The organism is Pseudomonas mandelii, from assembly GCF_024138395.1.
GTDB lineage: Bacteria > Pseudomonadota > Gammaproteobacteria > Pseudomonadales > Pseudomonadaceae > Aquipseudomonas > Aquipseudomonas mandelii_E.
The window spans coordinates 54531-109362 of sequence record NZ_JAMYDU010000013.1 but is presented as its reverse complement, the minus strand read 5'-3'; the positions used below and the strand labels follow the sequence as shown (position 1 = coordinate 109362).

Genomic DNA, 54832 nt, shown 5'->3' with positions numbered 1-54832 from the left:
GCACGCCTGGCCTTTTCGCCTCCTGAGCGATTTCTTTTCTTCGCTGAGTTTCTGCCGCTAGCCGCTTTGTCTTTTCTTTTTTTATTTCTGGGCTAAGCAGCAGTTCGTGTTTCATCTGGTCGTCTTCTGCAAAAAAGCGAAACCTGACACTTGTAGCGGTACCTTCTGCAGTGTGCCCCTCGGCAATCAGCTCCATGCTTTTGCCGTTCTGGTTTCCGCGATGGCTCCAGTCAAACATGCGTTGCATATCGCGACTTGCTTTGGAGATGAATTGTTCGATCAGAGTAGCGAGTCCTTCGCAATTGATCTTGTCGGCATTCAGCCTCTGCAGATTACCAAAACGATCTATTTTGGCTTTATAAACAACGTCCTTTTCGGGGGAGTCGTAGAACTCGACGATACGGCTTTCGACACTGGCTTCGCCTTCAACGTCTACCTGAGCAATGACTTTCATATAACGCATCTGTAACTTCCTTGTGAGAGATGAAGATCAATAGTTCCACATATCCTCAAAAATCAATGTAGGCGAATGTACTTAAAAGCAAGGAAGCGTCTCGGCCTTGAGTACGAAACAACGGGCGTTACAAGTAAGATTTCAGATAGTTTTTATGTTTTCTCCAGCCTTCCTCCTGCATCACTGGAGTGAATCGCACCTTTTTCCCTGGCAGACACTGCGCCAACCTGGCCAGCGCCAACGGCGTCAACGCGCCCAATCGGGGGTAACCACCGATCGTCTGCCGATCATTGAGCAATATGATCGGCTGCCCATCCGGTGGCACTTGCACCGCGCCTAATGGAATGCCCTCAGAAATCATTGGCTGCCCCTGGTACTGCAGCGTCTTGCCCAGCAAGCGAATGCCCATACGGTCGGCGCGACTGTCCACTGTCCAGGCACTGTTGAACACATCAAACAGGCTCTGCCCGCTGAACTGACCAATCTGCGCGCCGAGCACCAGATCCAGAGGCGTGTCCGATTGCAAATCCGGTCGAAGCTCCAACGGCATTTCGCGCCCCCCCAGCGATTGCCCTTCATAGCTCAGCGTCGCCCCCCGCGCCAACGGCAAACCCAGGCCATCAAGTCCGCCGAGTTCTTCACGCACCACCGTAGCGCTACTGCCCAACACCTTCGGCGCGGCAAAACCACCGGGAGCGGCCAGATAAGCCCGGGCACCGTGCAACGGCTGGGTGAGTTGCAACGTCTGCCCTTTGCTCAGTTTGAAACTGCGCCAAGGTGCCAAAGCCTCACCGTCAATTTGTGCACCAAGATCTGCGCCGGCCAACGCCAGCAAACAATCCTCTTCAGCCACCACGGCAAACCCGCCAAGGGTGATTTCGACCACCGGCACATCCAGCCCATTGCCCAGCAACCAATTGGCCCAGCTCATCGAACACCAGTCCGCCGCGCCGCCCTGAGTCACGCCCAAATGCCGCACGCCAAACCGTCCCCCGTCCTGCAGCAGACACAGCGGTGTGCTCGCCGTAATCGTCAATCGGCTCATGCCAGCGTCTCCAAGGGAGTGTCGTCGCCACCCAGGTCGATGAACTCGGAGTGACTGACCGCTTCGAAACGCACCGTGTCGCCGGGCTGCATCAGGCTGTAGCCATCACGATTGCGATCGAACAGTTTCGTCGGGGTGCGACCGATCAGGTTCCAGCCACCGGGAGATACCGCGGGATAGACGGCGGTCTGGCGTTCGGCGATACCGACGCTGCCAGCAGCGACTTTCTTGCGGGGGGTGTTCAATCGAGGGGCTGCGAGCACTTCTTCGACCAGTCCCATAAAGGCAAACCCAGGTGCAAAGCCGAGAGCGAACACCTGATATTCCCGAGCGCTGTGGCGACGGATCACCTCCTCCACCGCCAGACCGCTACGCTCGGCGAGCAAGCCCAACTCAGGGCCGACGCTCAGGTCGTACCAGACTGGCAAGACATGACACTGACCACGGGTTCGCGCATTGGGCGACAGGTCGATCAACGATTCCGCGATCAATTCCCGCGCCTGAGTCGGGCTCAATGAAGCCAGATCGTAATGCACCATCAACGTCGTATAGGACGGCACCAGATCGATCAGTTGCTCGCCAAACACCGCGCGCAATCGCTCGTTGGCGGCGAGCATCCACGGCATGTTGGCTTCGGCAATTTCATCGAACAAACGCAGCATCAGGCAATCCAGTGCCGCCACTTCAATCCTTGGACTCATGATGCACTCGGCTGATTCAAGGCCTCGCGAATGCGCTGCACGGCGGCTACCGAACTGGCGTTGTCACCGTGCACGCAGAGGGTATTGGCTTGCAGGTGCAAGGCGCTGCCGTCGCTGGCAGTGAGGCGGCCGCCACGGGCGATGGTCAGGGCTTGCTCGATGATTTTCTCGGGATCGTGATGCACCGCGCCCGCAAGTTGCCGCGAGACCAGTCGACCGGCACTGTCGTAGGCACGGTCGGCAAAGGCTTCGAACCATAGGGTCACGCCGTATTCATCGCCTGTTTGCTGCGCCGCCGAGTTGTCGCGAGTGGCCATCAACATCAACGGCAAGCTGCGGTCATACGCCGCCACCGCCTGAACCACTGCACGCAATTGCGCCGGATTGGCCATCATGTCGTTGTACATCGCGCCGTGGGGTTTGACGTAACTGACCCGCCCGCCCTGCACTCTGCAGATGCCGTCGAGGGCGCCGATCTGGTAATGCAGGATGTCTTGCAGCTCTTGCGCGGTGTAAGCCATGGATCGGCGACCGAACCCCACCAGATCCTGATAGGCCGGATGGGCACCAATCTGCACGCCGTGGTTCAGGGCCAGGCTGACGGTCTTGCGCATGATACTCGGGTCGCCAGCATGAAAGCCGCAGGCCACGTTGGCGCAATCGATGAAGGGCATGACCTCGGCATCCAGACCCATGGTCCAACTGCCGAAGCTCTCGCCAATGTCGCAGTTCAATAGCAGGTGGTTCACAGTGAACACTCCTGTAAGGCTTTTGTCTTTTTAACTGTGGGACATATGCCCCACAGGGATTGTTCTGAACCCCGACGACGCCTATCGTGGGAACCGGATGCGCCGATTTTTGGACGCTTGGCCCTGCTGCGTCCAACTAATAAAAACCCGGCCAAGGCATAAGAAAAAGTTGATCCCATGAACCTGAAGTTTCTCGAAACCTTTGTCTGGGTCGCCCGACTCAAGAGTTTCCGCCTGACGGCAGACAAACTCTTCACCACCCAGGCGTCGATTTCCAGCCGTATCGCGGTGCTTGAAGGCGAGCTCGGGGTAAAGCTGTTCCTGCGCGATTCTCGCGGCGTGAGCCTGACGCCCGAAGGCTTGAAAGTGCTCGAATATGCCGAGCAGATGATGGACACGATGCAGGCGCTCAAGCAGTCGATCGAGACCCGTTCGAGCAAGGGCGGGCGGGTCCGGATTGGCGTCATGGACACCGTGATCCACACCTGGCTCAGCCCATTGGTAGCGCAAATGATGGATCACTACCCGCTGGTGGAAATCGAGCTGGTGGCCGATACCGCGCTCAACCTCTGCGATCAGCTGCAAAAAGGCTTTCTCGATCTGATTCTGCAAACCGACCTGTTGCGCCAGGAAAGCGTGCGCAGCCTGGAGTTGGCCAGTCATCCGATGGGCTGGATCGTGGCCAGCCATTCCATCTACAACCGCGAGTATTCAGGTATCGCCGATCTGGCGCGGGAGCGGATCATCACCTATTCGAAAAATTCCCATCCGCATCAGGACATCTTGAGCCTGATGCAGGCCAACGGGGTCATGGCGCCACGGCTGAACTGTGTGAATTCTGTGTCGGCGATTACCCGATTGCTGAGGGACGGCTTTGGCATTGGCGCGCTACCGCCGGTACTGGTGGCCGAAGAATTGGCAGGGGGGGAATTGACGTTGCTGGCCATCGATCAACGACCGCCGAATTTGCAGGTGGTGGTGTCATGGCGGGTTGGCGTGGAGTGGGTCGAGGAGATTGTTGCGTTGTGTCAGCAGGTCGTGGAGCGCTACGCGTGCAAGGTGGGTGAGGATTACATCGTTCTGAGCAAACCTTCGGTTAGCTAAAATCAAAAGATCGCAGCCGTCGGCAGCGCCCACAGGCGCGTAGGAGCTGCCGAAGGCTGCGATCTTTTGATCTTATCTTTTGTTTCTACAACCCCCGCACATCCCGGTCTTCGATCGGCCGGCTCTGGCGCAAACGCTTGCCGCCCAGCACCACCCAGTCGATCAGTCGGAACAGGCATTCAATGCCGAACGACAGCAGCAACGCGCCGCTCATGCCCCAGATCATCGCTTCCGGCGTCAGCAGGATTTGGTAGCTGTAGCCGTTCCAGGTTTCCTTGCGAATATCCGGGTCGGCGGCCAGGGCCACTTGCAGGATGCGGATATACCACGGGCCCTGCATGGCCTGGAATTGCTTGTCGAGGGCCAGTTGACGGGTGAGCAAGCTGCTCAGGCTGTCGGCATCGCTGCGAAAGATCGGATCTTCGCTGGCACGGTAATGGGCCACGAGCGCCTGCATATCACCCTTGAAAAACTGATTGGCGGTGCCCTGGAAACCGCTCAAACCGGTCTGCGCTTCGATCAGATGCGCCTCGACCCGCTTGGCATAATCACTGATGAACCCAGGCACCTGGACACCGATCAACAGGCCCGCCGCGAACAACACCAGCCGTAGATAACTGAGCAACATGGGGGAGAGATCCTTATTCGGTCTTGCCCTGGCTGACGCATTCACCGCGTCGCCAGAGGCTCCATTGGCCCGGTTCGTAACGGGTCCAGGTTTCATTTTCGGTCAAGGGTTCGGTGGCGATCACCGTGACCACATCGTTGGGCGTGGTTTCGGCCTGGAAGTCGACGATCACATCGACATCCTTCAAACGCGCCGGGCCGAACGGTGCACGGCGGGTGATCTGCGCCAGCTTGCTGGAGCAGTAGCAGAACAGCCAGTCGCCGTCGCTGAGCAGGCAGTTGAATACACCTTTGCTGCGGTACTCGGCGCAGGCGGCCACCAGGTCTGGCAACAGCGCTTCAATGTCTACCGGCTCGGGGAACGCTGCACGCACCCGATTGAGCAAATCGCAAAACGCCGCTTCGCTGTCGGTATCGCCGACGGGGCGGTAGAAACTGGCGGTCGGTTTGAAGTCAGCCAACTGGCCGTTGTGGGCGAAACACCAGTTGCGCCCCCACAACTCGCGCACGAACGGATGGGTGTTGGACAGGCACACTTTGCCGACGTTGGCCTGGCGGATGTGCCCGATCACCACTTCGCTTTTGATTGGGTAGCGCTGCACCAGGTTCGCCACTTCCGACTCGCTGCTTGCCGCCGGGTCCTGGAACAGCCGCAGGCCACGGCCTTCATAAAAAGCGATGCCCCAACCGTCGCGGTGTGGCCCGGTGCGGCCGCCGCGCTGCATCAGCCCGGTGAAGCTGAACACGATATCGGTCGGGACATTGGCGCTCATGCCCAATAACTCACACATGCTCGGACTCTCGATTCAGTACAGGGGCACGATTACAGACGCGGTTCGACCCGCGAACGCTGCGGATTGCTCGGCACCGGTGGCCGGCCGTAACGATCATCGCCGGCACCGCCGAAAGGCTGATCGTCGTCAGGCTCGTCGGCCCGCGCCGCTGCCTTGGCGGCAGCTGCCTGTTCCTTGCGAGCATTGGAGGCGCGCTCGATGGGAAAGCGGATAGCCACGAACACCAGGTAAATGCCGAAGACAATCATGCCGTACATGAACAGATCGGAAACCGCGCGCCAGGCGTTGTTGCCGACCTTGAACAGCAAGTCGAGGGCAGTAATGGCGATAGACGGGGCGACCTTTTCTTTCACCGGGTCGATGATGGTCGGGCTGAACAGCAACACCGCCACCAGCAGCCGCAGCGGCTCACGCAGCCAACGCCACATCCAGCGGGTGATGCGCATCCACACCAACAGGCAGCCTAAAGCGGCAAAGGCGTAGAGGCCCCAAGCGATCAGATAGTCGTTCTCGGTCATGGTGTCCATGGCAAGGCAGGCAAAGAGGCGCTTATAGTAACGACTTTTCGCACGTCAGGCTTGTCCCAATACCAGTCGGGCAAGACACAGACCCTGTGGGAGCGAGCTCGCTCGCGATGAGGTCAGTACATTCAACATCAATGTTGTCTGGCAGTCCGCCATCGCGAGCAAGCTCGCTCCCACAAGGTCTGCAGAGGCATCAAGATTTGAATGTCGCCTGCAAAACCCTATTCCGTACATTGTTCGAGAGCCATTCATGCCCCTATCCGCCAACGTCACCAGCGCTCCGATTGCCCACAAGGCCGACGGTCGCGACCCGTATGCCTGGCTGCAGGAGCGCGACACCGACGCGGTGCTCGATTACCTGAAAGCTGAAAACCGCTACCAAGAGACGCAAACCGCCGATCAGGCCGGCCTGCGCGAAACCCTGTTCGAAGAGATCAAGGCGCGGATTCTGGAAACCGATCTGTCGCTGCCCTCGCCTTGGGGCCCGTACCTGTATTACACCCGCACCACTGCCGGCGACGAATACGCCCGTCACTACCGCTGCCCGCGTCCGGCCGATGGCAGCCTGCTGATCGACGAAAGCCAGGAACTACTGCTGCTTGATCCGAACGTGCTGGCCAGGGGTGGCTTCTTTTCCCTGGGCGCGTTCAGCATCAGCCCGGACCACCAGCGCCTGGCCTACAGCATCGATTCCTCGGGCGAAGAGATTTACACGCTGTTCGTGAAGGAATTATCCAGCGGCCGCGTCAGCGAACTGGAATTCCAGGACTGCGACGGCAGCATGACCTGGGCCAACGACAGCCTGACGCTGTTCTTCGGCGAACTCGACGACACTCATCGCCCGCACAAACTGTTCCGCTATCGGCTGGATGGCACCGCGGCCGAAGAAGTGTTTCATGAGCCGGACGGCCGATTCTTCCTGCATTGCTACCGCGCAAGCTCCGAACGGCAACTGCTGTTGTCGCTGGGCAGCAAGACCACCAGCGAAGTCTGGGTGCTCGATGCTTCGTTGCCACATCAGGCCTTTACCTGTCTGGCGCCGCGGGTCGAAGATCATGAGTACGATGTCGACCACGGCAAACTCGATGGCGAGTGGACGTGGCTGATCCGCACCAACCGCGACGGCATCAACTTCGCGCTGTACCAGGCCGCCGATACTGGCGTTGCGCCGACCGAAGCCGACTGGCAGAACCTGATTCCCCACAGCGACACCGTGATGCTCGAAGGTATGAGCCTGAACGCCGAGGCCATGACCCTGAGCCTGCGTGAAGGTGGCCTGCCGATCATCGAAGTCCGTCCACGGGACTTGGTGCCCTATCGCGTGCAATTGCCGGATGCGGCCTACAGCCTGCACGTGCAGAACAGCCTGGAGTTTGTCAGCGACCGGATCCGTCTGCGTTACGAAGCCTTGAACCGTCCGGCACAGATCCGCCAACTGATTCTGAGCAGCGGCGAGCAGAAAGTCCTCAAGGAAACTCCGGTACTCGGCCCGTTCGACGCTGATGCGTACGTCAGCCAGCGACTGTGGGCGACGGCACCGGACGGCACACAAGTGCCGATCAGCCTTGTGGTCAAACGTGAGTTTCTCGGCAAGCCGACGCCGCTTTATCTGTACGGCTACGGCGCCTACGGCGAAAGCCTCGACCCGTGGTTCTCCCACGCCCGCCTGAGCCTGCTGGATCGCGGCATGGCGTTTGCCATTGCTCATGTACGCGGTGGCGGTGAGCTGGGCGAAGCCTGGTACCGCGCCGGCAAGCAGGAACACAAGCACAACACTTTCAGCGACTTCATTGCTTGCGCCGAACACCTGATCGCCAAGGGCTTCACCACCCCATCGCAGCTGGCAATCAGCGGTGGCAGCGCCGGTGGTTTGCTGATCGGCGCGGTGCTCAATCAACGGCCAGAGCTGTTCGCTGCGGCGATTGCCGAAGTGCCGTTCGTCGACGTGCTCAACACCATGCTCGACCCGGAACTACCGCTGACCGTCACCGAATACGACGAGTGGGGCAACCCGCAAGAGCCGGACGTCTATGATCGGATCAAGGCCTACGCCCCGTACGAAAACGTCACCGCACAAGCCTATCCGGCAACGCTGGTGATCGCCGGCTACAACGACAGTCGCGTGCAGTACTGGGAAGCGGCCAAGTGGGTGGCGAAATTGCGCGCGACCAAAACCGACACCAATCCCCTGCTGCTCAAGACTGAACTGGGTGCCGGGCATGGCGGGATGAGCGGTCGTTATCAGGGATTACGTGACGTAGCCCTCGAATACGCATTTGTTTTCAAGGTTTTGGGCATCGCCTGAGGAACTTGGCCCGGCGTACCGGTCTTAACACCCGTACGCCAGACACGATCCCTTGTAGGAGCGAGGCTTGCCCGCGAAGGCATTATCACAGCCAACATTGATGTTGAATGTTACGGCCTCTTCGCGGGCAAGCCTCGCTCCTACAAGGGCGCGGCGCCGGAACAGACACAGACACAACAAAAAGACCGTGACGACATGTCAGAACCGACCTTACTGAACAACGAAATTCGCGACTGGCTCATGGACTGCGGCCTGTTCGATCAACTGTTGCCGGCAGACTTCGTCGCGGCTTCGGGTTACTTCAGCATCAGCACCATTGCCGAAGGTGAAGAGATTTTCCATGAGGGCGATGCCGGTAGTTTCATGTGCATCATCCACACCGGCCAGGTCGCGGTGCAGAAGACCAACAGCGACGGGCAACGGGTGACCATGGTCACCTTGCGCAGCGGTCGGGCGTTCGGCGAAATGGCCGTGCTCGATGGCGAACGGCGCTCAGCCAGTTGCGTGGCCGCGAGCAATTGCCAGTTGCTCAACCTGGGCAAGGACTCGCTGGAAAAGATGCTCAACGACGCGCCAAAAATCGCCGCCAAAATCATCCGCGCCCTCGCCGTCTCCCTTTCCAAACGCTTGCGCATGGCCGACGGGCAACTGCTCTCGCAGCAGGTTTAGTGTCTAGCCGCCCGGCGTTTTGATTTTCGTCGTGCTCGGTTCAAGGCCCGGCAGGGTTTGATCCTTGGGTGGATTGGGCATTTCGATCGGCGGCAACAGCGGTGGCCCGCCACTGCCGGAGCCGGCCTTGGGCACGCTGGTCGGGGTGATCTGCGGATACGGCGTCGGAGTGGCGGTGCCGGGTGAACCGGGCGTCGGCACGGGGCTGGTGGGGATGGCTTGCAGCTCCTGGGCCTGCACTGCAGTTATCGAGAGCGCGGCCAGGGCAATGGCCGTTAGAATGGTGCGCTTCATCAATGGCTCCGTTGGCCTTGTGGTCTTTTTGCAGGCTACTCCCAACTGCGCGTGTTTGCCTTCCTCCATCTGTCAATTTCTCCTCAAGAGCGCCCCATGAAACGTTTCGTTCTGCTCGATACCACCCCCATCCCTGAAAACGGCGGTGCCCTGTGCCTGTTCGAATACGGCGAGGACTTCGTTATCAAGATTCAGGGCGGTGACGGCGGGCAGTTGATGAACACCCGCATGCACGGCTCCGAAGATGCCCTGGCCGAAATCCCCTGCCGCAAGGTCGCCGGCCGGCCGAATTCGCGCGTGTTGATCGGTGGCCTGGGCATGGGCTTCACCCTCGCTTCGGCGCTCAAGCATTTGGGCAAAACGGCTGAAGTGGTGGTCGCGGAACTGGTCCCCGGCGTGGTGGAGTGGAACCGCGGGCCGCTGGGCGAGAAAGCCGGCAATCCGCTGCTCGACCCACGTACGGTGATCCGTATGGAAGATGTGGCCAAAGTGCTGCAAGCCGAACCGCAAGGTTTCGATGCGATCATGCTCGACGTCGACAATGGTCCCGAAGGCCTGACCCAGAAGGCCAACAGCTGGCTTTATTCCGCTGGAGGCTTGAGCGCCTGCGCCAAGGCCCTGCGGCCAAAAGGCGTGCTGGCGGTGTGGTCGGCCAGCGCCGACCGGCAGTTTTCCGACAAGCTGAAAAAAGCCGGTTTCAAGGCCGAGGAAGTGCAAGTCTTCGCCCACGGCAACAAGGGCACCCGCCATACCATCTGGATTGCCGAAAAGCTCAAGGGCTGAGCTAAACTCACGTCATACCGTCATTAGTCTTTTACAAAGGTGAACCCATGAGTTCGTCAACGCCGACCAATACCTCGAAGCTGGATCGCATCCTCGCCGACAACCAGCGCGATAAGGAAATGGGTTACCGCGACAAAGCCCTGAAGATGTACCCGCACGTGTGCGGCCGCTGCGCCCGTGAGTTCTCCGGCAAACGCCTGAGCGAACTGACCGTGCACCACCGCGACCACAACCACGACAACAACCCGCAGGATGGCTCGAACTGGGAGCTGTTGTGCCTGTATTGCCATGACAACGAACACTCGCGCTATACCGATCAGCAGTATTTCGATGAAGGTTCGCTGAGTACGCCGAAGATTGCCAAGGCGACGCACAACCCGTTTGCGGCGTTGGCGGGGTTGATGAAGAAAGAAGACTGAAGATATTCGTTGGACATGCTGGCCTCTTCGCGGGCAAGCCTCGCTCCTACAGGTTTACGCGACAACCGTGTATGACCTTGAACCTGTAAGAGCGAGGCTTGCCCGCGAAGGCTATCTCCCTGACACCACCAATCTACAATCTGACCACCCTCCCCCAATCCCCGTATAATCGCCGTTTTTTCCCCGAAGGCACCCCGCTCGTGGCAGACAAACGGTACAGCTGCATTGGTTTGTATAACCCCAAATCACCGGAGAACGTCGGTTCGGTAATGCGCGCCGCCGGCTGCTATGGCGTGGCGTCGGTGTTTTACACCGGCAAGCGTTATGAACGCGCCGCCGATTTCGTCACCGACACCAAGAAAGTCCACTACGACATCCCGCTGATCGGCATCGACGACCTGAAAAAAATTCTGCCTCTGGGCTGTGTGCCGGTTGCGGTCGAGCTGGTCGACGGCGCCCGCTCGCTGCCGGAATACACGCACCCGGATCGCGCCCTCTACATCTTCGGTCCCGAAGACGGCTCGCTGGATAAAGAAATCCGCGACTGGTGCGAAGACGTGGTCTACATCCCGACCACCGGCTGCATGAATCTGGCGGCCACCGTCAACGTTGTGCTGTACGACCGCATGGCCAAGGGCAACAACACCCGCTCCGGGCCGAAATTCCGCTGAATTGCCGCATATTCGATGGAACAAGCCGCTCGCCCAGACAGTCAGCTAATTATCTATTGCTGAAGCAATCCTTCCCTGCCTGGAGACAGATCATGCGCGAGTTCAATCCTGTAGAACGTATCGAAACCACCCCATTCCAGAGCCCTTCCGAAAAGAACGTTCATGGCTGGGAACGCGCCGGCTCCCTGGCGGGTGGCGTGGTCATGCTAAGCAAAGGTCTGCGACGCGGTGGCGTATTCGGATTGATTGAGATAGCCATTGGCGGCATGGCTCTGGCCCGGGGAATCACGGGGCATTGCTCGGCGAAAAGACTGTTGGAAAAGAACCGTCAAGACATGGCAAACGCCCGCGCGAGAATCGAGCGCGCCGGGGATGAGCTGAGCCGCATGAAAGCTAACGCCGAAGCGGCGACCAGCACGGCGACCGTGACGGGGAATGATTCGTTGAACTCGCCGAAGGCTGGGGTTTAAACCCTTTTAAGCAAAAGATCGCAGCCTTCGGCAGCTCCTGCATTGGGATGACGTACACCCTGTAGGAGCTGCCGAAGGCTGCGATCTTTTGATCTTCCGGAATTAACCCGCGCGAAAAATCAGATGGTCTTCCCAATCGTCTTCGGCCACGCTGCCCTCGGCGAGCATGCGCCCGGACTGGGAAATACGTTCGTGATGCACCGCCTCGCGATCTCCGCATACCAAGTGATGCCAGAGCGGTAAATCCTTGCCTTCGCTCACCAGTCGATAACCGCAGGTCGGCGGCAGCCACTTGAATTCATCGGCCTTGCCCGGCGTGAGCTGAATGCAATCAGGCACAAAATCGCGACGATTGGGGTAATCGGTGCACTGACAGGTTTTGAGGTCCAGCAGTTTGCAGGCGATGCGCGTGTAGTAGACGGAGTTGTCGTCTTCGTCCTCGAGCTTTTGCAGGCAGCACAAGCCACAGCCATCGCACAGCGATTCCCATTCCTCTTGATCGAGTTGATCGAGGGTTTTGCGTATCCAGAACGGTTCGACTTTGGCGGCCATGGCTCAAGCATCAACATCAGGTGGTGAAAAGGCCGCCAGTCTAGTGCCAAGGCACCGGCGGGCCAAGCATTGGCGACTGCCGGTACATGGCACTTGTGAGTTTTTGCGCCGCCCGGTAGCTTTGCCAGTCGCAAGAAGCCCTAGCCAAGTGCCATTAACGCTCAACCGCGTTGCATTCAGGTGAACTGCCCAGACTCTCGGAAAACCCTTCCGCTCAGCTCAACTGCGCCCGCCGGTTTTTTAGACGCCCCTCATTTTCAAACGTAAAGGAATCTCTTGATGAGTGCTAACCCACGCGTTGCCGACTACGCCATTCACCCTCAGTTCACCGATCGCTGGTCGCCCCGCGCCTTCACTGGCGAAGCCATTGCCGAAGAGACCCTGCTGAGCTTCTTCGAAGCCGCGCGCTGGGCGCCATCGGCGTACAACTCGCAGCCTTGGCGGTTTCTCTATGCGCGCCGCGACACACCAAACTGGGAGCGTTACCTGGGGCTGCTGAACGAGTTCAACCGCAGCTGGGCGCAGCATGCCTCGGCGCTGGTGATCGTGATCTCGAAAACCACCTTTGCGATACCTGGCGCCACCGAAGAAACACCGGCGCAATCCCACACTTTCGACACCGGTTCGGCCTGGGGCCACTTGGCCCTGCAAGCGAGCATCAGCGGCTGGCACACCCACGGCATGGCTGGTTTCGATCAGGAACTGACTCGCAAAGAGCTGAATATTCCTGAGGGCTATGCACTGCACGCGGCGGTGGCGATCGGCAAGCTGGGTGACAAGGCGACGCTGGCCGAGTACCTGCAAGCGCGCGAAGAGCCAAGCCCGCGTCGTCCGCTGAGCGAGTTGGCGGCTGAAGGTGATTTCACCCTCTAAAAGCAAAAGATCGCAGCCTTCGGCAGCTCCTACAGGTGTTCACAAAACCCTGTAGGAGCTGCCGAAGGCTGCGATCTTTTCAGCTGCGCCTCAATACCCGCGATTGAAATCCACTTCCCCACGCAACGCTTCGCCCGCCTGATATGCCCGCAGGTTTTCGACGAACAACTTCACCATCATGGGTGGCGAAGTCGGTGCCGAACTGTGGCCGGTCAGCAGCAGGCCCCACGCGGTCCAGAACGGATGGCGTTGCGGCAGCGGCTCCTGACGGCAGACGTCGATCACGGCGCCGGCCAGATGCCCTTCCTTCAAGGCTTCCACCAGATCCGCATCGACCACCGCCACGCCGCGCCCGACGTTGATGAACAATCCGGTCGGTTTGAACTGCTTGAACAGTGCGGCGTCGTACAGGTCGTGAGTATTGGGGGTGTTCGGCAGCAGATTGATCACGTAATCCACTTCGCCAACCAGTCGCGGCAAATCGCTCAGCGCGCCAACTTCGACAAACGGCGCCTGCTCCCGGGCGGTGCTGGCGATGCCATACAACTCGACGCCAAACGGCAGCAGAAACTGCGCCACCGTCTGACCGATGTCACCGGTGCCGACGATCAACACTTTGCGTCCGGCCAGGCTTTGGCCCTGACGATTGTCCCATTTGCGCTCGACCTGGCTGACCAGCCGCGGCAATACTTCGCGCTCGTGGCCGAGCATGTAAGTCAGTACGAATTCGGCCATGACCTGACCGAAAATCCCTACCGCGCGAGTCAGGCGATAGTGCCGGGGCAGGCCGTCGGCCAGCAACGGCGTGATGCCGGCCCAAGTCGATTGCAGCCATTGTGGTTCGTGGCCCTGACGCAGCAAGGTCGCCAGCAGGTCCGGCTGACCGAGCCAGACCTGGCACTCGGCGGCCTGACGGGCCAGTTCGGCGGAGTCGCCGCTGGTCAATACTTCCAGATCAGGCGCTGCCTGACGCAACAGTTGGGCATACACAGGGTGGTCGTGTTCAGCAATCAGAACGCGCATGGTTCAAACCTTTCAAAAACAGTGCAGACAGCCGCCGACGGAGTATCACTCCATCGCCCTGGCTATCGCCAAAATCATTCCAGTGTTTCATAAAGGCTCCTGAACAGAGCCTGTCTGCCGATCACATCGGGTCGTTGCGTCGCAGCAATTCTTCCGGTAGATGCTCGATGTATTCGTCTTCGGCCGGCGGCATTTGCAGGTGATAGCCCTGCTTCTCGAGGTTTTCCAGCACGACGACAATGTCTTCACTGGCCAGTTTGCGCTCGGGCGACAGCACCAGATCGAAGGAATGTTTCGGCTTGCCGAAGGCCAGCTTCAGCGCTTCCGGCACACGTTCAAGCGCATCGCTTTTGAGCACATAAAGGTACATGCCGCTGCGCTTGGAGCTTTGGTAGATGGAGCAAATACGTTTCAAGGCTGTTCTCCGGCGGTGGCCAGGCTGTCGAGCAGCGCCTGGCCCATCAATTCGCGGCGCCAGCCACGCAGCGAATCAGGCAATTGGTAAGGACCATTGGGGAAGCCGCTTTTGAGCAGCGCTTCCAGGGTTTTCTTGCGCAGCATCAGCTCTGGCGCGATGTTCAGTCGCTCGGCTTCGGCCTGACCGATGGCGCGCAGCTGTTTGACCAGCGCGGCGGCTTCCACCGGCAATGGCTCCGGCACTGCGGGCGGCCATTGTTCAGGCGACACACTGCCAGAGCGCTTGATCAGATCAAGCAGAAATTCGCCATCCTGACGCACGGTACGCGGGTGCATGTCTTCGATTTTCGCCAGCGCGCCGAGGTTGTCCGGTTGCGTGCGCGCCAATGGCCACAGGGAGTGTTCACGGATGATGCGGTTGCGCGGCAAATCACGGGCACGGGCTTGCGTTTCACGCCAAGCGCAGAGTTCACGCAATACGGCGAGTTGGGCGCGGGACAGCTTCCAGGCCAGTTTGGCGTCGCGATAGACCTCATACGGGTCGACCTCGCGACGCAGATTGGCCACCAGCTCGGCACCGTCTTCCAGGACCCAGGCGTATTTTTCGTCAGACAGCTTCGGACGCAGCTGTACGAAAACTTCCGCCAGATGCAAGGCATCTTCAGCGGCATAGCTGATCTGGGTGTCGGACAGTGGACGTTGCAGCCAGTCGGAACGGGTTTCGCCCTTGGGCAGGTCGATGCCGAGCACTTCCTGCACCAGCCGCGAATAGCCCATGGAGAAACCCAGGTTCAGGTAAGCGGCAGCCAGTTGGGTGTCGAACAACGGCGCCGGCAGGCTACCGGTCAGGCGCAGTAATACTTCGAGGTCTTCGCTGCACGCGTGGACGACTTTGACCACGGCCGGGTTTTCCAGCAACGCGGCCAATGGCTGCCAATTGTCGATGGTCAGCGGGTCAATCAGGTAAGCGCGTACGCCATCGCCGATCTGCAGCAGGCCTGCGATCGGGTAAAAGGTGTCGACCCGCATGAATTCGGTGTCGAGGGCAACGAATGGCAGCTGCTGCCACTCGGCGCAAAACTGACCGAGGCTATCGTTGTCGCGAATCCAGTGAATATCGATGGCCACACGGCTCTCCCTTGAAGAATGGCGCGCAGTATATATCGCCCCCGGCGATTTCCGCGCATCCACTGAACAAGAGCTTTAGCGAAAATACCTGCTGGACAAAAGAATAATCCGACAAAGCAGGGCTTGCCGTATGCAATCAGTTAAGCCGTGACGCGACCCGTAGCAGCTGGCGAAGCCTGCGTTCGGCTGCGAAGCAGTCGCGAAATCAGGCAGTGCGGTACTTTAGGGCCACGATATCGACTGACGGCAGATTAACCACTGGCGCGTGAAAAAAAGGTCGACGGGCTCATTCTTTGGCCAGCACACCGTCAATCACTGCGCCGCGGCAACCGGCAAACATGTCCAGCCCTGGGTCGTAGACCTTGCTGTTGACCTCCAGCAGGCCCAGCATCGAATGGAACAGATTGTCCTGGCTCAAGGGCTTTTCGCGACTCAGTTGCAGGCAATGGGTGTCGACCGAGAACGATTTTTGATAGCTGTCGGAGAACCACGCCAGCATCGCGACATGCTTCTGTTGTTCCGGCGCCAACATGTAAGGCGTGCCATGAAGGAACAGGTTGTATTCGCCCAGCGATTCGCCGTGGTCCGACAGATAGAGCATGGCGGTATCGACTTTGTCCTGATTACTGCGCAACAGATCGATCAGGGTCGACAGCACATGGTCGGTGTACACCAACGTATTGTCGTAGCCATTGACGATACTTTCGCGGCTGCAATCGTTCAGCGCATTGCTTTCACACACCGGGGTGAAGCGTTCGTACTCTTTCGGGTAGCGCTTGAAATATTCCGGACCGTGACTGCCCATTTGATGCAGTACCAGCACGGTGTCTTTATCCAGCGTGTCGATGAAGTGCTGCAAACCTTGCAGGAGAATTTCATCGCGGCACTCGCTGTTGGCGCACAGCACCGGGTCTTTCAGGTTGCTTACGTCGTCGACAGTGACTCGATCGCAAGTGCCTTTGCAGCCGGACTGATTATCCCGCCAGATCACCTCGAGGCCGGCGTGCTTGAGCACGTCCAGCAGACCTTCCTGGTTCTTTGCCTTGCTGGCGTTGTACTCCTTGCGGCCCATGTTGGAGAACATGCAAGGCACCGACACGGCCGTTTCGGTGCCGCAAGAATACACGTCGGTGAAGGCAATCAGGCCGGCCTCCTTATCCAGTTGGGGGGTGGTGTCGCGGTCATAACCGAGGATGCCGAAGTTCTCGGCCCGGGCACTTTCGCCCACCACCAGTACCGTCAGGGATTTACGGCCGTGGGTCTGCCAGACCGGGTTTTTCCTGGCATCTTCACCGAGTTTGACAAAGGGTTGTTGGGCAGAAACGACTTGCTCGCGCAGATAGCCGAGCGAGGCACCAATATAGTTGCTTGGCACCACCATCAGGCGCAATTCATGGTGATTGCGAAATAACGACGACAGGCCTTGATAGTTGACCAGGGCGACACCACCGATTACCGCAACCGATGCGACACTCACCAGCACTTTACTTAATAATTCCCGGTGCCAACGACGGTAATTAACCGGCGTCTTCCACAACAACCACGATGGCAAAACTCCGAGCAATACAATATAAACAAACCACTTCACGGACAGTAAGTCGCGCACTTCCGTGGCATTGGTTTCTGCGAAGTTACGAAACATACCGGCGTCAATCAATACACCGTATTGGCTCATGAAATAGGCCACACCGGCACTGACCAAAAAGATCAGCGTCAACACGGGCTTCATCACAAACCGGAATGCCAGCAAGGTTAGCACGATGTTGAAAACTGCCAGAATCATTAGCCCGAATGCAACACGCATGGCGATGCCTTGACCGTCTGCAGCGGTGATATCAAACAGGTGTTGCCAGAGTACTGAATTGAATCCCGTCAATAAAAAGGCGCTGGCAATCAACGTCACCCACTCGGGGCGCATGGCTTTTAACTTCAACATGATGATCGGCTGTTCCTGAAAAGAAGTGCCCCGCGATAAATGTGAAAATTTCATTTACCGCAACCACACAAACTTTAAGCAGCCAACCCTCAATTTTTCGTGAAAAAGAAGCCAACGATTAGTTGGCTAATGGCATTAGGCCAAAACTTTCAACTGTGGCGATTAGTTTCAGGCCTGATGCAGATACCAGCGCCAGTCCTGCTCACCGACTTCGCCCATGAACTGCCGGTATTCGGCACGTTTCACCGCCAGATACACGCCAAGAAACTCACTGCCGAAGGCTTCCCGCGCCCAGGTCGATGCCTCCAGCGCTCGCAACGTGGTCAACCAGTCAGTGGGCAATAATTCCGTCGCCTGGGCGTACCCGTTGCCCTCCACGGGTGCTCCAGGGTCAAGCTGCTCACGGATGCCGCGATGAATCCCGGCCAGAATCGCCGCAGCCGCCAGGTACGGATTGGCGTCGGCACCACAGATGCGGTGTTCGATATGCCGGGAGAATGCTGGCCCGCCGGGCACTCGCAAACTCACGGTGCGGTTGTCCACGCCCCAGGTGGCCGCCAGTGGTGCATAGCTGTTGGTCTGGAAACGACGGTACGAGTTGGCGTTCGGACAGAACAGCAGCAATGAATCGAGCAACGTGCTGAGCATCCCGCCGACCGCATGCTTGAGCAGCGGCGTGCCGTCCGGGGCTTCGCTGGCGAACAGGTTGTTGCCATCCTTGTCCGCCAGGCTGACGTGCATGTGCATGCCGGTGCCAGCCAGGTCATCGAAAGGCTTGGCCATGAAGCAGGCCGTCATCCCGTGCTTGTGAGCCACGCCTTTGACCAGCCGTTTGTAGCGCACCGCTTCATCCATCGCCTGCAAAGCATCGGTGCGGTGTTCGAGGGTGATTTCCACCTGCCCCGGCGCGTATTCGGAGATCGCCGTGCGCGCCGGAATGCCCTGAAGCTTGCAGGCGCTGTAGAGGTCGGCCAGAAACGGCTCGATCTGCTCAAGCTCACGTAAGCCATAGACCTGAGTCCCACGTGGCCGTCCGCCATCAACATCCCGCGCCGGCTGCGGCCGACCGTTGCTGTCGCGCTGCTGATCCAGCAAATAGAACTCCAGCTCCGCCGCCATCACCGGGTAATAACCGTCGGCCTGCAAGCCCTCGATGACCTTGGCCAGTAGATGCCGTGGGTCGGCGATGGTCGCGGGCATGCCCTCTTTTGGATGCATGCTGACCTGCACCGCCGCGGTGGGAATCAATCGCCACGGCATACGCTGCAAACTGCCGCTGATCGGGTAGGCTCGGCAATCAATATCACCGACGTCCCAGACCAGCCCGGAATTTTCCACGTCATCGCCATTGATGGTCAGGCCCAGAATGGTACTTGGCAGCGGCCGCCCGCTCTCGTACACCGCCAGCAGTTCATCGCGATGCAGCAACTTGCCCCGTGGTACACCATTGTTGTCGAGGATGAACAGCTCGAACATCTCGATATCCGGATTGTGTTCCAGGAAGGACAGGGCTTGTTCTTTCGTGGCGAAGGATGTCGTGGCACAGCTCATGGGAATTCTCGTCTATCCGCGTCAGGCAAACGCACAGGCGCCGCCGATTTGATCCCGGCGCACAGCGCGGGACCTGTCAGAACAATCAACGGGACGTGCAGGAATCCGGCGGGCGTGCGTGGCGGCAGTGCCACAGTGCCCAGAAGGCCAGTTCAGAAGGGAGTGCGGACAAACTCAATGCGCAGGCAGGTCTATATAGACGACATGGATAAAAGCTCGAAGTGGCACCAGGCGCCCCCTCGTGTTTGATTCCGATCAGCCAGACGTCCATGGAAAAGACCGCAGTAAACAGATGCAAAGCAGCGTCACACGGGCAGATAAGCCGTTAAATCCAGACTTGATGAACCTTGGTTGCAGATTGGCTAAACAATCACGCAAGTTACAAAACCTAATTTCTCGATAGTGCCAGTGACTTTTCAGTTTGCCCCGACAGGCTTGGAGCGGCCTAATCGAAGCCTTGTATATTTGGGGTTCCCTTATGGAAAACGTTCGCACTTCAAGCTCCTATGCCGGATGGCTGATGGTCAGCGTGGTATTGGTGGCACTGAATCTGAGGCCTTCGATGGCCGCTGTCGGGCCTTTGTTGTCGGCCATTCGCGGGGACGTTCCATTAAGTTTCAGTACCGCCTCGCTGCTGACCATGCTGCCCGTCATGGCGATGGGACTGGCGATGTTCCTGGGAATGCGCATCGCGCAACGCGTCGGCGAACATCGCACCATCATTGTGTCGTTGCTGATCATCGGTGTGGCCACGGTCTCGCGGCTGTACCTGGACAGCAGCCTTGAGCTGATCCTCAGCGCGGTATTGGCCGGGTTGGGGATCGCCCTCATTCAGGCGGTGATGCCGGCGCTGATCAAGTCACGCTTCAGCGACAACGTTTCGCTGTTCATGGGTTTGTATGTCACCTCGATCATGGGCGGAGCGGCGATTGCGGCATCGTTCTCGCCTTTCGTCCTGGCGCAAACCGGTAGTTGGCGGATGGGCCTGGCAATCTGGGCGCTACTGACGCTGGTGGCCCTGGTCTTCTGGCTTGCCCAGCGCTCTGCAATCGCGCCATTGCCGGCGGCGCCAACGGGGCGCCAGGAATCCTTCGTCGGTAATTCACGGGCTTGGCTGTTGGCGGTTTTCTTCGGTTTGGGCACGGCCTCCTACACCTGTGTGCTGGCCTGGCTTGCTCCGTATTACGTGGAAAAAGGCTGGAGCGAACAGAATGCCGGTTTATTGCTGGGGTTTCTCACGGCCATGGAAGTCGTGTCCGGGCTGATAACACCTGCAATTGCCAACCGCAGCCAGGACAAGCGTCTGGTACTGGTCGTTCTGCTGGCCTTGATCATGGCCGGCTTCTGCGGCCTGATCCTCAGCCCGGAACGCTTTAGCCTGCTATGGCCGTGCCTGCTGGGTCTGGGTATTGGCGGTCTGTTCCCGATGAGCCTGATCGTGTCCCTCGATCATCTGGACAACCCGCGTCGTGCCGGCGGCCTGACGGCCTTCGTACAAGGCATCGGTTACCTGATCGCGGGCCTCTCGCCGCTGATTGCCGGGATGATTCGCGACCAATTGGGCAGCTTCGAATGGGCCTGGTGGTCACTCACAGCGGTGATGGCGGTGATGATCGTGATGGTGCTGCGCTTCAACCCAAGGCAATACGCGCAGCATATCCAATAGGCTGTTTTTCGTAGGAGCCAGCGGTGCGGCGATCCGACTTGCCGGCGAAGGCGCTCTTAAGGACGCCTTCGCCGACAAGCCTGGCTCCTACATGCCGGTTTACCGCTCAAACGCAGGGGAAGGAACGCATGAAACAAGTCGGTTTTGCAGAAGCTCACTGGGGCATGTTGATCTGGGCAATGCTGATCGCATCGTCTTTCTTTGCGGCGGCAGAGGTCAGCCAATCGATAGATCCAATCCTGTTGACCGGGCTGCGCCTGTTGTTTTCAGCCTTGATGTTCTTGCCACTGCTGTTATTGAAAAACACCTCACCGATCTCGGCCAGAGGCTTGCTGGCGCATGCAGTTCTCGGGCTGTTGCTGGCGACGTATTTTGGTTCGCTGTTTGAAGCGCTGCGTTATACGACGGCGGTCAATACCGCAACGCTGTATACCCTGGTGCCGCTGATGACTTTGTTCTTTGAAGTATTCCTGTTGCCAAGCCCGAGCCTGAAAACCCGCTTGTTGCCGATGTCGATTGCAGCGATCGGTGCCCTGCTGATGATTCTAAAAGGGGCGGCTCCAGGCGAGTTGCCGGCACTGTACCCGGTACTGGTCTTTGGTGTCGGCTGCCTGGCGATGGCGCTTTATTCGCCACTGAGCCAACGATTCAAGGCCAAGACTTTGAAGGGACGTGACCCGGTGGCGATGACCTTCTGGAACATGCTGTTCGGCTCGCTGTTTCTGTTTGTGTTCTGTCTGTTTAACGGCGGTTGGCGCAGCGGCGCGCAGTTGTCGTCGAGCGATATGTTCTGGCTGGTGTACCTGGCGCTGTTTGGCACCCTCGCGACATTCTGGCTGCTGCATCGGGCAATCGGGGTGATTTCACCATCAACGGTGATTTCCTACGTCTACCTGAACACCTTGTTTGTCACCTTGTTTCACTGGGTCTGGCTCAGACAGCAACCGGTGCTGATAGAAGTCACCGGTGCCGTGCTGGTGGGTATTGGCATGCTGGCATTGGTGATCACCAGCCGTAACGCCAAAATCGTTACGGCTTGAGATCCTTCAGAGCGTGACTGCGGCCATCGGTGCGATCGGGCTCCAGCGCTCCAGTTCGCGCTCAAGGAAATTGGCCACGGCCAGCAGCCGCTCTTCCTGCCAGTGCGGGCCGACTATCTGGATGCCAATCGGCATCCCGCTGACCGGATCATGCCCGGCGCGAATGACCACCGCCGGCGACCCGGAGAGGCTGAACGGAAACACAAAGGCATAGCGCTTATGATCCTGTAAAGATTCGCCATGAGCGAACGCCACGTCCGGGAACACCGGACAAATGAACAGATCGTGTTGATTGAAGAATTTCGCCAACTGATATCGAAACGTATCGATCAGAATCCAGTCGCGCTTCATTTCATCCACGCTCAATTCGACCTCTTCGCTCAGGCGAATCAACTCTGCGGTGGCAGGCGTACAAGTCTGCTTGTCCATGGACTGGAACAGGCGTTTCCAGCTACGCCCGGCGTCCGCACCCGCAATGAAAACCCGCCACAGTACATCGCAGGCCTCATCGAGCATCTGCGGAGCCGCCGGTGTAACCTGCGCCACCACACTGCTCAGGCAACTCTCGACCCGTTGCAGAACCTGTTTCACCGCCGGGCTCACCGGGGTTCTGGTGGACTCCCAAGACAGCGCGACACGCAATTGAGCCAAGGGCTTACTGTCGGCGAACGGCACATCGACGGTGTCCGGGTCGTGACCGTCAGCGCCACTGATCAGTTGCCCGAGTAACGCCAGATCATCGACATAACGCCCCATCACGCCAAACGCCGACGTCAGATGAAACAGCCCGGAGCGATCATTGGGGAATTGGCCGGTCAACGGCACACGCCCCTGGGTCAGCTTCATACCGCAGATACCGTTGAAATGCGCCGGAATCCGCACACTGCCGCAAGCATCCGAGGCCAGCCCGGCCGGCGAGCAACCGGCCGCGATGGCCGCCGCTTCACCGCCACTGCTACCGCCAGCGGAGCGCTGCCCGTCATAGGGATTGAGCGTGCGGCCGTACAGCAGGTTCTCGGTTTCGAAGGCCATGCACAACTCGGGAACATTGGTGATCCCGAGGATGATCGCCCCCGCCTGACGAAGCCTTGCGACCACCGTTGCATCCTCCTGACTGGCCTCGCCCAGCAATTCCTCCAGGCCTCGCGACATCCGGAAGCCGCGCACATGGCAGACATCCTTGATGGTCATGGGGATCCCGTGCAAAGGGCCACGAATCTGTCCGATGCGGGCCATTTCATCGGCCTCCCGGGCCTGTCGTCGCAGTTCGTCGACAGACTCCAGCTGAATCAGAGCATTGATCTGCGGATTGCGTTCGGCAATACGCTGGAGGTAGAACTCCAGCAAATCGACACTGGTCAGCACACCACGGCGCAGCAGACCAGCCATTTCGCGCAGGGTCAAAGTATCGGGGTTGAACATACTCAGGGCTTCCCTTTACTGCGCAGTAGCTTGTTGGGGATGTGGTACATGTTTCTGACCACCAGCGAAAACGCCTTGACCGCCAGCTTCGGACGACGGGCGATCGCCTCCAGCGCTTCCTCGGTCATCGTCAGGACATGCCGAAGCGCTTCGGGCGTGATGTTCAGCGGCGGGTAAAACCGCAGAACCGGGTGCTTGGCCTTTTCATTCATGGAATGCCCGGCATGCACACCACGCTTGCCCAACTCCATGCTCATCAGCGCTTCGTAGACCGAGCCGCGCAAGCGCAGGCCGGTCATCAGGCCCACACCGGGCACATCCTCGACAATTTGCGGGTAACGCTGAGCCAGCCGTTGCAGACCATGGCGCAGCAAGCCGCCATTGATCCGCGATTGCTCGACCAGCTTGTGCTGCTCGATGTAATCGATAGCGGCCAGCGCCGAGGCGCACGCCACCGGGTGCCCGCCATTGGTTCGCTGGTCCGGCTCGATTTCGCTCAGCGGGTATTGCGTGGCCAGTCGCTGGCTGTACATCGCGCAGGCAAACGAGGTGTAGCCGCCCGTCAGGCCTTTGGAGAGGATCATGATGTCCGGCACGATGTCGTCGTACTGCACGGCAAACCACTTGCCACAGCGGCCAAAACCGGTCTGGATTTCGTCGGCCACCAACAAGGTTTCGGTCGCATCGCACAGGGCACGGATATTCGCCATGTAACCCAAGGGCGGAACCTGTAAGTGGGCGCCCCCCAGAATCGGTTCGACATACACCGCACGCACACCCTCGCCAACCGCTCTCTGCAAGGCAGCGAAATCACCGTACGGCACATAAGTCACTTCCGAGGCCTCGGTGCCATAGCTGCGATGGTGCTGTTTCTGCCCGAGAATGCTCATCGCCGCCAGCGTCTTGCCGTGATAGGAATCGCTCATTACCACGATTCCGCGCCGGTGCTGCTGCACCTTGAGCACATAACGCATGCTCTGCTCGATGGCTTCGGCACCCGAAACCATGAACTGCACATCCCCCCAATCACCCGGCACCAGATTCCGAAGGCGCTCGGACAGTGCGCCTTGCAGCGGGTGCACCCGACCTTCCGGAACCCAGGCCATCTGGTTCAACTGGGTTTGCACTTGCTCCTGCACCATCGGATTGCGATGACCGACGATAAACACCCCATAGCTGCATGCGCAGTCGATAAATCGCTTGCCGGCATGGTCCGTGACATAGATGCCATCGGTGTCCTTTTCGACGCTGGTTTTACCCAGGCGATAGAGCTTGGCCGCCGAGGCACTCCAATGCCGCTGGCAATCATCCAGCAGTTGTTCATGCGATAGGGTTAAAGACATGGCTCAAAATCTCCTTGATGATCCGGGATGCGCGCTGGAGGTGTTCGGCTCGTGCGGTGATCGGGCAACGCAGAATCAACTCGCGGCCACGGGGTGCACTGACATAGACGCCACGCTGATAAAGCTCCTCGCACAATTCGGCGGGTTTGAGATCGGCTGGCAGCGGCAGGCTGACCCAGGCACCGCAGGCGACCGCGCCGAATGAGGCGAGCGCTTGCGCCAGGATCTGGCCGTTATTGAGGCATTGCCTGGGCAAGTCGTGTGCCTGCACGTAATCCAGTGCCGCCATGGCGGCCACACAAGCCATCGGATTGCCGGCCGTGGTGCTGCCATGTTTCGCCGGGCTGCTGCGACCATAGACCTGATAGGCCATCTGTTCGCTGCAGGTATAGGTGCCGATGGGAATCGCGCTGCCGCCCAGTGGCCCGCCCAACACCACAATGTCCGGGGTGTTGCGATAACGTTGGAAGCCAAACAGCGTGCCCAGGCTCCCCAGACAACTTTGCACATCCACCGCAATGACCGGCGCCGACACCCTGGCCGCCGCGGCATACAAGTGATCGAGTAGCACCTGCTCTATCAGGCGCAAGCGACCGTCCTCACCCGTCACGGTGCTGGTGTGGCAAACCGCGAAGCAATCGTTCCAGTCCACCTTGTCCAGGTCACGGACATGACGGATCGCCACGAGCTCGAAGCCCAGGAAACGCTGCATCTCCAGATAGCTTTGCGGCGTGCTGAGGCAACGTCCGTAACTCAGCGAGCCATAATCGCCGCCTTGGACAACGACAATGGTCTTGCCCTTGGGTTTGAGGCCTTTGCACAATTTCAAGGCGCCTTCGAATGCTTCATCGCCAGAGCTGCATACATAAGAGCTGACCAGCGGCTGTGGCAGCAGCTCGGCCAGGCGCCGGCACAAAGCAATCAGTGGTTCGGACATCAGCACCCGATTGGACAACCCCATCGTATCCGCCTGACGGCTGACCGCCTCGATCACCGCTGGCACCTGAAAGCCAAACCCGCCGGCCAGATCGACTATCTGGCGACCGTTGCCGTCGATATACGTCTCGTACTGACCAGAAATGATCAGTTTGTCATTGGTCTTCATAAATAGGTCTCAGCGGTAGCTCAGGGCGTTGAAGATGCGGCGGCGCTCGTCAACGATGGCCTCACGGCCGTGCATCACCCGACGGTTGTCGATCATCACCATGTCATGGTCACGCCAGCCGACGGGGTAGGTGTATTGCGCGGAAACCTCGGCAATTTCGAGCAGGAATTCGCTGGGAATGGGCAGGCCGGACGACGTATCGATCACTGGCACTTCATAGTTGAAGGACGGCCCGAGAATGCTGTTGGCAAACGCCGGTCGCTGGCTGAATTCGGAGACCAGAATCGCCGGGGTGCTGAAGGCGTAGTGAATCGAATCATCAAACGGATTGAAGGAGATGTGTGTCTGCGGATCGTCGCCGATGATCTGCATCAGATCTTCGATTCCGACCGCCGCCGGGTCCGAGAGCGCCGGCGAATAGTGGCAGACCAGCCGACGCCATTTGTCGCCGGCAACGGTGCGGCTGTAGCGAATCGGGTTGTTCTCGAAAAATGTGCGGCAGGCGGATGATAGCTTCGCCAGTACTTTCTCACCGTCGCACAGGGTGGTTTGCGAGCCTGTGCGCGGCGCTTCCTGGCAATAGAACCAGGTGATGTCCGGCCAGAACGGGGAATTACCATTCTCGCAATGCAGACCGATCGCCTGACGGCCCGCATCCACCAACTGCGCTGCTCCACCGACCATGACCCGAGCCGGGTCGAGGCTCAGCCGCGAGCTGTTCTGCTTCACATAGGCGCTGAAGTCCTCGGCATTGTGGATGCAGTTACGTAACAGGACGACGCCGTAGTGTCCCAGCAACTCGTACAGCTCGGCTTTGCCCAGGCTTGCGAAATGGCGCGGCTCGATGATGGATACGTCAGGGTATTCAGAGTGATAGGCAGGTGTGTTCATCAGTTGCATTCCCTTGCAGGTTGGCGAAAACAGTAGCGATATCGGCACGTTTGGGACGGCCGGTGACGGTATAAAGTTGCTCGAGCAATGGATCGTCCTTGGTCAGTAACCACAGGCGGCTCGGTCGCTCGATGTCGGAAAAGCGTCTGGTAGACCAGGCGGCCAGTTCATCGCGATCCGGTGTCGATTCGACACACAGCAATGCCACCAGACCATGGGCCTCGTCGAAAAACACCGCGGCATCGCGTACGCCGGGGTATTCGCGGTATTCCAGCTCGACCTGCTCCGGGCTGACGTTGCGGCCGTTGGGCAGGCAGATCACGTTTTTCTTGCGACCGCGAACATAGAGATAGCCATCAGCATCCAGCTCGCCCAGATCCCCGGTGTCCATCCAGCCGTCGCCGGACATCGAACAGGCGCTCGGGTCCTTGCCCGAGTAGCCGCTGAACAACGAGCTGCTCTTGACCTCAATGGTCTGGTCGGCGCCAATGCGCACCTGAACATGCGGCAACGGCTTGCCCACACTGCCCAGACGTTGGTGCTGCAAGGTATTCATACTGACGACCGAGGCGTTCTCGGAGAGCCCGTAACCCTGGAACACCGGGATACCGTCCTCGGCGAGGGCATGCAGGATATCGATGCTGACGGCCGCGCCGCCGCAGGTGATATGCACTCCCGAATGCAGGTAACGAGACAGGCGCTCACCCTGCGCACCGCCTTCGGTCAATAGCTCGTGAAAGCGATTGAGCATCACCGGTGGCACCGTCAAGGCCGTCGGTTCGACTCGCAGGATCCACTCGATCAAACGCTGCGGTGACGTCCCCGGCTCCCCTAGCAGCGCCTCGCCTTCAGGCAGGAAATGCACGATCCCACCGGCCAGCAGCGGCAAATACGCGGCGGTCACTTGCTCCAGCAGCAGGCTCAACGGCACCAGCGACAGGTAACTGCGATGGGCATCGACCGGCATCCATTGACGCAGGGAAGCCAACACCGCCCCCACCGCCGCCGTGCTCAGCCGCACGCCCTTGGGCCGGCTGGTCGTCCCCGAGGTATGAATGATTTTGCAGATCCAGTCGCTGTCACCGTCCGGCTCTCGCAACAACGGCTGCTCCAGAGCCGGCTCACTGAGACGCCTGAGGCGGCTGTCGGGAAAGTCGAGCATCCACCGCTCAGCCAGTGTCCGCTCCCCTGCCGCATCCACCAGAAACCCGTCACAACGCTCGGCAAGGTGCTCGGCCTGGGACTGACTGAACGCCAGCGGCAAAGGCAGTGCGGTAATACCGGCAAACAGACACGCCAGATCGGCAATCAGCCAGTCACTGCTGTTACGCGTCGCAATCCCCAACACAACGTGGTCGCCGTGAGCCGCCGTGTCGAAACGACGCTGCAGTTCCGCCGCCAGATTCAACGCCCGGGATTCCAGCTCGCCATAGGTCATGACAGCGGCGTGTTCCAGGCCGGTCGGCGCACAATCGATAGCGCAGACCTTCTGGCGATTGACCTGCAGCGCCAGCCGCAGGTCCGCAATGAAACGGCCGCTCATGGCTGTGCCCTCGCTGGCAGATCGGTCGGCAGTTGAGTGAACAAGGTGCCGAGGGTCATGGCTGCGAATCGCGAGCGTTTCGGGTCCACGCGGATAAAACCGGTGACGGGCAATTTCGAGTAGTAGGTTCCCCAGTTCTTGCCACCATCATCGGCCAGACGCTTGGGGTCCGCCGTGAGCAGCGGTTCGAAATCGATCTGACAGCTTTCCATCATTTCCCGGACCCGGGGGGTGACGGTGCAAAGCAAATATTGAGCGCCCATGCACCAGGCCAACAGCGGAATCATGTTGACCATGATCATTCCCGCCGTCAGATGATGAGAAATCAAACTGCCTATTTCGGCAATAACTGATCGATCGATCATTTTTTCAAAGCGCTGGGACAGAATCGTTTCTATCGGTTGCGACAGGTATTGCTCCGAGAACAATGTGCGGTGATCCGCAAAAGTTATACCGGCGCAAGAAAGAATCCGCTCCTCACTGTCTTGGGTGACCGCAAAATACTGCGGGCTCGGTTCTACGGATGCCTTATAAGAGCTGCGAAACTTTTCCTTCACAACTTCAGTCGCCTGCATCCATAACGGCGTTTGACTTTCCGTGACTCGTACCAACACTTCGCCCTCCTATCCCTGCTCGGGTGCTCTCTAAGTGAAACGAGAATATATTGAGGAAATTTCCGACAGACTATTTAAAAAACCAATTGCTTCCATTAATATATAAATAAACAATCTTGTCACAAAACACGACGTAAAGTGACACGCACGGATTTTCACCGAGAAGGACTTTATGCTTAATAGCAATCTGCTAAGAAAACTGGATATGCAGGACCTTATGGTTTTCGTGGCTGTGTATGAACAAAGAAGCGTCACCGAGGTCTCCGAAACCCTTTGCGTTAGCCAGTCCACGGTGAGTTACTGCTTGAAAAAGCTGCGCACGAGTTTCGACGACGAGCTCTTCATCAATACCCGCAATGGCATGTGGCCAACACACAAAGCCGCCACGATGTACAGCCATGTACTCAAAATCCTGAAAACCATAAACATATGCCACTCCGGACTACACTCATTTGACCCCGCGCAAAAAGAGATCACTTTTAATATTTGTGCACCTGAGTATTTTGAACTCCTGATACTTCCAAACTTATTAAAACGCTTTATCGGCAGTAGTTTTCCAGTCATTGTAAATATCCAGAAATTCCACAGAGACATCCCTAACGATGAACTTATAGATGGCCGTTTCGACCTGGTAATTTGTTTCGGCCCCAACTTTCATCGCAGCGCCAAAAACTTGAAGTCACAAGTACTGCTGGAAGATGATCTTGTCTGCGTCGTCGATAAAAACTTCGAGCCGCCAGAGGGTGAGTTCAGCCTGGACAGCTTTGTCGCACGCCAGCATATCTTCCCCACCCCATGGACTTCAGACACCAATATGGTGGATGGCTGGCTCAGCAAATGGGACTACACCCGCCAAATTGTCGCGCGGGCCAATAGTTACGTTGCGGCACTCAACATGATCCCCGGGACCGATTTCGTTCTCACCCTGCCTCGGCGCATCCAGATGCTGATCAGTAACGAAGCCAGATTCAGCCATTGCAAACCGCCGACCGGTTTACCGAACTTCACACTGGACATGTTGTGGAACGAGAAACCAGGTCAAGACAGCGCCAATAACTGGTTTCGCGAACAAATCGTCAGCGTGTGTGCACAAGACGGCTTTCTCTAATAAGACTTATTAACATGTAACTTCATTTTACTGACCGACCACGGTCAAGTGTCTGGCGTAACTTCAGCACTTGGCCGGCGGGGTGTTCAGCGTCTGGCAGCCAATCACTTTCGAGCAGTCGCGCCGATCCAGAAAATCCCGGAAAGCCCCTCCAGGCCAGAACGTGCTGGGCGATATGGCTGGCGTTTGAATGCGCAGGTCGTGTTACCTACACGTTGTGTCCCACATCTGACAATGAACATTCCTACAAGCCATTCTCCTGGCACTATCGTTCCGTTATCCTCTTGCAGATAGGTTGCGCTCAAAACAGAACAGGGAGGTTCATCAGATGGGGCAGATGCTCAACAGCAATTTACTTAGAAAGCTCGATATGCAAGACCTCATGGTGTTCGTCGCCGTGTATGAACAAAGCAGCGTCACCGCCGTCTCCGAAACCCTCGGGGTCAGCCAGTCCACCGTAAGCTATTCGCTGAAAAAGCTGCGCACCGGCTTCAAAGATGATTTGTTCATCAACACCCGATCCGGTATGCGTCCGACCCACAAAGCCACCACCATGCATGAGCATGTGCTGAAGATTCTGGAAGGTATCAACTTCTGCCATTCTGGAGCTCAAGCCTTTGATCCGACTCTAAAAGCCGTCACCTTCAACATTTGCGCGTCGGAATACTTCGAACTGCTGGTACTGCCGCGGCTGTTGAGGAACTTCGACTTTGCCAACCTGCCGGTGATCGTCAATGTGCAGAAGCTTGATACCGCCCTACCCGTCGATGAACTGCGCGATGGCAGTCTCGATCTGGTGATCTGCTTCGGTCCTGACTTTCAACAAAGCCACGCTGACTTCAAATCCCGCAGGCTGGTTGAAGACGAGCTGGTTTACGTCTTCGATAAACGCGCAACCCCGCCGGAATTACGCCCAAGCTTGCGATCGTTCGTTGAACATTGTCATGTGCTCCCTCCAGGCAGGACCTTCGACACCCACAGGGCCGATCACAAACGACAGCTTGTCGCACGATCCAACAGTTACAGGGCAGCACTCAAGATGATTACCGGTACCGACTTCATCCTGACGCTACCGCGGCGTATTCAAACGCTGCTGGCCAATAACGCGGTATTCAGTCATTGCGAAGCACCGAATGGCTTGCCAAGGTTTACCCTCGACATGCAATGGAGCGAAGCCAGCGATCAGGACAGCGCCAATATCTGGCTTCGCGAGCAAGTGGTCAAAGCCTGTGAGGAACAGGGTTTGCTCTGAACCCAAGCCCTGGTGTGTCAGTGGCCGAAAGCGGCCTTGGTGTAGGACTCACGATCAATATCCATAATTTCCGCGCACAACTGCACTTCTATATTGGCCGGCCATTCGCACAAGTCTTGCAACACCGCTAGCAGGCTTTGCGACAACTGCTTCTTGATCTGGGCCGAACGCCCGCTCAACAGCGCCAGCTTGACATGCACAAAAGCGCGCTCGCCCAATGCGGTGCCAACTTTGAAGCTCTCGACCTTCACTGCACGGCTCTTGATATCGAATTCGGCCGCAAACTGACCGGATGCCATCAACGCATTGTTAAGTCGCATCAACGCCACGTCGGCATTCAGATCGGGCAAGTTAGCGGTGTATTCAATGTGCAGATGGGGCATAACGGGGCTCCTGAAGATTGGCGGGAAGGTCGTACATATAACACAGCGCCGCCCTACTCGCCGGGCAGCGGAAAAATCGCACGCTCACTCATGAAAGCCTCCAGACGCGAGCGCAGCCAGTGTTCGGCCGGATCGCTGTCGACATGACTGAGCCAGACCATCGACAAGTCCAGGGTCGGCGTCTTGAACGGAAACGGCTCCTTGAACAATTGGCCGGACGCGGCCATCGCCTCTGCCGTGTAATCCGGCAGGCTGGCGATCAGATCGGTGCCGGCGAGCAAAGCCGGCAACGAGCTGTATTGCGGGACGGACAGCACTACATGACGCGTACGACCGATCTCCGCCAGCCATTCATCGGCATAGCCACTGACATTGGCGGTGTGAGACACCAGCACGTGCGGCCGCGCGCAATATTCATCGAGGGTCAGCGGTGTGTCCGATGCGTCTGCGCGCAAAATACTGGGCTGGATGTGTCGCAGTAATTTGCGCTTGGCATTGGCTGGCAGGCCGCGAGTCTGGCTGATACCAACGGTGATATCGCCGGACGCCAGCAGGTCGGGAATGCGCCAGTAGTCGACATGCTGGACCACGAACACCACCTTCGGCGCTTCCTGGCGCAAAGCACGCAGCAACGGCGGCAACAGGCCGAATTCGACATCGTCCGACAGCCCGATGCGAAACGTCATGGTGCTGATGAGCGGATCGAAGTCATGGGTCAGGCTCAAGGCTACCGACAGCGAATCCAGCGCCGGTGACAGGTGCTGAATAATTTCCTCGGCCCGCGCCGTCGGCTCCATGCGATGGCCGACCCGGATGAACAGTGGATCGTTGAACATCGTCCGCAAGCGGTTCAGCGCCGCACTGATGGTCGGCTGACCGAGGAACAGCTTCTCCGCCACCCGTGTGACGTTGCGTTCGAGCATCAATGTCTCGAACACCACCATCAAGTTGATGTCGGCCTTGCGTAATTCGTTGCGATTCATCCCTTGCACCCCGGTCCACAAGACTTGGATGACAGTTTAGGGAGGTGTCGTAATCGGCGTCTATGCGACTCAAGCAGTTTGCGTTTAATCCAAATGCAGACAGCGGCATCGTCTTACATACCCTTCCTGATTTCGTCGTTCGTCTGGCGGGAAGCGATTGCGCCTCTAAGCTCAGCAACGTTTGGGGCGAAACGGCCCCGGCCAACGAAAACCATTTGAACTCAAAGGAGCCTCGCAATGGCTAGAGATAAAGCGAAAGACGACGAACACTTCAATTGCACCCAGGACCATGAAGCCGACTACGTCGCGGGCCTTTACCCTCATGCAAAGCAAGAGGTTAAAACGTTCCTGGCCTTAGCCTGCAAGAACAATTCCTTGCACAACTCCACCCACAAGGACGTCTACGACCTGATCAAAAGAAAACTGGGCCACTCACAACCGTAAGTCCGCCTAGTTAGAACGAAGCTGCTCCCATTGAGCAGCTTCACCGCCTGGAGTCTATATCTCCTTGACCGGGGTCTGATCGTGAGTTCCTTTGATCAAACTGATGGCGTGCACGCAATCAGACTTGTTGACGTAAGCCTCCCCACTGGCAATCGTTTCATGATTCCCCGCCCGCAAACGCCAGCGCCATTGGCCCTTACCGGTTTGTGCGATACCACGGGTTTGCCTGTAAATCTCAAAATACATTGATCGCTCCTTGCGACTGCTGATTACGACAGATCAGTGATCTGCGAAACCAGAGTAGATGAGGAATTTTTGAGGCAATGTCTTTCAGTGTGAGGGGATATTTCGAAGAAAAACCTTTGACTCGCGGGACGACCAATAGATACGGGAGGCGGTAATTAAAGAGACTCGGTGGAGTCGGTTTTCTCGTAAACATGCATCTTTTTCTTACGCTGTTGGCCTGATTTGTCCGACACCAAAAACCTGGGGCAAACGTCGGATGAACGCGAAATGGCCCCATGGAAAAAGCTGCACAAACGAAAAAGCCCCGTAGCTTATTCAGCTACGGGGCTTTTTCTATGTAATGGCGGAGAGATAGGGATTCGAACCCTAGGTACCGGTGAAGGTACAACGGATTTCGAATCCGTCCCATTCGGCCACTCTGGCATCTCTCCAACGGCGCGCATCATAACAACACTTTTGCCGGAAGCGAACCCCCTAAGCGAAATTTTTCCGTGCTATCAGATGCTTGCGTCGATTACAGCGGTACACCCAGACGATTGGCGACTTCTTCGTAGGCTTCGATGACGTCACCGAGGCCCTGACGGAAGCGGTCCTTGTCCATTTTCTTGCCGGTGGCCTTGTCCCACAGACGGCAGCCGTCCGGGCTGAACTCGTCGCCCAGGACGATGGAGCCGTCGGAGAAAACGCCGAATTCGAGTTTGAAGTCGACCAGCAGCAGGCCGGCGTCGTCGAACAGTTTGCTCAGGACTTCGTTGACCTTGAGCGACAGTTCTTTCATGCGAACCAGTTGCTCGGCGGTGCCCCAACCGAATGCCACGACGTGGGATTCGTTGATGAACGGGTCGCCCTTGGCGTCGTCCTTCAGGAACAGTTCGAAGGTGTAAGGGTTGAGCTTCATGCCTTCTTCGACGCCCAGACGCTTGACCAGGCTGCCGGCGGCATAGTTACGTACGACGCACTCGACCGGGATCATGTCGAGCTTCTTCACCAGACATTCGTTGTCGCCCAGCAGTTTGTCGAATTGAGTCGGCACGCCGGCTGCTTCGAGTTTCTGCATGATGAAGGCGTTGAACTTGTTGTTCACCATGCCTTTGCGGTCGAGCTGCTCGATGCGCTTGCCGTCGAACGCCGAGGTATCGTTGCGAAACAGCAGGATCAAGCGGTCAGCGTCATCGGTCTTGTAAACCGATTTGGCTTTGCCGCGGTAGAGTTCTTCACGTTTTTCCATGATGGGCTCCGCTTGCTAAGTAGGTGGGCTAGGCGATGTGTCGCCAGTCGAGCCCTGAATCTTGATCGGCCAGTTGCAGCCAGTCCGGATCGCACCCGAGGGTGTCGACAAAACATTGCCGGGCCAGCTGCGGCAGGTTGTTCTTGCTGCTCAGATGGGCCAGGACCAGGTGTTGCAGGCCTTGCCAGCCCAACTCGGCCACCAGGAATGCCGCCTGATGGTTGTTCAAATGTCCCAATTCTCCGCCCACCCGCTGCTTGAGAAAGTACGGGTAGTGACCGCGAGCCAGCATGTCACGGCAATGGTTGGACTCGATCATCAATGCATCGAGGTCCCGGTAGCCGTCCAGCACCGTATTGCAATACGAGCCCAGGTCGGTCAACAGGCCGAAACGCCGCTGACCGTCGCTGAAGACATACTGCGTCGGCTCCTGCGCATCATGGGCCACGGCAATGACGCCGATGCTCAGGTTGCCGATTTGCAGTTGCTCGCCGCCAGCCAGAAAGCCTGCGGGTTCAATCGGTTTGCGCATCCCGCGCAGGGTCCCGCGACTGAGGTAGACAGGCAGATTGTAACGCCGAGACAGCAAACCCACGCCATGCACATGGTCGGCATGTTCGTGGGTCACGAGTATCGCGCTCAACTGCGAAGGGTTCACACCCAGTCGCAGCAGGCGTTTTTCGGTTTCTCGCAGGGAGAAACCACAATCCACCAGTACATACGTGTCGTCGCTGGCTATCAGCGTGCCATTCCCTTGGCTACCGCTGCCGAGAACGGCAAAACGCATGTGATCAGCCCAGGTTGTCCTGAATCACGCTCAACACTTTGCGCGCCACGTCTGCTGGCGCCACGGTGTTGATGTTTTTCTCGACGGTGACTTGCACGTTCTCGCCAACCTTGCTCAGGCGAACCTGATAACGCTCGGCGCGGGCTTCAACTTCTTCCTTGTCCGGCTTGCTGCCGAACAAACCACTGAAGAAACCTGGCTTCTCGTCCTTTTTCTCGGCTTTTTCGGCGAGGTTGATGTAGTACAGGCCCAGGCTGCGGTTGATGTCTTCAACACGCCATTCGCCCTGTTCCAGCGCACGACCGACGCTCGACCAGGCACGATCCAGATCGGAACCGACGTTAAGCACCGGGTTGCCGCTGCCATCTTCGGTCAGGCTGACACGACTTGGCGTATCGAAATCACGAGAGGCCAGCATGGAGACCGAACCGCCCTTCTCCGAGGTGCGGCTCATGCTCGCGAGCATGTCGTCGACCAGCGCTGCGTCCAGGCCAGTGTTGACCGAACGATTGGTGAAATCGACATTGGCGGTGCTGCCGGCAGGACGCTCGGCGCTGACCACGTAGACTTCACTGGTGTTGCGCTGCACGCCCGGCTCGATACGTACCCGTACGCGGGTTTCACTGTCGGCGCCGACACCGGCCGCGCTCAGGCGCTTGGCCATTGCGGCGGACAGTTCGTCGGAATGCTGCCAGGTGGTAGTGAATTCGCCGGTTTGCGGGCGTTGCTCGTCCAGACGAAAACCGTTGTCCTGGAAGAACTGCACGGCCACGGGCCAGACTTCGGCCGGTGGGGTCTGAGCCAGGATCGAACGCGAGTCGCCGCTCTTCTGCAGAGAGTAGGCACTGGCGTCAGCCGATGCCGATGCCGACAGCGGCTGCGGACGAGGCACGATGTATTCGCCCTTGGCGGTGTCGTCGGCCACGTTGCGCGGGATCGGCAACAGCGGATCCAGACGCTTGGCGGTGCTGACGTCCGGTGGCAGTTGCATCGGTGCAGTCTGTTGCGCTTCCAGGTAATCGCTACCACGGTCACGGAAGTAACCTTCCGGGCCCCAGATCCATCCGCAGCCACTGGTGCTGGAGATAATCAAGGCAAGTGCGGAAAGTCCGGCCAATCGCTTCATGCGTAGTACTTCCTCAATTAAACCAGGACGCCGGACTGGCGCATGGCCTGCCGCAGCGGTTCGTGACAGGCAGCACTGAGCCAGGTGAGCGGCAGACGGATACCGTCCGGCATCAAGCCCATTTCATGCAGTGCCCATTTCACGGGGATAGGGTTGGATTCGATAAACAGGGTTTTATTGAGCGGCATCAGTTTTTCGTGGATCGCCCGGGCTTTGACAGCATCACCGGCCATGGCCGCGGCACACAACTCGCTCATGGCGCGCGGTGCGACGTTGGCGGTCACCGAAATATTGCCCTTGCCGCCAAGTAGCATCAGCTCGACCGCGGTCGCGTCGTCACCGGAATAAACCAGGAAGTCGCTGCTCACGCCGGCCAGGATGTCCTTGGCGCGCTGCAGGTCGCCCGTGGCTTCCTTGATGCCGATGATGTTTTTCACGGTCGACAGGCGAATCACCGTCTCGGCCTGCATGTCGCAAGCGGTACGGCCCGGCACGTTGTAGAGAATCTGCGGGATGTCGACGGCCTCGGCGATGGCCTTGAAGTGCTGGTACAGGCCTTCTTGCGTCGGCTTGTTGTAATAAGGGGTTACCAGCAGGCACGCGTCGGCGCCGGCGTTCTTCGCGTTGGTCGTCAGTTCGATCGCTTCGCGCGTCGAATTGGCGCCCGTACCGGCGATCACCGGAATACGCCCTGCAACCTGGGCAACCACGCGACGAATCACTTCGATGTGCTCGTTCACGTCAAGCGTGGCCGACTCACCTGTAGTGCCGACGGCCACGATGGCGTTGGTGCCCTCTTGCAGGTGGAAGTCCACCAGTTTGCTCAGGCTGTCCCAGTCGAGACGACCCTGTGCATCCATGGGTGTGACCAGTGCCACCATACTGCCCGCAATCATGCAACCGCTCCTGCCGGAAAAAGAGAGCGGTAATGGTACTGGCGCCAAGATGCTTGTACAAGCGAAGTACTGCGCTGCTGCCATTCCCCTTGGCGCTGCTTTTCGCTACCCTTCAGACTTTGATCGGTACTGATAAGCTCGTACGCCGCGTTCCAGCCTCCATTTTCGGCATCACAAGCCCCGATCCAGCGTTGCCACCCCTCGCTCTCGCCACTTTGGAGCACGTCGCAACCTTCGGCCGGGTTTTCTGAATTCGCATCCGCAGGCTCGTCCCGGTATAAAAAGCCCATAGAAGTATCGACCGCTCATCGCTTTAGGAATGCTGCATGTCCACCCCCACAGTTCGCGAACAATTCCTTGTCATCAGTGCCCTCGGCGCCAACCCCATGGAGCTGACTAACGTCCTGTGCCGTGCCAGCCATGAAAACCGCTGCGCCGTGGTCACCTCTCGTCTGACGCGCCATGGTGAATGCAGTGCGCTGATCCTCGAGATCTCCGGCAGCTGGGACGCCTTGGCACGCCTCGAGGGCAGCCTGCCTGTGCTGGCCAAACGGCACGCCTTCACCGTCAACGTGGTCCGTAGCGCGGCCCTGGAGAATCGTCCCCAGGCCCTGCCGTACGTCGCCTATGTCAGCTCGGCCTATCGCTCGGACATCATCAACGAGCTGTGCCAGTTCTTCATGGACCACAACGTCGAGCTGGAAAACCTGACCTGCGACACCTATCAGGCTCCGCAAACCGGCGGCACCATGCTCAATGCCACGTTTACCGTGACGTTGCCGGCCGGTGTGCAGATCAGCTGGCTGCGCGATCAGTTCCTGGATTTCGCCGATGCGCTGAACCTGGATGCCCTGATCGAGCCGTGGCGCCCACAAAACCCAATGTAAGGAAACATTCATGGCCGTTGCCATCAACCAACCGGTTGCCGACTTCGAAGCCCCCGCCACCAGCGGGCAATCCGTCAGCCTCGCGGGCCTCAAAGGCAAGCAAGTGGTGATTTACTTCTATCCGAAGGACAGCACACCGGGCTGCACCACCCAGGGTCAGGGTTTTCGAGATCAGCTTGACGCCTTTAAAGCTGCCAATACCGAGGTTTTCGGCGTGTCTCGCGACAGCCTGAAATCCCACGAAAACTTCAAAACCAAGCAGGCGTTCACTTTCGAGCTGATCAGTGACAAGGAAGAAGCGCTCTGCCAGCTGTTCGACGTGATCAAGCTGAAAAAGCTCTACGGCAAGGAATATATGGGCGTTGATCGCAGCACGTTCCTGATCGACAAGGATGGTGTGCTGCGTCAGGAATGGCGCGGTGTGAAAGTGCCAGGGCATGTGGATGCGGTTTTGGCTGCTGCTCAGGCGCTGAACAAGGCCTGATTATTTGAGCGTCTGTTCGGACGCCTTCGCGGGCAAGCCTCGCTCCTACAATTCAGTGGCGCTCGCCGCAAATCCTGTAGGAGCGAGGGCTTGCCCGCGAAGAGGCCCTCAAGGCTGACAATCAAAGCAGCGGCGCCACCATCGGCTCCTTGCGCGGCCAGGCATCCAGCACAGCCTTGAACAGCGTCGCCAGGGGGATCGCAAAGAACACGCCCCAAAAGCCCCACAACCCGCCAAACAATAGCACCGCGCAAATGATCGCCACCGGATGCAGGTTGACCGCTTCCGAGAACAACAGCGGCACCAGCACGTTGCCATCCAGGGTCTGGATGATCCCGTAGACCGCCATCAAATAGATGAACTGATCGCTCCAGCCCCACTGGAACAGCGCAATCAGCAGCACTGGCACGGTCACCACCACTGCCCCGACGTAAGGCACCACCACCGACACACCCACCAGCAATGCCAGCAGCGCCGAATAATTGAGCCCCAGCGCCACGAACGCGATATAAGTCACGCCACCGCAAATGAAGATTTCGATGACCTTGCCGCGAATGTAATTGGCGATCTGCCGGTTCATTTCCTGGGCGACCCGGGTGATCAGCGCCCGCTCGCGCGGCAGATAACCGCGCACCCACTGGCCGATCATCTCCCGATCCTTGAGAAAGAAGAACACCAGGATTGGCACCAGCACCAGGTAGATCATGATGTTCACCAGCAGCGGCAGACTCGACAGCGAGAATGTCAGCGCCCACTGGCCGAACTTGCCGATCTCGCCCCGCGCCACTTCGATCGCTTGCAGTACTTGCTCATCCGACACCAGGTGCGGATAGCGCTCGGGCAGCAGCAATAGCAGCGACTGCCATTTGGCGAGCATGCCGGGCAATTCGTTGAACAGCGTGATCAGTTGGTGCCAGAGCAGTGGTACCACGACAACGATAAAGACCAGCAACAGCCCCATGAATAACGCGAAAACCAGCCCCACCGCCGCGCCACCCGGCACGCGCAGGCGCTCGAGGGCCACCACCAGTCCCTGCATCAGATACGCCAGCACCATACCGGCCAGTACTGGCGCAAGCATTCCACCCAGCGTGAGCACCGCGGTAAAGGCCAGAAACAGCAGCACCGCCAGCACTACGGCTTCTTCATCCGAGAAGTAGCGCTGAATCCAGTCGCGTAACACTTTGAACATCAATAATCCTTAGAAACGAACGCAACAGATTTCAGGCTTTTTTCAACCAATAGCGGTAAACACCCGCCTCATCTTCCTCACGAAGCAGCGTATGACCGGCCAATCGGGCAAAGGTGCGAAAATCGCGCTGAGAGCCCGCATCGGTAGCGATCACCTTGAGTACCGCACCGCTGGCCAGTCGGTTGAGTTCCAGTTTGGCCTTGAGCAGCGGCAACGGACAATTCAGACCGCTGGCGTCCAGTTCGGCGTCGTGGGTTACAGCGTCAGTCATCGAATCACTCCGGGGCAGGGGTTAAGCAGCTTAGAATATCTGGTCCCAAGCGTAGTGTCCGGCTACAGTAAGGTCTTTGTCGACTAAGGCTTTGTGCATGACTTTTCTGCGCCCTACCCTGCTGACGCTCGCTTGCCTGCTCGCCTCACCGGGCTTCGCCGACGACTTGCCGTCACTCGGTGATGCCAGTTCTGCCATCGTCTCGCCGCAACAGGAACACCAACTGGGCCGTGCGTGGCTGGCGCTGTTGCGCAGTCAGGTGTCGCAGCTCAACGATCCGCAGCTCAAGGATTACGTCGAATCCAGCGTCTACCGGCTGGTGGAAACCAGCCAGGTCAATGACCGGCGCCTGGAGTTCATCCTGATCAACAGTCCGCAGCTCAATGCGTTTGCCGCGCCGGGCGGGATCGTCGGCGTCAACGGTGGCTTGTTTCTCAATGCCCAGACCGAGGGCGAATATGCCTCGGTAATGGCCCACGAGCTGGCTCACTTGTCGCAGCGTCACTTCGCCCGCGGTGTCGAAGCGTCGCAACGCATGCAAGTGCCCATGATGGCTGCGCTGCTGGCGGGTATCGTAATTGCCGCGGCCGGCGCAGGCGATGCCGGGATCGCGGCCATTGCCGGTACTCAGGCGGCGGCGATTCAGGAACAACGGCGCTTTTCGCGCCAGAACGAACAGGAAGCCGACCGTATCGGCATCATGAATCTGGAAAAGGCCGGGTACGATCCGCGTTCGATGCCGACCATGTTCGAACGGCTGATGCGCCAGTACCGCTTTGACGCCAAGCCACCAGAATTCCTGCTGACTCACCCGGTAACCGAGTCGCGGATCGCTGACACCCGCAACCGCGCCGAACAGGCCAAACCGGGCGGTATCGAAGACAGCATGCGTTATCAGCTGATTCGGGCGCGCGTGCAACTGATCTATGAAGAAACCCCAGGCTTGGGTGCCAAGCGCTTCCGGGCGCAACTCGATGAAAACCCAAAAAACGACGTCGCGCGCTATGGCCTCGCGATTGCCCAGATCAAGGGCGGCCAGTTGAATGAGGCTCGGGAGAACCTCAAACTGCTGCTGACCAAATCGCCGAACGAGATCATCTACAACCTGGCGCAGGTCGATCTCGACATCACCAATAATCGTCTGCCCGACGCTCAATCCCGGGTCGACCGGATGCTCACTCAATACCCCGGCAACTACCCGCTGAATCAGGTGCGTGTCGACCTGCTGCTCAAGCAGAATCGAGCGGCCGAAGCGGAAAAAGCGCTGGAGACCCTGCTCAAAAGCCGACCTGACGATCCGGATATCTGGTACATGGTGGCCGAGACTCGCGGCCTGTCAGGCAACATCATCGGCCTGCATCAGGCTCGCGCGGAATACTTTGCGCTGGTCGGCGACTATCGCCAGGCAATCCAGCAACTGGACTTCGCCAAACGCAAGGCTGGTAGCAACTTCCCGCTGTCATCGCGGATCGACGCGCGGCAACGTGAGTTGATGGAGCAGGAACGCATGGTCAAGGACATGATGGGCTGACCTCTTCAGAAAAAAGCTCAGAAACAAAAAATGCACGTACAAAAAAACCGCCTCTTTCGAGGCGGTTTTTTTATTCAGCCGACAACCGGTTATTCAGCCAGTTTGAAGGTGATGAAGCTGGCGCGACCTTGACGCAGAACCCGCATCGACACTGAGCGATTCTTCGGCAGCGCCTTGGCAATTTCCGTGAACTCCTTGGCGGAGCCAATCGCTTGATTGTTCAGGTGAGTGATCACATCGCCCGGCTGCAAGCCGATCAGGGCAGCAGGACCGTCCTGAACTTCCTTGATAACCACGCCACCTTTGAGGTCGAGGGTTTTCTTCTGCTCCTCGGTCAGTTCAACCACGGAAACACCCAGGCGATTGCTGCTGCGCTCGACGCTGGATTTAGGCAAGGCTTCCAGCTCTTTGCCTTCTTCGGGAATAGCACCGACGGTCAGCTCGACGTTCTTGCGCTTGCCTTCGCGGATCACTTCAAGATCGGCTTTCGAGCCAGCCTTCAGCGCGCCCACCAAGTGCGGCAGATCGGCAGACATGACGATCGGTTGACCGTTCATGCTGAGGATCACGTCGCCCACTTGCAGACCACCCTTGGCAGCCGGACCGTCATCCTGGATCTGAGCCACCAGCGCACCGGCCGGCTTCTCGAGACCGAATGACTCGGCCAGATCCTTGTTCACTTCCTGGATGACTACGCCCAACCAGCCACGGCTGACTTTGCCGCCGCTTTTCAGCTGATTGGAAACGTCCATCGCCACATCGATAGGGATCGCGAACGACACACCCATGAAGCCGCCGGAGCGGGTATAGATCTGCGAGTTGATGCCGACCACTTCACCGGCCAGGTTGAACAGCGGACCACCGGAGTTGCCTGGGTTGATCGGCACGTCGGTCTGGATGAACGGCACATAGTTTTCGTTCGGCAGACTACGGCCTATGGCGCTGACGATACCTTGGGTCACCGTGTGATCAAAGCCGAACGGCGAACCGATGGCCACGACCCACTGACCGGCTTTCAGGTCCTGCGACTTGCCAAGCTTCAGAACCGGCAGGTCCTTGCCTTCAATTTTAAGCAAAGCGACGTCGGAGCGCGGATCGGTACCGACCAGCTTGGCCTTCAACTCACTGCGATCGGCGAGGCGCACGAGAATCTCGTCAGCATCGGCAATCACATGGTTGTTGGTCAGGATGTAGCCGTCAGGCGAGATGATGAAACCCGAACCCAGGGATTGAGCCTCACGCTGACGATCCCCACGGGGGGAACGTGGCTGCTGCGGCATGCCCCGCTCGAAGAACTCACGCAGCATCGGCGGCAAGCCTTCAAGATCGGGCATTTGCTCGTTGGATATCCGGCGCTCCGGCAGTTTCTGGGTGGTACTGATATTAACCACCGCTGGCGAGGCTTGCTCGACCAACTGCGTGAAATCGGGCAACTCGACCGCTTGCGCAGCGACCGCCTGACCGAGCACCAGCACGGTGGCAAAAATGGAGAGATAAGACTTCAAACGTGGTATCGACATACGGCTCCCGTTACGACGAGCAGGGTTAAGCGATATGGAGCAAGGAACACCGGAAACGATACGCCGGTATTTTTGTTCCGGGAACAACAAACAAGGCCAGAGCCGAGGGGTTCTGACCTATAAAAAATTTTCGGGATATTTGCAAATGAAAATGCTCGGCAAAACATTTCGAGGCATCAATGGCGGGACAGCCATTGCCGACCTCCCGCACCCTCCAGCCCCCCGATTGGAGAGCATGGCTGATCAGCTCACTGCTTGCTGGAAGCCGCGGCATCGTTGCGCATGGACAGCGCAATCCGTTCGGCGGTGCCAATCGGTATTTCACCGACCACGGTCACCATCATCTCGCCTTGCGGAGTAGTCAATCGCCGGGAGACAGCAACTGTTGGCCCTAACTGGGTGCGCGTATCAGTGACTGTTGCGCCATTCAACGGTTCAAGGAACACCGAGAATCGGGCCAGACCGTCGTCGAACATCAGACTCTTGACCTGGGCTTTGGTCTCCGGGTCCTTATGCGAGGTACTGCTGGTCAGCTCGAAACCTGGCGGTAGCCAGTCCGAATGCCAGACCTGCGCGGTTTTCACGGCGGAAGCCTTGTCACTGTCGAGGGAAATGGGTTTGCAATCGGAACCAGCCTGCAAATCGCTGTCGGAAGGCATCTGGGCAGTATCCAGTCGGGTGAACTGGAACCGCTCGAGCAGTTGCCCTTTGTCATTGAGCAACAATGACTTCAACGGCAAACCGGTTTCCTTGTCCAGATGCAGCTCAAAACCGTAGCGATGCTGATCGCGAGGCTTCAACGACACGATCACCGCCGAACGCCCGGCCACACGCGACTTGCCAATGACGGCAAGGTCATACCAATTCTTTAGCTTTTGTGGATCGAGTGCACGAGCGCTGGAGTTGGGTGTGTCCCCCAGCCCTGCTATCAGGGTGCCGCTCACGCATTGAGTATGCCCATCAATGCGCACGACTTCCTGTGCCGAGCCGTCGAGCTGGAGTAAACGCTCGCGGACCTTGCCATCCTGGACGCGATGCCAGATGTTATGGGTAGAGAAACTACCGTTACGCTCGTAGACGAAAGTACCGTGAAAGCTCTGCGTTTGCTCGGCCTGTCCCAGACGCTTCAGCCAGTCCTGGGCTTCATCGGCGTGGGCTGGAACAATAAACCAGCCACCGAGCAGAAGCGTAAGTAGAGGTATGGCGCGCATGATCCTCCTTAACGGTTTTCCAGGCTTGCTGCACGAGCGTAAGGCAGAGCGCTCTCAGTACCTTTCAGTGCAGCCTGTTGAGCATGTTGGCGCAAGTAACCTGGCAGACGCTGATCGTGCCAGCCTGGCTGACCTTGCAATACGCCGTTGGCCATCGGGCCAGTGGCTTCCGAACTCTCATTGTAGCCTGCCAATACAGCTGGGCCCTTGACCTGAGGAGCGGTCAAGCCCGGTTGACTCGATTGCTGGGCCAGTTCGACACCGGCGATCTCGTCCTGATTGTACAGACGCACACCCGCCAGCACGGCAACGGTGACCGAAGCAGCGACCGCCAGACGACCCAGGCTGCGCCATGGACCGCGAGAGGCTTTTGCCGGTACGGCTTCGTCAGCCAGCGCAGCAGAGACTGCCGCAGCGATGTCCAGACGAGGAAGCAACAAATCCTTGTGCATAACTGCCCGAGCGATCTGGTAACGAGCCCAGGTTTCGCGGGTTTCAACATCGTCGAAGGCATTCAATACCCGACGCAATTCCAATTCGTCCGCTTCGTTATCCATCACCGCGGACAGCGATTCCTGCAGGGCTTCACGACTCATGGCGTTCCTCTCTTGGCTGTCGCCGCTGTCTCAGTTTTCCTGCAACAACGGCTGCAGGGCTTTATCGATGGCTTCCCGAGCGCGGAAAATCCGGGAGCGCACGGTACCCACCGGACACTGCATGACGCTGGCAATGTCCTCGTAACTCAGACCATCGAATTCACGTAAAGTTAAAGCCGTACGCAAATCTTCTGGCAGTTGCTGAATGGTTCGATGGACGGTGCCTTCGATCTCATCCCGCAGCAATGCACGTTCTGGCGACTCGAGATCCTTGAGGCCATGATCGCCATCGTAGAACTCTGCATCCTCGGAACTGACATCGCTATCCGGCGGCCGGCGGCCGCGTGAAACCAGATAGTTTTTCGCCGTATTGATGGCGATGCGGTAAAGCCACGTATAAAACGCGCTGTCTCCGCGAAAATTACCAAGTGCACGGTATGCCTTGATAAAGGCTTCCTGTGCGACATCCTGGGCTTCATGGGTGTCGTGCACGAAACGCACGATCAACCCGAGAATTTTGTGCTGGTATTTCAGCACTAGCAGATCGAAAGCTCGCTTGTCGCCGCGTTGAACGCGTTCGACCAGCTGCTGATCCTCTTCCTGGGTTAGCATGAACACTCCTCGATAAGCTCGGAGGAGGCTTGCATCACTGAACGACCAGACTTGCAAACATAGACTCGGGCTTTTCGCAAAAGTTCTCCCCCCCTCCAAGCAAGTTTCCTGCGGGCTCTGATTTGGCACGCACGAAAAGCGCAGCGCGGAACAACCCGGCTGCGCGAATAATCTTGTCATCGGATTCGCCAGCTAAGGACCCAACCGCAAGTCCCGCACCGAAGCCGACGCTGTCCCTTGTTTCAGGCAACCGTCTATTGATCTTGGGCCTTTGGCAAAAGTTCCATATTTATAGCTGCCCGAAACCGACATTGTGCAACCGTGAAGAGAAAAAGACTGTTAAATCCACGATACAGTCGTTTTGTCGCCGAAGCAGTCCAAAAAACTTCCGACGAAGCGCTCAGACTTTTCCGTCATAGTAGTTTCACAATGCCATGCTGGCCCGGCTATTGTGCCGCTCCCCCCCTCTATATACTAGTGGGCTGTGTGGCTGTCTTGACTCGCCGATCCAGCTGTCTTGCGCCAACCCCGACCCGGGTCGCTTTGAGCGGAATCCTGAAATGAGCCAACAGTTTCAACACGATGTTCTGGTAATTGGCAGCGGTGCTGCCGGCTTGAGCCTTGCGCTGACCTTGCCCGGTCATTTGCGCATCGCCGTATTGAGCAAAGGCGACCTCGCCAATGGCTCAACCTTCTGGGCCCAGGGCGGTGTCGCTGCCGTTCTGGATGACACCGACACTGTCGAATCCCACGTCGATGACACCCTCAACGCCGGCGGTGGCCTGTGCCATGAAGACGCCGTGCGCTTTACGGTCGAGCACAGCAGAGAAGCCATTCAATGGTTGATCGACCAAGGCGTGCCCTTTACCCGCGATGAACAGTCCGGCACTGAAGACGGTGGTTTCGAGTTTCACCTGACCCGCGAAGGCGGTCATAGCCATCGGCGCATCATCCACGCTGCCGATGCGACGGGCGCGGCGATCTTCAGAACCCTGCTCGATCAGGCCAAGCAGCGTCCCAACATCGAACTGCTGGAGCAGCGAGTCGCGGTCGATCTGATCACCGAAAAGCGCCTGGGCCTTGAAGGCGACCGTTGTCTCGGCGCCTATGTGCTCAACCGCGGCACCGGTGAAGTCGACACCTACGGCGCGCGTTTCGTGATCCTTGCATCGGGCGGCGCGGCAAAGGTCTACCTCTATACCAGTAACCCCGACGGCGCCTGCGGTGATGGCATCGCCATGGCCTGGCGTTCAGGCTGCCGGGTGGCGAACCTGGAGTTCAACCAGTTCCACCCCACCTGCCTTTATCACCCGCAAGCCAAGAGTTTCCTGATCACCGAAGCCCTGCGCGGCGAAGGTGGCCACCTGAAGCTGCCCAACGGCGAACGCTTCATGCAGCGCTTCGATCCACGGGCCGAGCTGGCACCACGGGACATCGTCGCCCGCGCCATCGACCATGAAATGAAGCGCCTGGGTATCGACTGTGTCTACCTGGACATCAGCCACAAGCCCGAAGACTTCATCAAGACGCACTTCCCGACGGTCTATGAACGCTGCCTGGAATTCTCCATCGACATCACCAAACAACCGATCCCGGTGGTGCCGGCGGCGCACTACACCTGCGGCGGCGTAATGGTCGACCAGCGGGGCCGCACTGACGTGCCGGGCCTGTATGCGATCGGTGAAACCAGCTTCACCGGCCTGCATGGCGCCAACCGCATGGCCAGCAACTCGCTGCTGGAATGTTTCGTTTACGCCCGTTCGGCGGCGGCGGATATTCTTGAACAGTTGCCAGAAGTATCGATACCAACCGCCCTGCCCATTTGGGATGCGAGCCAGGTCACCGACTCTGACGAAGACGTGATCATTGCGCATAACTGGGACGAACTGCGGCGATTCATGTGGGACTATGTCGGCATCGTGCGCACCAACAAGCGCCTGCAACGGGCTCAGCACCGGGTACAACTGTTGCTGGACGAAATCGACGAGTTCTACAGCAACTACAAGGTCAGTCGGGATTTGATCGAGTTGCGTAACCTGGCGCAGGTGGCCGAGCTGATGATCCAGTCAGCCATGGAGCGCAAGGAAAGTCGCGGCCTGCATTACACCCTCGACTACCCGAACATGCTGCCGGTCGCCCTGGACACTATTCTGGTGCCGCCCACCTACGCCGACTGAACTTGAGCCGAACCCGCAGGCGTCGGTGCACATCCGCCGCCTGTGAATCGCGCGGCACACAGATCGCCCTGATCCGTCGCTCATCGCGCAGACGAAAACGCAGTACCACAATCAATGGCAGCGCCAAGCTGTCCGGCCGCAGCTGCACGGGCTGCCAACCCACCGCCTGATTCCACAACTGCCAACCATCGGCATCGCGACGCAAGCCGCGAAACGCCTGTGGGTGTGTCAGCAGAATCTGTCGCGGCAATGCCCTGACGCCATGAGCCAGACAGCAAAAAGCGCCGAGCAGACTGGCCCAGACGGGTATGGAAAGAAGAAACAACGAACCCAGCGCGAACAGCTGGGCCAGAAGATAGGCCGCCAGCAACTGCCGTGAGGCATGCCAGCGACATTCGAACGCATTACTTGGGCTGGACACGATCCAGGATCATCCGAACCATGCGTTGCAATTCCGGATCTTCAGATTCGCTGCGTTCCATGAACCAGCCGAACATGTCCTGATCCTCGCACGTCAGCAGACGGACATACAGATCGCGATCCACCTCGTTCAGCGTCGCGTAAACCTCCTGCACGAATGGCACCAGCAACACGTCAAGCTCAAGCATGCCGCGACGGCTGTGCCAAAAGAGGCGATTCAGTTCAACTTGTTCGACCATGGAGCCCTCCTCAAATTTGGCGGCAAGTATACAGCCCCGCGACGGGTCGCACAGTCGGCTTTGGTCACCCCCGTCGATCCTTTGTGAACTACCCATTTCATGGGCGCCCCCTTATGATGTCCCTCGGACTCTTTACCCCTGCGATGACCCATGGCCGATTCTGCTTTTTTCTGCACCCTGTCTCACGAAGGCGTTCTCGCGGTACGCGGCGCGGATGCCAGCAAATTCCTGCAAGGCCAATTGACTTGCAACCTTGATTACCTGAGCGACACTCAGGCCAGCCTTGGCGCGCGCTGCACGCAGAAAGGCCGGATGCAGTCGAGTTTCCGCATTCTGCTGGAAGGCGACGGTGTGCTCATGGCGATGGCCAGCGAACTGCTGGAGCCGCAACTGGCGGACCTGAAAAAGTACGCGGTGTTCTCCAAATCGAAACTGACCGATGAAAGTGCCCATTGGGTTCGCTTTGGCCTTGAGCATGGCGATGTGGCACTGGCCAGCCTGGGCCTGGAACTACCGGCAGAAACCGACAGCGTGGTACGCAATGACGGCCTGATTGCCCTTCGCGTCTCGCCGGATCGCGCTGAACTCTGGGTTCGCGCCGATCAAGCCGACACCCTCAAGGGCAAGCTGTCGGCTCAATTGGCCGAAGGTGAATTGAATCAATGGCTGCTGGGCCAGATCCGTGCCGGGATCGGTCAGGTCATGCCGAGTACCCGCGAGCTGTTCATCCCGCAGATGCTCAATCTGCAAGCCATCGGTGGCGTGAGCTTCAAAAAGGGTTGCTATACCGGACAGGAAATCGTTGCGCGCATGCAGTACCTTGGCAAGCTCAAGCGCCGGCTGTATCGCTTGAAACTGGAGGCCAGCGAATTGCCGGAACCCGGCACCCAACTGTTCTCCCCGACCCACGGCAGTTCGATCGGTGAAGTGGTGCTGGCCGCCCGCGCCGAGCAAAACATTGAACTCCTTGCGGTGCTGCAAGCCGAAGCGGCAGAAGATGGCAATCTGCACCTTGGTGCACTCGAAGGTCCGGGCCTGCATCTGCTCGACCTGCCTTACCAACTGGATCGTGATCGCGAAATCCAGCGTTAACAGCAGCACTTGTCGCAATACCCTAGAGAAAAGAAATGATCGAGCTGGCGGATAAGGTCCAACAGGATTTGGTTGAGGCCATCGATAACGATGACCTGGTTCTGCCAACGTTACCCGAAGTGGCCCTGCAGATTCGCAAGGCCGCCGAAGACCCGGAAATCAGTGTCAGTACACTGAGCAAAGTGATTGGCCGCGATACCGCGCTGTCGGCGCGTCTGATCAAAGTGGTCAATAGCCCGTTGCTGCGCGCGACCCAGGAAGTGACTGACCTGCACACGGCCATCACCCGGCTGGGCGTCAATTACAGCAGCAACCTGGCCATTGGCCTGGTGATGGAACAGATTTTCAATGCCCGTTCCGAAGTGGTGGAACAGAAAATGCGCGAGGTCTGGCGCAAGAGCCTGGAAATCGCCGGCGTCAGTTACGCGTTGTGCCGCAGTTATACGCAACTCAAGCCTGATCAGGCGGCGCTCGGCGGGCTCGTGCATCAGATTGGCGTACTGCCGATTCTGACCTACGCCGAAGATCACTATGAATTGCTGTCCGACCCGGTCAGCCTCAACCATGTGATCGACCGGATTCATCCGCTGCTCGGCGATAAATTGCTCAGGGTCTGGGAGTTTCCGGAAATGCTGGTGCAGTTGCCTGGGCTGTATCTGGATTTCAAGCGGCAATCGGAGCGGGTCGACTATGTCGATCTGGTGCAAGTGGCCAGCCTGTACTGCCACAAGGACACCGATCATCCACTGGCGCGTATCGACCCCTTCAGCGTGCCGGCCTTCCAGAAGCTGGGGATCGATCCGGAGAACAAGGCGATGTGCAAGAATCTGGAAGAGTCACGATCGATGTTTTATTAAGAGCTTCGCGGGCAAGCCTCGCTCCTACAAAGCATCGTACATACCTTGTAGGAGCGAGGCTTGCCCGCGAAGAGGCCATAACAAACACTATCACTCTCCCGCGATAAAACTCACCCGCACCTTCAACCCCGCCTGCTCGCCATCGTGCAGGCTGATTTGCGCCAGGTGAGCGCGGCAGATCTCGCCGACAATGGCCAATCCCAACCCCGATCCAGCCACTTGCTCGTTACGCCGATAAAAACGCTCAAACACCCGTTCCCGCTCTTCAAGCGGAATCCCCGGCCCATCGTCCTCGATTTCCAGCACCGCCGGCGCCATGACCCGCAGGATCACATTGCCGCCCGGCGGCGTGTGAGCCAGCGCGTTATCCACCAGATTGCTCAACAGTTCATTCAACAGCGTCGGCTCGCCGCGCAGCCACACCGGTTCGTCGGCTTCCAACGCCAGCGCCACGCCACGTGCATGGGCCAGCGGCGCCATGGCCATGCCCAGTTCCCGGGCCAACTGACTGAGGTCAAGCAACTGCGCACCGCCTTCGGCGATTGCTCGAGCGCCGTTCTCGACCCGTGCCAGCGAAAGCAATTGATTGGCCAGGTGAGTCAGGCGATCCGTGCCTTGGGCGGCGGTTTCCAGGGTGCTGCGCCAGGTTTCGGGTTCGTTCGACCGCAAGCCCAGTTCCAGTCGTGCTTTGAGCGCCGCCAACGGGGTACGCAATTCGTGGGCGGCGTCAGCAATGAACTGCGCCTGACGCTCGAACTGCCCGCGCAAACGCTCGGTAAAGTGATTGAGCGCACGCACCAGCGGCCCCAATTCGTGCTGCACTTCCACCAGCGGCAAGGGCCGCAAGTCATCGGGCTGACGCTCTTCCACCGCCGTGCGCAAGCGCTCCAGCGGACGCAGCGCCGCACTGACCGCAAACCACACCATCAGCAACGCACCGATCGCCAGCATGCCCAGACGCAACAACGTGTCGGCCATCAGGCTGCGAGCCATGCGGACCCGCGCTTCATCGGTTTCCGCCACGCGGATTTCCGCCATGCCGTTCATGTTTGGCTCGCTGACCGCTTTGAGCAGGCTGACCACTCGCACGTTCTGCCCTTGATAAGTGGCGTTATAGAAACGCGCCAGTGCCGGATAATCATCGGTGCGCGGGGTTCCCGGCGGCGGCGGTGGCAGGTTTTCGTAGCCCGAAATCAGCTTCTGATTGATGTCGTTGACCAGATAAAAAATCCGCCCGGCGCTGTCGTAGGCGAACGTATCGAGGGCCACGTAAGGCACGTTGGCGCTGAGGCTGCCATCGCGCTGGGACAGGCCCGCGGCGATGGTCCGCGCCGAGGCCAGCAAGGTCCGGTCATACGCGGTGTCAGCGGCTTCGCGGCCGTTCCAGTACGCGCTCAATCCACTGGCGAGCATCAGCACCACCAGCAGCAGCGCGAGGTTCCACAGCAGCCGCCAGCGCAGGCTGCTGGCCTTATGCATCGCGGCTTTCCAGCAGATAGCCAAGGCCGCGGAAGGTCACAATGGCTACCGGTTGACCGTCGAGTTTCTTGCGCAAGCGATGGACGTAGATTTCGATGGCATCAGGACTGGCCTCCTCGTCCAGACCGAACACTTGGGCCGCCAGTTGCTCCTTGCTCATCACCCGACCGGGACGGGCGATCAGGGCTTCGAGCACCGCCTGTTCGCGGGAGGTCAGGGTCAGCAATTCTTCGCCGAGGGTGAAGCGCCGGGTGTCCAGATCATAAGCCAGCACGCCACAACGCTGCTGGCGTTCACCGCCGAGCACACTGCGACGCAGCAAGGCTTTGACCCGGGCCTCGAGCTCGGTCAGTTCGAAAGGTTTGGCCAGGTAATCGTCAGCCCCAAGGTTCAGGCCGTGAACCCGATCCTTGACGTCGCTACGAGCGGTGAGCATCAACACCGGCAGGTTCTTGCCCCGGGCCCGCAGGCGCGCCAGCACTTCAAAGCCATCCATGCGCGGCAGGCCGACATCGAGGATCGCCACGGCGTATTCCTCGCTGCTCAAGGCCAGATCGGCCGCCACACCGTCGTGCAGCACATCCACGGTCAGCCCGGTGCTCTTGAGCGCCTGGGCGACACTTTCGGCAAGCTGCAGATGGTCTTCGACGAGCAGAACACGCATGGATCTTTACCTCATTCAGGGATGGTCGACGCCATTCTTTGGCGCGGAGTTTACAGCCGCATCCGTCGCTGTGAAGCCCGAAAACCGTGAAAGTAAGCTGAAAGGTTAGCGAAAGGTTGGCCGGTTAGAGTCCAGCCACGGACAGTTTCGACTGCCGTCGCTACCGCACATAGCGTACGAAAAACGCCTCGAAGCGTTTTCGCCAATAAGAACAATAAACGGAGTACGTCACCATGCTGTCCATGCAGCTTCAGGCTCGCCCGCCTGCGCGCTTTTCCCGCCTCAGCCACACCGCCCTTGCCAGTGCCGCCGCCCTCGCCGGCTTTTCGCCGTTAAGTCAGGCTGCCTTCTTCGAAGACAGTACGGCACCCTTCGAAACCCGCAACATGTATTTCAACCGCGACTTTCGCGACGGCACCAGCGGCCAGCGCCGATGAAGTGCGTCTGCTGGTGAGCTATAGCGTTGCCCTTTGGTAAACATCACGTTCAATAACAATAATGAATGCCCGTGGAGACTCAAATGAACTTATCACTGCGTAAAGTTGCTCTCGCCGCCAGCTGTGTGCTGTTTGCCGGCCAATTGATGGCCGAACCCAAACGCCCGGAATGCATTGCTCCGGCCTCGCCAGGCGGCGGTTTCGACCTGACCTGCAAACTGGCGCAAAGCGCGCTGGTCAACGAAAAACTGCTGACCAAGCCGATGCGCGTGACCTACATGCCCGGCGGTGTCGGCGCCGTGGCGTACAACGCGGTGGTCGCTCAGCGCCCCGCCGATGCCGGCACGCTGGTGGCGTGGTCCAGCGGTTCACTGCTGAACCTGGCGCAAGGCAAATTCGGTCGTTTCGATGAAACCAACGTTCGTTGGCTCGCTGCCGTCGGCACCAGTTATGGCGCCATCGCGGTGAAAAGCGATTCGCCTTACAAGACCCTGGACGATCTGGTTCAGGCGCTGAAGAAAGATCCGAGCAAAGTGGTGATCGGTTCTGGCGGTACTGTCGGCAGCCAGGACTGGATGCAGACCGCCCTGATCGCCAAGGCGGCCGGGATCAACCCGCGCGACCTGCGTTATGTCGCCCTCGAAGGCGGTGGTGAAATCGCCACTGCCCTGCTCGGTGGTCACATCCAGGTCGGCAGCACCGACATCTCCGACTCCATGCCACACATTCAGAGCGGCGACATGCGTCTGCTCGCGGTGTTCTCCGAGAAGCGTCTGGACGAGCCGGAAATGAAAGAGATTCCGACCGCTAAAGAGCAAGGCTACGACATCGTCTGGCCAGTGGTTCGCGGTTTCTACCTCGGGCCAAAAGTCAGCGACGAAGACTACGCCTGGTGGAAAGACGCCTTCGACAAACTGCTGGCCTCCGAGGATTTCGCCAAGTTGCGCGATCAGCGTGAACTGTTCCCGTTCGCCATGACCGGCCCGGAGCTCGACACCTACGTGAAGAAGCAGGTCGCGGACTACAAAGTGCTGGCCAAAGAGTTCGGCCTGATCCAGTGATCGCCTCTGTCTAGTGGCCATGACCCCGGTTCTCGGGGTCGTGGCCCAGGAGTTCCTCATGCTCATACAACGCATTTTCGCTTCGGTGCTGCTGCTGGCCTGTATCGGCCTGGCATTGATGGCGTGGCCGTATCAAGCGGCTTTTTCCTACGAACCGGTTGGGCCTCGGGCCTTCCCCCTGCTGATGCTCGCCCTGATGGGCCTGGCGTTGCTGTACATGGTGTTTCGACCGGCGCCGATCGTGCACAGCGACGATGACCCGAAACTGGACCGCGAAACCCTGACCAAAATCGGCATTTGCGTACTGCTGTTGCTGGTGTTCGCCGGGACCTTCGAACCCCTTGGTTTCATCGTCGCCAGCATTCTGATCGGAGTCCCGATGGCACGTCTGTATGGCGGCCGCTGGCTGCCTAGCGCGGTGATCATCAGCCTGATGGCCATCGGTCTTTATCTGCTGTTCGACAAGTTGATGGACGTGCCACTGCCGCTGGGCGTGCTCGACGTTCTGGAGAACTGACATGGATACTCTTGGCTATTTGGGTCAGGGCTTCGGCGTCGCGCTGAGCCCGTACAACCTGGTGACCGCGCTGTGCGGCACCCTGATCGGTACCGTCGTCGGGCTGTTGCCGGGGCTGGGTCCGATCAACGGCGTGGCGTTGCTGATTCCGATCGCGTTCGCCCTTGGCCTGCCGCCGGAGTCGGCGCTGATCCTGCTGGCGGCGGTGTACCTGGGTTGCGAATACGGCGGCCGGATCAGCTCGATCCTGCTGAACATTCCGGGCGAAGCCTCCACCGTCATGACCACCCTCGACGGTTACCCGATGGCTCGCAAAGGCCTGGCTGGTGTAGCGCTGTCACTGTCGGCGTGGAGTTCGTTCATCGGTGCGTTCATCGCGACGTGCGGCATGGTGCTGTTCGCTCCGTTGCTGGCGAAAT

59 protein-coding genes, 1 tRNA gene and 1 pseudogene (2 of these 61 only partly in view) are annotated in these 54832 nt (G+C 58.6%); 23 read left to right on the top strand and 38 right to left on the bottom strand.

What is annotated here, in order from left to right; all coding sequences use genetic code 11:
* From NHU87_RS19145 to NHU87_RS19130, 4 genes are all read right to left on the bottom strand, one after another.
* On the bottom strand, positions 1-463 hold the 5' portion of the coding sequence (locus NHU87_RS19145; RefSeq protein WP_253551591.1) for a hypothetical protein. The gene continues 71 nt to the left of window position 1, outside the view; 463 of the gene's 534 nt are visible here — the first part of the coding sequence; its start codon is at positions 461-463; its stop codon lies off the left edge, out of view.
* A 118-nt stretch (positions 464-581) separates the two neighbouring features.
* Positions 582-1499, bottom strand: coding sequence for a biotin-dependent carboxyltransferase family protein (locus tag NHU87_RS19140; RefSeq protein WP_253551589.1), 918 nt, complete (start codon positions 1497-1499; stop codon positions 582-584).
* Positions 1496-2200: a 5-oxoprolinase subunit PxpB gene (gene pxpB, locus NHU87_RS19135; RefSeq protein WP_253551587.1), complete on the bottom strand. Its 705-nt coding sequence runs from the start codon at positions 2198-2200 to the stop codon at positions 1496-1498. Before pxpB ends, NHU87_RS19140 begins: the two co-directional genes overlap by 4 nt.
* The gene (locus NHU87_RS19130) at positions 2197-2949 is read right to left on the bottom strand and encodes a 5-oxoprolinase subunit PxpA (protein ID WP_253551585.1); all 753 of its coding nucleotides are present in this window, start codon (positions 2947-2949) and stop codon (positions 2197-2199) included. The genes pxpB and NHU87_RS19130 overlap by 4 nt, the downstream gene beginning before the upstream one ends.
* A 177-nt stretch (positions 2950-3126) precedes the next feature.
* Between NHU87_RS19130 and NHU87_RS19125 the strand changes: the two genes are divergently transcribed.
* The gene (locus NHU87_RS19125; RefSeq protein ID WP_253551582.1) at positions 3127-4053 is read left to right on the top strand and encodes a LysR family transcriptional regulator; all 927 of its coding nucleotides are present in this window, start codon (positions 3127-3129) and stop codon (positions 4051-4053) included.
* Between the two features lie 85 nt (positions 4054-4138).
* On the opposite strand, the gene NHU87_RS19120 is transcribed toward NHU87_RS19125, so the two are convergent.
* From NHU87_RS19120 to NHU87_RS19110, 3 genes are read right to left on the bottom strand one after another with little or no spacing between them, the layout of a single operon-like run.
* Positions 4139-4681, bottom strand: a complete 543-nt coding sequence (locus NHU87_RS19120; RefSeq protein WP_253551580.1) for a DUF2937 family protein — start codon at positions 4679-4681, stop codon at positions 4139-4141.
* Between the two features lie 13 nt (positions 4682-4694).
* Complete coding sequence (locus NHU87_RS19115) at positions 4695-5471, bottom strand: class II glutamine amidotransferase (RefSeq protein ID WP_253551577.1); 777 nt, start codon at positions 5469-5471, stop codon at positions 4695-4697.
* Between the two features lie 32 nt (positions 5472-5503).
* Positions 5504-6001: an MFS transporter gene (locus NHU87_RS19110; protein ID WP_253551575.1), complete on the bottom strand. Its 498-nt coding sequence runs from the start codon at positions 5999-6001 to the stop codon at positions 5504-5506.
* Between the two features lie 247 nt (positions 6002-6248).
* Between NHU87_RS19110 and NHU87_RS19105 the strand changes: the two genes are divergently transcribed.
* Both NHU87_RS19105 and NHU87_RS19100 read left to right on the top strand, forming a co-directional pair.
* A complete protein-coding gene (locus NHU87_RS19105; protein WP_253551573.1) occupies positions 6249-8303 on the top strand; it encodes a S9 family peptidase in 2055 nt (684 codons plus the stop codon).
* 195 nt (positions 8304-8498) lie between these two features.
* The gene (locus tag NHU87_RS19100; protein WP_253551571.1) at positions 8499-8972 is read left to right on the top strand and encodes a cyclic nucleotide-binding domain-containing protein; all 474 of its coding nucleotides are present in this window, start codon (positions 8499-8501) and stop codon (positions 8970-8972) included.
* A 3-nt stretch (positions 8973-8975) separates the two neighbouring features.
* Here the strand turns inward: NHU87_RS19100 and NHU87_RS19095 are convergent, their stop codons facing one another.
* Positions 8976-9266 carry a hypothetical protein gene (locus tag NHU87_RS19095; protein WP_253551569.1) on the bottom strand — a complete coding sequence of 97 codons (291 nt, stop codon included), beginning with the start codon at positions 9264-9266 and terminating at the stop codon, positions 8976-8978.
* A 96-nt stretch (positions 9267-9362) separates the two neighbouring features.
* On the opposite strand from NHU87_RS19095, the gene NHU87_RS19090 reads away from it, so the two are divergent.
* From NHU87_RS19090 to NHU87_RS19075, 4 genes are all read left to right on the top strand, one after another.
* Positions 9363-10049, top strand: a complete 687-nt coding sequence (locus NHU87_RS19090; RefSeq protein ID WP_007898703.1) for a spermidine synthase — start codon at positions 9363-9365, stop codon at positions 10047-10049.
* Positions 10050-10096: 47 nt separating this feature from the next.
* Complete coding sequence (locus NHU87_RS19085) at positions 10097-10468, top strand: YajD family HNH nuclease (RefSeq protein ID WP_007898702.1); 372 nt, start codon at positions 10097-10099, stop codon at positions 10466-10468.
* A gap of 200 nt (positions 10469-10668) precedes the next feature.
* The gene (locus NHU87_RS19080) at positions 10669-11139 is read left to right on the top strand and encodes an RNA methyltransferase (RefSeq protein WP_007942196.1); all 471 of its coding nucleotides are present in this window, start codon (positions 10669-10671) and stop codon (positions 11137-11139) included.
* Positions 11140-11231: 92 nt separating this feature from the next.
* On the top strand, positions 11232-11609 hold the full coding sequence (locus NHU87_RS19075) for a YgaP family membrane protein (protein ID WP_253551567.1): 378 nt from the start codon (positions 11232-11234) through the stop codon (positions 11607-11609).
* Between the two features lie 102 nt (positions 11610-11711).
* Here the strand turns inward: NHU87_RS19075 and NHU87_RS19070 are convergent, their stop codons facing one another.
* Positions 11712-12161, bottom strand: a complete 450-nt coding sequence (locus NHU87_RS19070; protein WP_038979355.1) for a YcgN family cysteine cluster protein — start codon at positions 12159-12161, stop codon at positions 11712-11714.
* Positions 12162-12440: 279 nt separating this feature from the next.
* Here NHU87_RS19070 and NHU87_RS19065 point away from each other — a divergent pair, with 279 nt between their 5' ends.
* A complete protein-coding gene (locus NHU87_RS19065; RefSeq protein WP_253551565.1) occupies positions 12441-13034 on the top strand; it encodes a nitroreductase family protein in 594 nt (197 codons plus the stop codon).
* A 90-nt stretch (positions 13035-13124) separates the two neighbouring features.
* Here the strand turns inward: NHU87_RS19065 and NHU87_RS19060 are convergent, their stop codons facing one another.
* The 5 genes from NHU87_RS19060 to NHU87_RS19040 form a co-directional block, all read right to left on the bottom strand.
* The gene (locus tag NHU87_RS19060) at positions 13125-14057 is read right to left on the bottom strand and encodes a D-2-hydroxyacid dehydrogenase (RefSeq protein ID WP_253551563.1); all 933 of its coding nucleotides are present in this window, start codon (positions 14055-14057) and stop codon (positions 13125-13127) included.
* Between the two features lie 121 nt (positions 14058-14178).
* Complete coding sequence (locus NHU87_RS19055; RefSeq protein ID WP_253551560.1) at positions 14179-14472, bottom strand: YcgL domain-containing protein; 294 nt, start codon at positions 14470-14472, stop codon at positions 14179-14181.
* Positions 14469-15602: a ribonuclease D gene (gene rnd, locus NHU87_RS19050; RefSeq protein ID WP_253551558.1), complete on the bottom strand. Its 1134-nt coding sequence runs from the start codon at positions 15600-15602 to the stop codon at positions 14469-14471. Before rnd ends, NHU87_RS19055 begins: the two co-directional genes overlap by 4 nt.
* 286 nt (positions 15603-15888) lie before the next feature.
* Positions 15889-17538, bottom strand: a complete 1650-nt coding sequence (locus tag NHU87_RS19045; protein WP_253551556.1) for a phosphoethanolamine transferase — start codon at positions 17536-17538, stop codon at positions 15889-15891.
* A gap of 168 nt (positions 17539-17706) precedes the next feature.
* Positions 17707-19014 carry a glutamine synthetase family protein gene (locus NHU87_RS19040; RefSeq protein ID WP_437180842.1) on the bottom strand — a complete coding sequence of 436 codons (1308 nt, stop codon included), beginning with the start codon at positions 19012-19014 and terminating at the stop codon, positions 17707-17709.
* 553 nt (positions 19015-19567) lie between these two features.
* On the opposite strand from NHU87_RS19040, the gene NHU87_RS19035 reads away from it, so the two are divergent.
* Together NHU87_RS19035 and NHU87_RS19030 are read left to right on the top strand one after the other, a co-directional pair.
* Positions 19568-20755 (top strand): cyanate transporter, encoded by a 1188-nt coding sequence (locus NHU87_RS19035; protein ID WP_253551552.1) that lies wholly within the window; start codon positions 19568-19570, stop codon positions 20753-20755.
* A gap of 128 nt (positions 20756-20883) precedes the next feature.
* Positions 20884-21795, top strand: a complete 912-nt coding sequence (locus tag NHU87_RS19030; RefSeq protein ID WP_253551550.1) for a DMT family transporter — start codon at positions 20884-20886, stop codon at positions 21793-21795.
* Positions 21796-21801: 6 nt separating this feature from the next.
* Here the strand turns inward: NHU87_RS19030 and NHU87_RS19025 are convergent, their stop codons facing one another.
* From NHU87_RS19025 to NHU87_RS19000, 6 genes are read right to left on the bottom strand one after another with little or no spacing between them, the layout of a single operon-like run.
* Positions 21802-23217, bottom strand: a complete 1416-nt coding sequence (locus tag NHU87_RS19025) for an amidase (protein ID WP_253551549.1) — start codon at positions 23215-23217, stop codon at positions 21802-21804.
* Between the two features lie 2 nt (positions 23218-23219).
* The gene (locus NHU87_RS19020; protein WP_253551548.1) at positions 23220-24560 is read right to left on the bottom strand and encodes an aspartate aminotransferase family protein; all 1341 of its coding nucleotides are present in this window, start codon (positions 24558-24560) and stop codon (positions 23220-23222) included.
* Complete coding sequence (locus NHU87_RS19015) at positions 24538-25665, bottom strand: aminotransferase class III-fold pyridoxal phosphate-dependent enzyme (RefSeq protein WP_253551547.1); 1128 nt, start codon at positions 25663-25665, stop codon at positions 24538-24540. The genes NHU87_RS19020 and NHU87_RS19015 overlap by 23 nt, the downstream gene beginning before the upstream one ends.
* 9 nt (positions 25666-25674) lie before the next feature.
* Positions 25675-26556: a TauD/TfdA family dioxygenase gene (locus NHU87_RS19010; RefSeq protein ID WP_253551546.1), complete on the bottom strand. Its 882-nt coding sequence runs from the start codon at positions 26554-26556 to the stop codon at positions 25675-25677.
* Entirely contained in the window at positions 26531-28099 is a 1569-nt protein-coding gene (locus tag NHU87_RS19005; protein ID WP_253551544.1) for an AMP-binding protein, read from the bottom strand. The genes NHU87_RS19010 and NHU87_RS19005 overlap by 26 nt, the downstream gene beginning before the upstream one ends.
* The gene (locus tag NHU87_RS19000) at positions 28096-28713 is read right to left on the bottom strand and encodes a thermostable hemolysin (RefSeq protein WP_367399034.1); all 618 of its coding nucleotides are present in this window, start codon (positions 28711-28713) and stop codon (positions 28096-28098) included. Before NHU87_RS19000 ends, NHU87_RS19005 begins: the two co-directional genes overlap by 4 nt.
* Positions 28714-28885: 172 nt before the next feature.
* Between NHU87_RS19000 and NHU87_RS18995 the strand changes: the two genes are divergently transcribed.
* The gene (locus tag NHU87_RS18995) at positions 28886-29821 is read left to right on the top strand and encodes a LysR family transcriptional regulator (protein WP_253551542.1); all 936 of its coding nucleotides are present in this window, start codon (positions 28886-28888) and stop codon (positions 29819-29821) included.
* 337 nt (positions 29822-30158) lie between these two features.
* Positions 30159-31073 (top strand): LysR family transcriptional regulator, encoded by a 915-nt coding sequence (locus NHU87_RS18990; protein WP_253551635.1) that lies wholly within the window; start codon positions 30159-30161, stop codon positions 31071-31073.
* 17 nt (positions 31074-31090) lie between these two features.
* On the opposite strand, the gene NHU87_RS18985 is transcribed toward NHU87_RS18990, so the two are convergent.
* Positions 31091-31456 (bottom strand): 5-carboxymethyl-2-hydroxymuconate Delta-isomerase, encoded by a 366-nt coding sequence (locus tag NHU87_RS18985; protein WP_253551540.1) that lies wholly within the window; start codon positions 31454-31456, stop codon positions 31091-31093.
* A gap of 53 nt (positions 31457-31509) precedes the next feature.
* Positions 31510-32439 (bottom strand): LysR substrate-binding domain-containing protein, encoded by a 930-nt coding sequence (locus tag NHU87_RS18980; RefSeq protein WP_253551537.1) that lies wholly within the window; start codon positions 32437-32439, stop codon positions 31510-31512.
* Between the two features lie 237 nt (positions 32440-32676).
* Here NHU87_RS18980 and NHU87_RS18975 point away from each other — a divergent pair, with 237 nt between their 5' ends.
* Complete coding sequence (locus NHU87_RS18975; protein ID WP_253551535.1) at positions 32677-32883, top strand: hypothetical protein; 207 nt, start codon at positions 32677-32679, stop codon at positions 32881-32883.
* Positions 32884-32937: 54 nt separating this feature from the next.
* On the opposite strand, the gene NHU87_RS18970 is transcribed toward NHU87_RS18975, so the two are convergent.
* The 6 genes from NHU87_RS18970 to dapA form a co-directional block, all read right to left on the bottom strand.
* Entirely contained in the window at positions 32938-33129 is a 192-nt protein-coding gene (locus NHU87_RS18970; RefSeq protein WP_008074435.1) for a YegP family protein, read from the bottom strand.
* 341 nt (positions 33130-33470) lie between these two features.
* Positions 33471-33560: transfer RNA gene (locus NHU87_RS18965), tRNA-Ser, on the bottom strand.
* A gap of 83 nt (positions 33561-33643) precedes the next feature.
* Positions 33644-34357: a phosphoribosylaminoimidazolesuccinocarboxamide synthase gene (purC, locus tag NHU87_RS18960; protein ID WP_007898671.1), complete on the bottom strand. Its 714-nt coding sequence runs from the start codon at positions 34355-34357 to the stop codon at positions 33644-33646.
* 28 nt (positions 34358-34385) lie between these two features.
* Positions 34386-35144, bottom strand: a complete 759-nt coding sequence (locus NHU87_RS18955) for an MBL fold metallo-hydrolase (protein ID WP_038979338.1) — start codon at positions 35142-35144, stop codon at positions 34386-34388.
* Between the two features lie 4 nt (positions 35145-35148).
* Positions 35149-36270: an outer membrane protein assembly factor BamC gene (gene bamC / locus NHU87_RS18950; RefSeq protein ID WP_253551534.1), complete on the bottom strand. Its 1122-nt coding sequence runs from the start codon at positions 36268-36270 to the stop codon at positions 35149-35151.
* Between the two features lie 17 nt (positions 36271-36287).
* Positions 36288-37166: a 4-hydroxy-tetrahydrodipicolinate synthase gene (dapA, locus tag NHU87_RS18945; RefSeq protein WP_007898664.1), complete on the bottom strand. Its 879-nt coding sequence runs from the start codon at positions 37164-37166 to the stop codon at positions 36288-36290.
* Between the two features lie 326 nt (positions 37167-37492).
* Between dapA and NHU87_RS18940 the strand changes: the two genes are divergently transcribed.
* Complete coding sequence (locus NHU87_RS18940; protein WP_253551533.1) at positions 37493-38053, top strand: glycine cleavage system protein R; 561 nt, start codon at positions 37493-37495, stop codon at positions 38051-38053.
* A 10-nt stretch (positions 38054-38063) separates the two neighbouring features.
* Complete coding sequence (locus NHU87_RS18935) at positions 38064-38537, top strand: peroxiredoxin (protein ID WP_253551532.1); 474 nt, start codon at positions 38064-38066, stop codon at positions 38535-38537.
* 121 nt (positions 38538-38658) lie between these two features.
* On the opposite strand, the gene NHU87_RS18930 is transcribed toward NHU87_RS18935, so the two are convergent.
* Positions 38659-39729 carry an AI-2E family transporter gene (locus NHU87_RS18930; protein ID WP_253551531.1) on the bottom strand — a complete coding sequence of 357 codons (1071 nt, stop codon included), beginning with the start codon at positions 39727-39729 and terminating at the stop codon, positions 38659-38661.
* A gap of 31 nt (positions 39730-39760) precedes the next feature.
* Positions 39761-40000 carry a sulfurtransferase TusA family protein gene (locus tag NHU87_RS18925; RefSeq protein ID WP_007898654.1) on the bottom strand — a complete coding sequence of 80 codons (240 nt, stop codon included), beginning with the start codon at positions 39998-40000 and terminating at the stop codon, positions 39761-39763.
* Between the two features lie 97 nt (positions 40001-40097).
* On the opposite strand from NHU87_RS18925, the gene NHU87_RS18920 reads away from it, so the two are divergent.
* On the top strand, positions 40098-41531 hold the full coding sequence (locus NHU87_RS18920) for a M48 family metalloprotease (protein WP_253551530.1): 1434 nt from the start codon (positions 40098-40100) through the stop codon (positions 41529-41531).
* An 89-nt stretch (positions 41532-41620) separates the two neighbouring features.
* Here the strand turns inward: NHU87_RS18920 and NHU87_RS18915 are convergent, their stop codons facing one another.
* The 4 genes from NHU87_RS18915 to rpoE all read right to left on the bottom strand — a co-directional run bounded on the left by NHU87_RS18915 (position 41621) and on the right by rpoE (position 45470).
* The gene (locus tag NHU87_RS18915; RefSeq protein WP_253551529.1) at positions 41621-43051 is read right to left on the bottom strand and encodes a DegQ family serine endoprotease; all 1431 of its coding nucleotides are present in this window, start codon (positions 43049-43051) and stop codon (positions 41621-41623) included.
* A gap of 248 nt (positions 43052-43299) precedes the next feature.
* Positions 43300-44262 (bottom strand): MucB/RseB C-terminal domain-containing protein, encoded by a 963-nt coding sequence (locus NHU87_RS18910; protein WP_253551527.1) that lies wholly within the window; start codon positions 44260-44262, stop codon positions 43300-43302.
* An 8-nt stretch (positions 44263-44270) separates the two neighbouring features.
* Complete coding sequence (locus NHU87_RS18905; RefSeq protein ID WP_253551525.1) at positions 44271-44858, bottom strand: sigma-E factor negative regulatory protein; 588 nt, start codon at positions 44856-44858, stop codon at positions 44271-44273.
* Positions 44859-44888: 30 nt separating this feature from the next.
* Positions 44889-45470: an RNA polymerase sigma factor RpoE gene (rpoE, locus tag NHU87_RS18900; RefSeq protein ID WP_003172477.1), complete on the bottom strand. Its 582-nt coding sequence runs from the start codon at positions 45468-45470 to the stop codon at positions 44889-44891.
* 560 nt (positions 45471-46030) lie between these two features.
* Between rpoE and nadB the strand changes: the two genes are divergently transcribed.
* Complete coding sequence (gene nadB / locus NHU87_RS18895) at positions 46031-47647, top strand: L-aspartate oxidase (RefSeq protein ID WP_253551523.1); 1617 nt, start codon at positions 46031-46033, stop codon at positions 47645-47647.
* Here the strand turns inward: nadB and NHU87_RS18890 are convergent.
* Complete coding sequence (locus NHU87_RS18890) at positions 47616-48068, bottom strand: protein YgfX (RefSeq protein ID WP_253551521.1); 453 nt, start codon at positions 48066-48068, stop codon at positions 47616-47618. The genes nadB and NHU87_RS18890 overlap by 32 nt on opposite strands.
* Positions 48052-48306, bottom strand: coding sequence for a succinate dehydrogenase assembly factor 2 (locus NHU87_RS18885; RefSeq protein ID WP_253551519.1), 255 nt, complete (start codon positions 48304-48306; stop codon positions 48052-48054). Before NHU87_RS18885 ends, NHU87_RS18890 begins: the two co-directional genes overlap by 17 nt.
* 150 nt (positions 48307-48456) lie before the next feature.
* Between NHU87_RS18885 and ygfZ the strand changes: the two genes are divergently transcribed.
* Both ygfZ and NHU87_RS18875 read left to right on the top strand, forming a co-directional pair.
* Complete coding sequence (gene ygfZ, locus NHU87_RS18880; RefSeq protein ID WP_253551517.1) at positions 48457-49398, top strand: CAF17-like 4Fe-4S cluster assembly/insertion protein YgfZ; 942 nt, start codon at positions 48457-48459, stop codon at positions 49396-49398.
* A gap of 35 nt (positions 49399-49433) precedes the next feature.
* Positions 49434-50255 (top strand): HDOD domain-containing protein, encoded by an 822-nt coding sequence (locus tag NHU87_RS18875; RefSeq protein ID WP_253551515.1) that lies wholly within the window; start codon positions 49434-49436, stop codon positions 50253-50255.
* Positions 50256-50345: 90 nt separating this feature from the next.
* On the opposite strand, the gene NHU87_RS18870 is transcribed toward NHU87_RS18875, so the two are convergent.
* Both NHU87_RS18870 and NHU87_RS18865 read right to left on the bottom strand, forming a co-directional pair.
* A complete protein-coding gene (locus tag NHU87_RS18870) occupies positions 50346-51734 on the bottom strand; it encodes a sensor histidine kinase (RefSeq protein WP_253551513.1) in 1389 nt (462 codons plus the stop codon).
* Positions 51727-52398 carry a response regulator gene (locus NHU87_RS18865; RefSeq protein ID WP_007898613.1) on the bottom strand — a complete coding sequence of 224 codons (672 nt, stop codon included), beginning with the start codon at positions 52396-52398 and terminating at the stop codon, positions 51727-51729. The genes NHU87_RS18870 and NHU87_RS18865 overlap by 8 nt, the downstream gene beginning before the upstream one ends.
* 233 nt (positions 52399-52631) lie before the next feature.
* On the opposite strand from NHU87_RS18865, the pseudogene NHU87_RS18860 reads away from it, so the two are divergent.
* The 4 genes and pseudogenes from NHU87_RS18860 to NHU87_RS18845 all read left to right on the top strand — a co-directional run.
* Positions 52632-52829: pseudogene (locus NHU87_RS18860) on the top strand (outer membrane porin, OprD family); the annotation flags it as partial.
* Positions 52830-52918: 89 nt separating this feature from the next.
* A complete protein-coding gene (locus tag NHU87_RS18855; RefSeq protein WP_253551511.1) occupies positions 52919-53896 on the top strand; it encodes a Bug family tripartite tricarboxylate transporter substrate binding protein in 978 nt (325 codons plus the stop codon).
* Positions 53897-53954: 58 nt separating this feature from the next.
* The gene (locus tag NHU87_RS18850) at positions 53955-54413 is read left to right on the top strand and encodes a tripartite tricarboxylate transporter TctB family protein (protein ID WP_253551510.1); all 459 of its coding nucleotides are present in this window, start codon (positions 53955-53957) and stop codon (positions 54411-54413) included.
* Position 54414: 1 nt separating this feature from the next.
* A protein-coding gene (locus NHU87_RS18845) for a tripartite tricarboxylate transporter permease (protein ID WP_253551508.1) crosses the window boundary here: on the top strand, positions 54415-54832 show its start. 1097 nt of this gene lie beyond the right edge of the window; only the first 418 of its 1515 coding nucleotides appear in the window; its start codon is at positions 54415-54417; its stop codon lies off the right edge, out of view.

What these genes read in the sequence shown, in the direction of transcription:
- NHU87_RS19140 (WP_253551589.1), bottom strand. Translation starts at nt 1,499, where the DNA reads ATGAGCCGATTGACGATTACGGCGAGCACACCGCTGTGTCTGCTGCAG.
- pxpB (WP_253551587.1), bottom strand. Translation starts at nt 2,200, where the DNA reads ATGAGTCCAAGGATTGAAGTGGCGGCACTGGATTGCCTGATGCTGCGT.
- NHU87_RS19125 (WP_253551582.1), top strand. Translation starts at nt 3,127, where the DNA reads ATGAACCTGAAGTTTCTCGAAACCTTTGTCTGGGTCGCCCGACTCAAG.
- NHU87_RS19120 (WP_253551580.1), bottom strand. Translation starts at nt 4,681, where the DNA reads ATGTTGCTCAGTTATCTACGGCTGGTGTTGTTCGCGGCGGGCCTGTTG.
- NHU87_RS19115 (WP_253551577.1), bottom strand. Translation starts at nt 5,471, where the DNA reads ATGTGTGAGTTATTGGGCATGAGCGCCAATGTCCCGACCGATATCGTG.
- NHU87_RS19110 (WP_253551575.1), bottom strand. Translation starts at nt 6,001, where the DNA reads ATGGACACCATGACCGAGAACGACTATCTGATCGCTTGGGGCCTCTAC.
- NHU87_RS19105 (WP_253551573.1), top strand. Translation starts at nt 6,249, where the DNA reads ATGCCCCTATCCGCCAACGTCACCAGCGCTCCGATTGCCCACAAGGCC.
- NHU87_RS19100 (WP_253551571.1), top strand. Translation starts at nt 8,499, where the DNA reads ATGTCAGAACCGACCTTACTGAACAACGAAATTCGCGACTGGCTCATG.
- NHU87_RS19095 (WP_253551569.1), bottom strand. Translation starts at nt 9,266, where the DNA reads ATGAAGCGCACCATTCTAACGGCCATTGCCCTGGCCGCGCTCTCGATA.
- NHU87_RS19090 (WP_007898703.1), top strand. Translation starts at nt 9,363, where the DNA reads ATGAAACGTTTCGTTCTGCTCGATACCACCCCCATCCCTGAAAACGGC.
- NHU87_RS19085 (WP_007898702.1), top strand. Translation starts at nt 10,097, where the DNA reads ATGAGTTCGTCAACGCCGACCAATACCTCGAAGCTGGATCGCATCCTC.
- NHU87_RS19075 (WP_253551567.1), top strand. Translation starts at nt 11,232, where the DNA reads ATGCGCGAGTTCAATCCTGTAGAACGTATCGAAACCACCCCATTCCAG.
- NHU87_RS19070 (WP_038979355.1), bottom strand. Translation starts at nt 12,161, where the DNA reads ATGGCCGCCAAAGTCGAACCGTTCTGGATACGCAAAACCCTCGATCAA.
- NHU87_RS19065 (WP_253551565.1), top strand. Translation starts at nt 12,441, where the DNA reads ATGAGTGCTAACCCACGCGTTGCCGACTACGCCATTCACCCTCAGTTC.
- NHU87_RS19060 (WP_253551563.1), bottom strand. Translation starts at nt 14,057, where the DNA reads ATGCGCGTTCTGATTGCTGAACACGACCACCCTGTGTATGCCCAACTG.
- NHU87_RS19045 (WP_253551556.1), bottom strand. Translation starts at nt 17,538, where the DNA reads ATGTTGAAGTTAAAAGCCATGCGCCCCGAGTGGGTGACGTTGATTGCC.
- NHU87_RS19040 (WP_437180842.1), bottom strand. Translation starts at nt 19,014, where the DNA reads ATGTTCGAGCTGTTCATCCTCGACAACAATGGTGTACCACGGGGCAAG.
- NHU87_RS19035 (WP_253551552.1), top strand. Translation starts at nt 19,568, where the DNA reads ATGGAAAACGTTCGCACTTCAAGCTCCTATGCCGGATGGCTGATGGTC.
- NHU87_RS19030 (WP_253551550.1), top strand. Translation starts at nt 20,884, where the DNA reads ATGAAACAAGTCGGTTTTGCAGAAGCTCACTGGGGCATGTTGATCTGG.
- NHU87_RS19025 (WP_253551549.1), bottom strand. Translation starts at nt 23,217, where the DNA reads ATGTTCAACCCCGATACTTTGACCCTGCGCGAAATGGCTGGTCTGCTG.
- NHU87_RS19020 (WP_253551548.1), bottom strand. Translation starts at nt 24,560, where the DNA reads ATGTCTTTAACCCTATCGCATGAACAACTGCTGGATGATTGCCAGCGG.
- NHU87_RS19015 (WP_253551547.1), bottom strand. Translation starts at nt 25,665, where the DNA reads ATGAAGACCAATGACAAACTGATCATTTCTGGTCAGTACGAGACGTAT.
- NHU87_RS19010 (WP_253551546.1), bottom strand. Translation starts at nt 26,556, where the DNA reads ATGAACACACCTGCCTATCACTCTGAATACCCTGACGTATCCATCATC.
- NHU87_RS19005 (WP_253551544.1), bottom strand. Translation starts at nt 28,099, where the DNA reads ATGAGCGGCCGTTTCATTGCGGACCTGCGGCTGGCGCTGCAGGTCAAT.
- NHU87_RS18995 (WP_253551542.1), top strand. Translation starts at nt 28,886, where the DNA reads ATGCTTAATAGCAATCTGCTAAGAAAACTGGATATGCAGGACCTTATG.
- NHU87_RS18990 (WP_253551635.1), top strand. Translation starts at nt 30,159, where the DNA reads ATGCTCAACAGCAATTTACTTAGAAAGCTCGATATGCAAGACCTCATG.
- NHU87_RS18985 (WP_253551540.1), bottom strand. Translation starts at nt 31,456, where the DNA reads ATGCCCCATCTGCACATTGAATACACCGCTAACTTGCCCGATCTGAAT.
- NHU87_RS18980 (WP_253551537.1), bottom strand. Translation starts at nt 32,439, where the DNA reads ATGAATCGCAACGAATTACGCAAGGCCGACATCAACTTGATGGTGGTG.
- NHU87_RS18975 (WP_253551535.1), top strand. Translation starts at nt 32,677, where the DNA reads ATGGCTAGAGATAAAGCGAAAGACGACGAACACTTCAATTGCACCCAG.
- NHU87_RS18970 (WP_008074435.1), bottom strand. Translation starts at nt 33,129, where the DNA reads ATGTATTTTGAGATTTACAGGCAAACCCGTGGTATCGCACAAACCGGT.
- purC (WP_007898671.1), bottom strand. Translation starts at nt 34,357, where the DNA reads ATGGAAAAACGTGAAGAACTCTACCGCGGCAAAGCCAAATCGGTTTAC.
- NHU87_RS18955 (WP_038979338.1), bottom strand. Translation starts at nt 35,144, where the DNA reads ATGCGTTTTGCCGTTCTCGGCAGCGGTAGCCAAGGGAATGGCACGCTG.
- bamC (WP_253551534.1), bottom strand. Translation starts at nt 36,270, where the DNA reads ATGAAGCGATTGGCCGGACTTTCCGCACTTGCCTTGATTATCTCCAGC.
- dapA (WP_007898664.1), bottom strand. Translation starts at nt 37,166, where the DNA reads ATGATTGCGGGCAGTATGGTGGCACTGGTCACACCCATGGATGCACAG.
- NHU87_RS18940 (WP_253551533.1), top strand. Translation starts at nt 37,493, where the DNA reads ATGTCCACCCCCACAGTTCGCGAACAATTCCTTGTCATCAGTGCCCTC.
- NHU87_RS18935 (WP_253551532.1), top strand. Translation starts at nt 38,064, where the DNA reads ATGGCCGTTGCCATCAACCAACCGGTTGCCGACTTCGAAGCCCCCGCC.
- NHU87_RS18930 (WP_253551531.1), bottom strand. Translation starts at nt 39,729, where the DNA reads ATGTTCAAAGTGTTACGCGACTGGATTCAGCGCTACTTCTCGGATGAA.
- NHU87_RS18925 (WP_007898654.1), bottom strand. Translation starts at nt 40,000, where the DNA reads ATGACTGACGCTGTAACCCACGACGCCGAACTGGACGCCAGCGGTCTG.
- NHU87_RS18920 (WP_253551530.1), top strand. Translation starts at nt 40,098, where the DNA reads ATGACTTTTCTGCGCCCTACCCTGCTGACGCTCGCTTGCCTGCTCGCC.
- NHU87_RS18915 (WP_253551529.1), bottom strand. Translation starts at nt 43,051, where the DNA reads ATGTCGATACCACGTTTGAAGTCTTATCTCTCCATTTTTGCCACCGTG.
- NHU87_RS18910 (WP_253551527.1), bottom strand. Translation starts at nt 44,262, where the DNA reads ATGCGCGCCATACCTCTACTTACGCTTCTGCTCGGTGGCTGGTTTATT.
- NHU87_RS18905 (WP_253551525.1), bottom strand. Translation starts at nt 44,858, where the DNA reads ATGAGTCGTGAAGCCCTGCAGGAATCGCTGTCCGCGGTGATGGATAAC.
- rpoE (WP_003172477.1), bottom strand. Translation starts at nt 45,470, where the DNA reads ATGCTAACCCAGGAAGAGGATCAGCAGCTGGTCGAACGCGTTCAACGC.
- nadB (WP_253551523.1), top strand. Translation starts at nt 46,031, where the DNA reads ATGAGCCAACAGTTTCAACACGATGTTCTGGTAATTGGCAGCGGTGCT.
- NHU87_RS18885 (WP_253551519.1), bottom strand. Translation starts at nt 48,306, where the DNA reads ATGGTCGAACAAGTTGAACTGAATCGCCTCTTTTGGCACAGCCGTCGC.
- ygfZ (WP_253551517.1), top strand. Translation starts at nt 48,457, where the DNA reads ATGGCCGATTCTGCTTTTTTCTGCACCCTGTCTCACGAAGGCGTTCTC.
- NHU87_RS18875 (WP_253551515.1), top strand. Translation starts at nt 49,434, where the DNA reads ATGATCGAGCTGGCGGATAAGGTCCAACAGGATTTGGTTGAGGCCATC.
- NHU87_RS18870 (WP_253551513.1), bottom strand. Translation starts at nt 51,734, where the DNA reads ATGCATAAGGCCAGCAGCCTGCGCTGGCGGCTGCTGTGGAACCTCGCG.
- NHU87_RS18865 (WP_007898613.1), bottom strand. Translation starts at nt 52,398, where the DNA reads ATGCGTGTTCTGCTCGTCGAAGACCATCTGCAGCTTGCCGAAAGTGTC.
- NHU87_RS18855 (WP_253551511.1), top strand. Translation starts at nt 52,919, where the DNA reads ATGAACTTATCACTGCGTAAAGTTGCTCTCGCCGCCAGCTGTGTGCTG.
- NHU87_RS18850 (WP_253551510.1), top strand. Translation starts at nt 53,955, where the DNA reads ATGCTCATACAACGCATTTTCGCTTCGGTGCTGCTGCTGGCCTGTATC.